The 55,445-nt window shown below is 68.7% G+C and carries 60 protein-coding genes, 2 tRNA genes and 1 riboswitch (2 of these 63 cut by a window edge); of the genes, 40 read left to right on the top strand and 22 right to left on the bottom strand.

The genetic code is table 11. The features are described 5' to 3' along the window. From uxaC to ACWD38_RS05420, 3 genes are all read left to right on the top strand, one after another. Positions 1-1,228 carry the 3' portion of a glucuronate isomerase gene (gene uxaC, locus ACWD38_RS05430; protein WP_184477421.1) on the top strand. The gene continues 185 nt to the left of window position 1, outside the view, so the window shows 1,228 of its 1,413 coding nt (coding positions 186-1,413); the start codon falls outside the window, past its left edge; it ends in the stop codon at positions 1,226-1,228. A 2-nt stretch (positions 1,229-1,230) separates the two neighbouring features. Continuing rightward, on the top strand, positions 1,231-2,490 hold the full coding sequence (locus ACWD38_RS05425; protein ID WP_450123425.1) for a mannitol dehydrogenase family protein: 1,260 nt from the start codon (positions 1,231-1,233) through the stop codon (positions 2,488-2,490). Between the two features lie 172 nt (positions 2,491-2,662). Continuing rightward, a complete protein-coding gene (locus ACWD38_RS05420; protein WP_184477423.1) occupies positions 2,663-4,159 on the top strand; it encodes a sodium:solute symporter family protein in 1,497 nt (498 codons plus the stop codon). Between the two features lie 47 nt (positions 4,160-4,206). Here the strand turns inward: ACWD38_RS05420 and ACWD38_RS05415 are convergent, their stop codons facing one another. From ACWD38_RS05415 to ACWD38_RS05390, 6 genes are all read right to left on the bottom strand, one after another. Continuing rightward, complete coding sequence (locus ACWD38_RS05415) at positions 4,207-4,644, bottom strand: hypothetical protein (protein WP_450123424.1); 438 nt, start codon at positions 4,642-4,644, stop codon at positions 4,207-4,209. Between the two features lie 86 nt (positions 4,645-4,730). Then, positions 4,731-5,609 carry a hypothetical protein gene (locus ACWD38_RS05410; RefSeq protein WP_450123423.1) on the bottom strand — a complete coding sequence of 293 codons (879 nt, stop codon included), beginning with the start codon at positions 5,607-5,609 and terminating at the stop codon, positions 4,731-4,733. Beyond that, a complete protein-coding gene (locus tag ACWD38_RS05405; protein ID WP_184477429.1) occupies positions 5,606-6,415 on the bottom strand; it encodes an ABC transporter ATP-binding protein in 810 nt (269 codons plus the stop codon). Before ACWD38_RS05405 ends, ACWD38_RS05410 begins: the two co-directional genes overlap by 4 nt. After that, complete coding sequence (locus ACWD38_RS05400) at positions 6,412-7,212, bottom strand: anti-sigma factor (RefSeq protein ID WP_184477431.1); 801 nt, start codon at positions 7,210-7,212, stop codon at positions 6,412-6,414. The genes ACWD38_RS05405 and ACWD38_RS05400 overlap by 4 nt, the downstream gene beginning before the upstream one ends. Then, the gene (locus tag ACWD38_RS05395; protein ID WP_184484769.1) at positions 7,209-7,769 is read right to left on the bottom strand and encodes a sigma-70 family RNA polymerase sigma factor; all 561 of its coding nucleotides are present in this window, start codon (positions 7,767-7,769) and stop codon (positions 7,209-7,211) included. Before ACWD38_RS05395 ends, ACWD38_RS05400 begins: the two co-directional genes overlap by 4 nt. A gap of 344 nt (positions 7,770-8,113) precedes the next feature. Then, a complete protein-coding gene (locus tag ACWD38_RS05390; protein WP_450123422.1) occupies positions 8,114-9,844 on the bottom strand; it encodes an alpha/beta fold hydrolase in 1,731 nt (576 codons plus the stop codon). Positions 9,845-10,027: 183 nt separating this feature from the next. On the opposite strand from ACWD38_RS05390, the gene ACWD38_RS05385 reads away from it, so the two are divergent. The 3 genes from ACWD38_RS05385 to ACWD38_RS05375 are packed head-to-tail and all read left to right on the top strand — an operon-like array spanning position 10,028 to position 12,336. Beyond that, positions 10,028-10,444: a hypothetical protein gene (locus tag ACWD38_RS05385; RefSeq protein ID WP_450123421.1), complete on the top strand. Its 417-nt coding sequence runs from the start codon at positions 10,028-10,030 to the stop codon at positions 10,442-10,444. A 33-nt stretch (positions 10,445-10,477) separates the two neighbouring features. Then, positions 10,478-11,689 (top strand): histidine kinase, encoded by a 1,212-nt coding sequence (locus ACWD38_RS05380; protein WP_184477437.1) that lies wholly within the window; start codon positions 10,478-10,480, stop codon positions 11,687-11,689. Beyond that, entirely contained in the window at positions 11,686-12,336 is a 651-nt protein-coding gene (locus ACWD38_RS05375) for a response regulator (protein ID WP_184477439.1), read from the top strand. The genes ACWD38_RS05380 and ACWD38_RS05375 overlap by 4 nt, the downstream gene beginning before the upstream one ends. Here ACWD38_RS05375 and ACWD38_RS05370 read toward each other — a convergent pair. Then, positions 12,329-12,832: an RDD family protein gene (locus tag ACWD38_RS05370; protein ID WP_450123420.1), complete on the bottom strand. Its 504-nt coding sequence runs from the start codon at positions 12,830-12,832 to the stop codon at positions 12,329-12,331. The two genes, ACWD38_RS05375 and ACWD38_RS05370, sit on opposite strands and share 8 nt — an antisense overlap. Before the next feature lie 249 nt (positions 12,833-13,081). Here ACWD38_RS05370 and ACWD38_RS05365 point away from each other — a divergent pair, with 249 nt between their 5' ends. The 8 genes from ACWD38_RS05365 (at position 13,082) to ACWD38_RS05330 (ending at position 23,709) form a co-directional block, all read left to right on the top strand. Beyond that, positions 13,082-13,273: a hypothetical protein gene (locus tag ACWD38_RS05365; RefSeq protein WP_450123419.1), complete on the top strand. Its 192-nt coding sequence runs from the start codon at positions 13,082-13,084 to the stop codon at positions 13,271-13,273. Positions 13,274-13,644: 371 nt separating this feature from the next. After that, the gene (locus ACWD38_RS05360; RefSeq protein WP_246456675.1) at positions 13,645-14,103 is read left to right on the top strand and encodes a hypothetical protein; all 459 of its coding nucleotides are present in this window, start codon (positions 13,645-13,647) and stop codon (positions 14,101-14,103) included. A 240-nt stretch (positions 14,104-14,343) separates the two neighbouring features. Continuing rightward, the gene (locus ACWD38_RS05355; RefSeq protein WP_184477445.1) at positions 14,344-15,963 is read left to right on the top strand and encodes a WXG100 family type VII secretion target; all 1,620 of its coding nucleotides are present in this window, start codon (positions 14,344-14,346) and stop codon (positions 15,961-15,963) included. Positions 15,964-15,973: 10 nt separating this feature from the next. Continuing rightward, on the top strand, positions 15,974-16,759 hold the full coding sequence (locus ACWD38_RS05350; protein WP_184477447.1) for an ESX secretion-associated protein EspG: 786 nt from the start codon (positions 15,974-15,976) through the stop codon (positions 16,757-16,759). 65 nt (positions 16,760-16,824) lie between these two features. Next, the gene (locus tag ACWD38_RS05345; protein ID WP_450123418.1) at positions 16,825-17,484 is read left to right on the top strand and encodes a type VII secretion target; all 660 of its coding nucleotides are present in this window, start codon (positions 16,825-16,827) and stop codon (positions 17,482-17,484) included. Positions 17,485-17,555: 71 nt separating this feature from the next. After that, the gene (locus tag ACWD38_RS05340; protein WP_184477451.1) at positions 17,556-18,155 is read left to right on the top strand and encodes a YbaB/EbfC family nucleoid-associated protein; all 600 of its coding nucleotides are present in this window, start codon (positions 17,556-17,558) and stop codon (positions 18,153-18,155) included. Between the two features lie 120 nt (positions 18,156-18,275). Further along, a complete protein-coding gene (locus ACWD38_RS05335) occupies positions 18,276-23,006 on the top strand; it encodes an RHS repeat-associated core domain-containing protein (RefSeq protein WP_450123417.1) in 4,731 nt (1,576 codons plus the stop codon). Positions 23,007-23,139: 133 nt separating this feature from the next. After that, positions 23,140-23,709, top strand: coding sequence for a TetR/AcrR family transcriptional regulator (locus ACWD38_RS05330; RefSeq protein ID WP_450123416.1), 570 nt, complete (start codon positions 23,140-23,142; stop codon positions 23,707-23,709). Positions 23,710-24,123: 414 nt separating this feature from the next. On the opposite strand, the gene ACWD38_RS05325 is transcribed toward ACWD38_RS05330, so the two are convergent. The 3 genes from ACWD38_RS05325 to ACWD38_RS05315 are packed head-to-tail and all read right to left on the bottom strand — an operon-like array spanning position 24,124 to position 27,793. Continuing rightward, entirely contained in the window at positions 24,124-26,241 is a 2,118-nt protein-coding gene (locus ACWD38_RS05325) for a xanthine dehydrogenase family protein molybdopterin-binding subunit (RefSeq protein ID WP_450123415.1), read from the bottom strand. Further along, positions 26,238-27,230 carry an FAD binding domain-containing protein gene (locus tag ACWD38_RS05320; protein WP_184477457.1) on the bottom strand — a complete coding sequence of 331 codons (993 nt, stop codon included), beginning with the start codon at positions 27,228-27,230 and terminating at the stop codon, positions 26,238-26,240. Before ACWD38_RS05320 ends, ACWD38_RS05325 begins: the two co-directional genes overlap by 4 nt. Beyond that, positions 27,227-27,793, bottom strand: a complete 567-nt coding sequence (locus ACWD38_RS05315) for a 2Fe-2S iron-sulfur cluster-binding protein (protein WP_184477459.1) — start codon at positions 27,791-27,793, stop codon at positions 27,227-27,229. Before ACWD38_RS05315 ends, ACWD38_RS05320 begins: the two co-directional genes overlap by 4 nt. Before the next feature lie 463 nt (positions 27,794-28,256). Between ACWD38_RS05315 and ACWD38_RS05310 the strand changes: the two genes are divergently transcribed. The 8 genes from ACWD38_RS05310 (at position 28,257) to ACWD38_RS05275 (ending at position 35,783) form a co-directional block, all read left to right on the top strand. Next, positions 28,257-29,681 (top strand): MFS transporter, encoded by a 1,425-nt coding sequence (locus ACWD38_RS05310; protein WP_184477461.1) that lies wholly within the window; start codon positions 28,257-28,259, stop codon positions 29,679-29,681. A 52-nt stretch (positions 29,682-29,733) separates the two neighbouring features. Beyond that, a complete protein-coding gene (locus ACWD38_RS05305; protein WP_450123414.1) occupies positions 29,734-30,243 on the top strand; it encodes an anthrone oxygenase family protein in 510 nt (169 codons plus the stop codon). Positions 30,244-31,113: 870 nt separating this feature from the next. Continuing rightward, complete coding sequence (locus ACWD38_RS05300; RefSeq protein ID WP_450123413.1) at positions 31,114-31,638, top strand: restriction endonuclease; 525 nt, start codon at positions 31,114-31,116, stop codon at positions 31,636-31,638. A 297-nt stretch (positions 31,639-31,935) separates the two neighbouring features. Next, positions 31,936-32,892: an SDH family Clp fold serine proteinase gene (locus ACWD38_RS05295; RefSeq protein WP_450123412.1), complete on the top strand. Its 957-nt coding sequence runs from the start codon at positions 31,936-31,938 to the stop codon at positions 32,890-32,892. 576 nt (positions 32,893-33,468) lie between these two features. Next, the gene (locus tag ACWD38_RS05290; protein WP_450123411.1) at positions 33,469-33,843 is read left to right on the top strand and encodes an SAV_915 family protein; all 375 of its coding nucleotides are present in this window, start codon (positions 33,469-33,471) and stop codon (positions 33,841-33,843) included. A 2-nt stretch (positions 33,844-33,845) separates the two neighbouring features. After that, entirely contained in the window at positions 33,846-34,157 is a 312-nt protein-coding gene (locus tag ACWD38_RS05285) for a hypothetical protein (RefSeq protein WP_450123410.1), read from the top strand. A 1-nt stretch (position 34,158) separates the two neighbouring features. Then, positions 34,159-35,310, top strand: coding sequence for a WXG100 family type VII secretion target (locus ACWD38_RS05280; protein ID WP_450123409.1), 1,152 nt, complete (start codon positions 34,159-34,161; stop codon positions 35,308-35,310). After that, the gene (locus ACWD38_RS05275) at positions 35,310-35,783 is read left to right on the top strand and encodes a hypothetical protein (RefSeq protein ID WP_450123408.1); all 474 of its coding nucleotides are present in this window, start codon (positions 35,310-35,312) and stop codon (positions 35,781-35,783) included. Before ACWD38_RS05280 ends, ACWD38_RS05275 begins: the two co-directional genes overlap by 1 nt. Positions 35,784-36,037: 254 nt before the next feature. Here ACWD38_RS05275 and ACWD38_RS05270 read toward each other — a convergent pair whose 3' ends face one another. Together ACWD38_RS05270 and ACWD38_RS05265 are read right to left on the bottom strand one after the other, a co-directional pair. Then, entirely contained in the window at positions 36,038-36,232 is a 195-nt protein-coding gene (locus ACWD38_RS05270; RefSeq protein ID WP_450123407.1) for a sigma factor-like helix-turn-helix DNA-binding protein, read from the bottom strand. A gap of 148 nt (positions 36,233-36,380) precedes the next feature. After that, on the bottom strand, positions 36,381-36,572 hold the full coding sequence (locus tag ACWD38_RS05265; protein ID WP_450123406.1) for a hypothetical protein: 192 nt from the start codon (positions 36,570-36,572) through the stop codon (positions 36,381-36,383). A 98-nt stretch (positions 36,573-36,670) separates the two neighbouring features. Here ACWD38_RS05265 and ACWD38_RS05260 point away from each other — a divergent pair, with 98 nt between their 5' ends. Genes ACWD38_RS05260 through ACWD38_RS05250 form a run of 3 tightly spaced genes read left to right on the top strand, consistent with a single transcriptional unit; the run spans position 36,671 to position 38,145 of the window. Next, positions 36,671-36,862 carry a MerR family DNA-binding transcriptional regulator gene (locus ACWD38_RS05260; RefSeq protein WP_450123405.1) on the top strand — a complete coding sequence of 64 codons (192 nt, stop codon included), beginning with the start codon at positions 36,671-36,673 and terminating at the stop codon, positions 36,860-36,862. Positions 36,863-36,918: 56 nt separating this feature from the next. Continuing rightward, positions 36,919-37,665 carry a helix-turn-helix domain-containing protein gene (locus ACWD38_RS05255; RefSeq protein WP_450123404.1) on the top strand — a complete coding sequence of 249 codons (747 nt, stop codon included), beginning with the start codon at positions 36,919-36,921 and terminating at the stop codon, positions 37,663-37,665. Positions 37,666-37,674: 9 nt separating this feature from the next. Then, on the top strand, positions 37,675-38,145 hold the full coding sequence (locus tag ACWD38_RS05250; RefSeq protein WP_450123403.1) for an NUDIX hydrolase: 471 nt from the start codon (positions 37,675-37,677) through the stop codon (positions 38,143-38,145). On the opposite strand, the gene ACWD38_RS05245 is transcribed toward ACWD38_RS05250, so the two are convergent. Continuing rightward, complete coding sequence (locus tag ACWD38_RS05245; protein WP_450123402.1) at positions 38,138-38,686, bottom strand: HD domain-containing protein; 549 nt, start codon at positions 38,684-38,686, stop codon at positions 38,138-38,140. The genes ACWD38_RS05250 and ACWD38_RS05245 overlap by 8 nt on opposite strands. A 180-nt stretch (positions 38,687-38,866) precedes the next feature. Beyond that, on the bottom strand, positions 38,867-39,217 hold the full coding sequence (locus ACWD38_RS05240) for a GntR family transcriptional regulator (RefSeq protein ID WP_450123401.1): 351 nt from the start codon (positions 39,215-39,217) through the stop codon (positions 38,867-38,869). A 124-nt stretch (positions 39,218-39,341) separates the two neighbouring features. On the opposite strand from ACWD38_RS05240, the gene ACWD38_RS05235 reads away from it, so the two are divergent. From ACWD38_RS05235 to ACWD38_RS05195, 9 genes are all read left to right on the top strand, one after another. Next, positions 39,342-39,692 carry a hypothetical protein gene (locus ACWD38_RS05235; RefSeq protein WP_450123400.1) on the top strand — a complete coding sequence of 117 codons (351 nt, stop codon included), beginning with the start codon at positions 39,342-39,344 and terminating at the stop codon, positions 39,690-39,692. Positions 39,693-40,021: 329 nt separating this feature from the next. After that, positions 40,022-40,276, top strand: coding sequence for a hypothetical protein (locus ACWD38_RS05230; RefSeq protein ID WP_450123399.1), 255 nt, complete (start codon positions 40,022-40,024; stop codon positions 40,274-40,276). Continuing rightward, positions 40,276-40,455, top strand: coding sequence for a hypothetical protein (locus ACWD38_RS05225; RefSeq protein ID WP_184482103.1), 180 nt, complete (start codon positions 40,276-40,278; stop codon positions 40,453-40,455). Before ACWD38_RS05230 ends, ACWD38_RS05225 begins: the two co-directional genes overlap by 1 nt. A gap of 158 nt (positions 40,456-40,613) precedes the next feature. Next, complete coding sequence (locus tag ACWD38_RS05220) at positions 40,614-41,984, top strand: FtsK/SpoIIIE domain-containing protein (RefSeq protein WP_450123398.1); 1,371 nt, start codon at positions 40,614-40,616, stop codon at positions 41,982-41,984. Positions 41,985-42,020: 36 nt separating this feature from the next. Continuing rightward, complete coding sequence (locus ACWD38_RS05215; RefSeq protein ID WP_450123397.1) at positions 42,021-42,206, top strand: hypothetical protein; 186 nt, start codon at positions 42,021-42,023, stop codon at positions 42,204-42,206. 64 nt (positions 42,207-42,270) lie between these two features. Beyond that, positions 42,271-43,059: a hypothetical protein gene (locus tag ACWD38_RS05210; RefSeq protein WP_450123396.1), complete on the top strand. Its 789-nt coding sequence runs from the start codon at positions 42,271-42,273 to the stop codon at positions 43,057-43,059. 125 nt (positions 43,060-43,184) lie between these two features. Beyond that, positions 43,185-44,465 (top strand): replication initiator, encoded by a 1,281-nt coding sequence (locus ACWD38_RS05205; protein ID WP_450123395.1) that lies wholly within the window; start codon positions 43,185-43,187, stop codon positions 44,463-44,465. A 2-nt stretch (positions 44,466-44,467) separates the two neighbouring features. After that, positions 44,468-44,647 (top strand): helix-turn-helix transcriptional regulator, encoded by a 180-nt coding sequence (locus ACWD38_RS05200; RefSeq protein ID WP_450123394.1) that lies wholly within the window; start codon positions 44,468-44,470, stop codon positions 44,645-44,647. Continuing rightward, on the top strand, positions 44,647-45,846 hold the full coding sequence (locus tag ACWD38_RS05195; RefSeq protein WP_450123393.1) for a tyrosine-type recombinase/integrase: 1,200 nt from the start codon (positions 44,647-44,649) through the stop codon (positions 45,844-45,846). The genes ACWD38_RS05200 and ACWD38_RS05195 overlap by 1 nt, the downstream gene beginning before the upstream one ends. A 54-nt stretch (positions 45,847-45,900) precedes the next feature. Here the strand turns inward: ACWD38_RS05195 and ACWD38_RS05190 are convergent. Continuing rightward, a tRNA-Lys gene (locus ACWD38_RS05190) sits at positions 45,901-45,973 on the bottom strand. A gap of 363 nt (positions 45,974-46,336) precedes the next feature. Here ACWD38_RS05190 and ACWD38_RS05185 point away from each other — a divergent pair. Then, positions 46,337-47,470: a L,D-transpeptidase gene (locus tag ACWD38_RS05185; protein ID WP_450123392.1), complete on the top strand. Its 1,134-nt coding sequence runs from the start codon at positions 46,337-46,339 to the stop codon at positions 47,468-47,470. A gap of 94 nt (positions 47,471-47,564) precedes the next feature. Here the strand turns inward: ACWD38_RS05185 and ACWD38_RS05180 are convergent. From ACWD38_RS05180 to ACWD38_RS05165, 4 genes are all read right to left on the bottom strand, one after another. After that, a tRNA-His gene (locus ACWD38_RS05180) sits at positions 47,565-47,640 on the bottom strand. Positions 47,641-47,758: 118 nt separating this feature from the next. Further along, positions 47,759-48,400: an oligoribonuclease gene (gene orn, locus ACWD38_RS05175; RefSeq protein WP_184477467.1), complete on the bottom strand. Its 642-nt coding sequence runs from the start codon at positions 48,398-48,400 to the stop codon at positions 47,759-47,761. A gap of 59 nt (positions 48,401-48,459) precedes the next feature. After that, the gene (locus ACWD38_RS05170; RefSeq protein WP_450123440.1) at positions 48,460-50,142 is read right to left on the bottom strand and encodes an AMP-binding protein; all 1,683 of its coding nucleotides are present in this window, start codon (positions 50,140-50,142) and stop codon (positions 48,460-48,462) included. A gap of 71 nt (positions 50,143-50,213) precedes the next feature. After that, positions 50,214-50,429, bottom strand: coding sequence for a hypothetical protein (locus tag ACWD38_RS05165; RefSeq protein ID WP_184477469.1), 216 nt, complete (start codon positions 50,427-50,429; stop codon positions 50,214-50,216). A 196-nt stretch (positions 50,430-50,625) separates the two neighbouring features. Here ACWD38_RS05165 and ACWD38_RS05160 point away from each other — a divergent pair, with 196 nt between their 5' ends. Then, a complete protein-coding gene (locus tag ACWD38_RS05160; protein WP_184477471.1) occupies positions 50,626-51,015 on the top strand; it encodes a hypothetical protein in 390 nt (129 codons plus the stop codon). An 84-nt stretch (positions 51,016-51,099) separates the two neighbouring features. Here the strand turns inward: ACWD38_RS05160 and ACWD38_RS05155 are convergent, their stop codons facing one another. Together ACWD38_RS05155 and ACWD38_RS05150 are read right to left on the bottom strand one after the other, a co-directional pair. After that, on the bottom strand, positions 51,100-51,837 hold the full coding sequence (locus ACWD38_RS05155; RefSeq protein ID WP_450123391.1) for a hypothetical protein: 738 nt from the start codon (positions 51,835-51,837) through the stop codon (positions 51,100-51,102). Positions 51,838-51,912: 75 nt separating this feature from the next. Then, positions 51,913-52,182: a hypothetical protein gene (locus ACWD38_RS05150; RefSeq protein WP_184477475.1), complete on the bottom strand. Its 270-nt coding sequence runs from the start codon at positions 52,180-52,182 to the stop codon at positions 51,913-51,915. 298 nt (positions 52,183-52,480) lie between these two features. On the opposite strand from ACWD38_RS05150, the gene ACWD38_RS05145 reads away from it, so the two are divergent. From ACWD38_RS05145 to ACWD38_RS05130, 4 genes are all read left to right on the top strand, one after another. Then, the gene (locus tag ACWD38_RS05145) at positions 52,481-52,711 is read left to right on the top strand and encodes a biotin attachment protein (protein WP_184477477.1); all 231 of its coding nucleotides are present in this window, start codon (positions 52,481-52,483) and stop codon (positions 52,709-52,711) included. Positions 52,712-52,774: 63 nt separating this feature from the next. Next, positions 52,775-52,873: riboswitch (TPP riboswitch) on the top strand. Next, positions 52,867-53,700 carry a bifunctional hydroxymethylpyrimidine kinase/phosphomethylpyrimidine kinase gene (thiD, locus tag ACWD38_RS05140; protein WP_184477479.1) on the top strand — a complete coding sequence of 278 codons (834 nt, stop codon included), beginning with the start codon at positions 52,867-52,869 and terminating at the stop codon, positions 53,698-53,700. It overlaps the preceding riboswitch by 7 nt. 25 nt (positions 53,701-53,725) lie before the next feature. Next, positions 53,726-54,439 (top strand): thiaminase II, encoded by a 714-nt coding sequence (tenA, locus tag ACWD38_RS05135; protein ID WP_184477481.1) that lies wholly within the window; start codon positions 53,726-53,728, stop codon positions 54,437-54,439. Positions 54,440-54,759: 320 nt separating this feature from the next. Continuing rightward, positions 54,760-54,945: a hypothetical protein gene (locus ACWD38_RS05130; protein ID WP_184477483.1), complete on the top strand. Its 186-nt coding sequence runs from the start codon at positions 54,760-54,762 to the stop codon at positions 54,943-54,945. A 22-nt stretch (positions 54,946-54,967) separates the two neighbouring features. Here ACWD38_RS05130 and ACWD38_RS05125 read toward each other — a convergent pair whose 3' ends face one another. Continuing rightward, a protein-coding gene (locus ACWD38_RS05125) for a polysaccharide pyruvyl transferase family protein (protein WP_184477485.1) crosses the window boundary here: on the bottom strand, positions 54,968-55,445 show its 3' end. It continues 656 nt past the right edge of the window; the window shows 478 of its 1,134 coding nt (coding positions 657-1,134); its start codon lies beyond the right edge, outside the window — the gene reads right to left on this strand; it ends in the stop codon at positions 54,968-54,970.

Genomic DNA, 55,445 nt, shown 5'->3' with positions numbered 1-55,445 from the left:
GCTGGTGACGCCCGATCACTACGTGACGCGGCTGCTGCACGCGCACGGCGTCGCGTTGCACGAGTGCGGTCTGCGCGGCGGGCCGGAGGAACCGGCGCCGCCGCGGGAGGTGTGGCGGGCGTTCTGCTCGCACTGGCACCTGTTCCTGGGCACGGCGTCCCGGCAGTGGCTGGAGTCGGAGCTGCACGACGTGCTGGGCGTGGCGGTGCAGCCGTCCGCGGACACCGCCGACGCGCTGTTCGACGAGCTCACCGAACGGTTGGCCCGGCCCGAGCTGCGGCCTCGCGCGCTGTTCCGGTCGTTCGGGATCGAGGTGCTCGCCACCACCGACGATCCGGCCGACGACCTGCGCCACCACCGCGCGCTCGCGGAGGATCCGAGCTGGCAGGGCCGGGTGGTGCCGACGTTCCGCCCGGACCGCTACCTCGACGCGACCCGACCGGACTGGCCGGCGGCGTTGGATCGGCTCGCGGCGGTCAGCGGCATCGACACCGGCGACTACCGCGGTCTGGTCGCGGCGTTGGAGGCGCGGCGGGAGTTCTTCCGCGCGCACGGCGCCACCGCGACCGATCACGGCGCCCCGGATCCGCGCATGGAGTTCCTGCCGGAGCAGGAGGCGTCCCGGCTGTTCGCCGAGGTGCGCGCAGGGCGCGGTGACGCGGCGCTGCTGTCGAGGCAGCTGCTCGGGGAGATGGCGCGGATGTCCAGCGAGGACGGCCTGGTGCTGGCGCTGCACACGGGGAGCCTGCGCGACCACCACCCGGAGACCTTCGCCCGCTACGGCCCGGACACGGGCCACGACATCCCGACGCGCGCCGAGTTCACGGAGTCGCTGCGCCCGATGCTGCGGCGGTTCGGCACCGATCCGCGGTTCCGGACGGTGCTGTGCACGCTGGACGAGTCGGTGTTCTCCCGGGAGCTCGCCCCCATCGCCGGGTTCTACCCGTCGGTGTACTTGGGTGCGCCGTGGTGGTTCCTGGACGCGCCGCGCGCGATGCGGCGGTTCCGGGACGCCGTCACCGAGACGGCCGGTTTCCACCGCACCGCCGGATTCATCGACGACACCAGGGGTTTCTGCTCCATCCCCGCTCGGCACGACACCGCGCGCCGGGTGGACGCCGGGCACTTGGCCTCGCTCGTCGCGGAACACGTGCTCAGCGAGGACGACGCCGCGCGGGTCTTGCGCGATCTCAACGACCGCCAGCCCCGCACCGCCTTCCGGTTGTGATCGTGCGCCTGCACCGGGACGCCGAACCCGCCCCCGTCCGCGCCGTGCACTGCGGTCTCGGCGCGTTCCACCGCGCGCACCAGGCCGTGTGCACCGCCGCCGACCCGGAGTGGGGCATCGCCGCCTACACGTTCCGCAGCACCGAGCTCCCCGCGGAGCTCAACGCGCAGGGCGGGCTGTACTCGCTGCTGGTGCGCGGTGAGGACGTGCGCACCATCGGCTCGATCAGCCGGGCGCACGCGGGTGCCGAGCGGGAGCGGTGGCTCTCCGACCTCGCCGCGCCGGAGGTCGCGGTGGTCACGCTCACCGTGACCGAGGCGGCCTACCGGGTACCGCGGGAGGGGGAGGATTCCGCGATCTCCCGGCTGGTTGACGGGTTGCGCGCGCGGTTCCGCGTCGCCGCCGCGCCGATCACGTTGGTGCCCTGCGACAACGTGCCGGACAACGGAGCGGCGTTGCGCTCGGTGCTGCGGGCGGCGGTGGCGGGGCAGGACGCGGCGTTCGCGGCGTGGGTCGAGGCCGGGGTGTCGATCGCGAGCACCGTGGTGGACCGGATCACGCCCGCCACGACGCCCGCCGACGTGCGGGCCGTGCACGAGCTGACCGGTGTCCGGGACGCGGTGCCGGTGGTGACCGAGCCGTACGCGGAGTGGCTGCTGGCGGGCGATTTCCCCGGTGGCAGGCCTAGCTGGGAGCGGGCGGGCGCGCGGTTCGTCGACTCCGTCGACGACTACCAGCGGCGCAAGTTGTGGCTGCTCAACGGCGCGCACAGCCTGCTCGCCTACGCCGGGCTCGGGCGTGGCCGGAGCTCGGTGCGGGAGGCGATGGACGACGCGGTGCTCGCCGGGCTGGTCGAGTCGTGGTGGGACACCGCCGCCCGGCACCTGCCGCTGCCCGAGGAGGATCTCGACGAGTACCGGGCCGCGCTGCGGCGGCGCTTCGCAGCCCCCGCCATCGAGCACCGGCTGCGGCAGATCGCCGTGGACGGTTCGCAGAAGATCCCGGCGCGCATCCTTCCGGTCCTGCACCGCGAACGCGGCGCCGGTCGGCTACCGGAAGCCGCGGTGGCGGTGCTCGCCGCGTGGATCGCGCACCTCCGCGGCGGTGACGTCCACGATCCGAGGTCCGCGGACCTGGTACCGGCGGCGCGTTCCGGTGCCCGCGCGGTGCTCACGGCCCTCGACGCGGACCTGGCCTCGGACGACGAGCTGATCGCGGCGATCAACGCCGAGGTCCCGAGCGCCGTCGGCGACGAGCCCTAGCGGCGTGCGCGCTGTCGTGGCGCGACCCCGTGGCAAGTAGTGGCAACTGATTGCCGCCGGTGCCGCGCCTCCCTAGCTTGAACGCACTCCGCACCGCCCGAGAGCCGCGACGGCGGCGAACCCGCACAACGACGTGAGAGCCGGATTCCTCCGGCCAGGGAAGGGAAACCACATGCACCCGTTGGACTGGGTGATCATCGCAGGCTATCTGCTGATCATGCTGGGGATCGGTGTCTGGGCGCATCGCCAGGTCGCCGACACCGCGGACTTCTTCACCGCGGGCGGCCGGATGCCGTGGTGGCTGGCCGGGATCTCGCACCACATGTCCGGTTACAGCGCCGTCGTCTTCGTCGCCTACGCCGGAGTCGCCTACGACCAGGGCATCGTGTCGTACGTGGTGTTCATGTTCCCGCTGGCGGTCGCCACCGGAATCGGCGCGTTCCTGTTCGCCCCCAAGTGGAACCGGCTGCGCACGCACTACCGCATCGCCTCCCCGCTGGAGTACCTCGCGCAGCGGTTCGACGTCCCCACCCAGCAGGTGCTGGCGTGGAGCGGTTCGCTGCTGAAGGTGTTCGACGTGGCGGCCAAGTGGTCGGCGGTCGCGTTGCTGCTCAACAAGTTCGTCGGCATCCCGCTCGGCTGGGGCATCGTGATCACCGCGGCGGTGACGTTGGTGTACTGCACCGCGGGCGGGTTGTGGGCCGACGCGCTCACCGAGCTGGGGCAGTTCGTGATCCAGGGCGTCGCCGCGTTCGCGATGATCGGCGCGGTCGGCATCGCCTTGGCGGACCGCGGGTTCAGCTACGCCGATTTCTGGTCCGCGCTGCCGGAAGGCCACACCTCGCCGACCACGAGCAGCTATCCCGCGTACTTCCTGCTGGTGTACGTGCTGGTCAAGACGTTCGAGTACAACGGCGGCATGTGGAACCTGGCGCAGCGCTACATCGCGACCCCCACCTCGGCGGCGGCGCGGCGCACGGCGTTGCTGTCCAGCGCGCTCTACCTGGTGTGGCCGATCGTGCTGATGCTGCCGATGTTCGCGGCACCGCTGCTGGTGCGGGTGGAGAACTCCGAGGACGTCTACGCGGAGATGGCGTTGCAGTTCTTACCGGCCGGGCTGCTCGGGCTGGTGCTGGTCGGGGTCTTCTCGCACACCATGGCGATGGCCGCGTCCGACGCGACCGCGATCTCGGCGGTGATGACCCGCGACGTGCTGCCGCACGTGTGGCGCCGAGCCCGGGGCTTCACCGACGAGCAGTTCCTCCGGGCGGGCCGGGTGCTCACGGTGGTGTTCGTGTTCCTCAGCGTGGTGCTGGCGCTCAACGCGGAGAACCTCGGCGGTGTGCTCGGCATCATCGTCGCCTGGGTGGGCGCGCTGATCGGGCCGATCTCGATCCCGATGATGCTGGGCATGCTGCGGCCGTTCCGGCACGTCGGGCCCACGTCCGCGCTGACGTCCTGGGCGGGTGGACTGCTCACCTTCGCGCTCACCAAGTACGTGCTGGGGCTGTCCGAGGCGATCACCGTGGTCTCGCCGGTGCTGGTCTCGTTGCTGCTGTTCGTGGCGGTCGGCTCCTGGTACCGGGACGCTCCGCCCGCGGCCGAGGAGATCACCGGCGCGCTCACCCGCGACCCCGATCCGACCGGTGCGGAACCCGCCGCGACGTGAGCCGGACGCGCCGCGACCGCGACGTGCTCGCGGTCGCGGCGCGCGGATCAGACGTGGGTCACCAGCAGAGTCACGCCGAGCTCGTCGCCGCAGTCGACGAAGACGGGCCCGACGCCGTTGCCGATCTCCTCGCGGAGCGTGGCCTTGGCCTCGAATCCGTTCGGGTCGGAATCGACGATCTCGATGTTCTCCAGAACGGGCTTGCCGCCCACTCCGCTGATGAATCCGCGCAGTTCCTTCCCGCCGCCGCAATGGCCGGTCAGGGTCACTTCCTGGCCGCGTTCGGTGGTCGGGTTCGGGCTCACGTTCACGACGGCGCGAGCGCCCTTGGGGGGAAGGTCCGTCGTCTGAGCCGCACTGGTCACGTTGCTCTCCTGCTGGTCCTGCGAGCTGTTCGCCGCGTACGCCACACCTGCTCCTGCCGCCATCAGCGCGATTCCGGTGATCGCACTGGAAATGCTCGTCAACTTCTTCGAGTTCGCCACGCCCTCCCCTTCGATCGTTCTTCCGGATTCATTGGGAAAGTCGAATCGAGTGGGGTTTCAGGTTCTCCGGATCGACGTGCCGTGGATCACTCGAGCGGGGGTGCGGGCGAATCGCGGAAGGTCTCCACGCAGGCCGCCCCCGTGCACGCCGGGTCGACCGGATAGGCCTCGCTCGCGCGGTCCGGGAAGATCGCGAGGGCCAGCACGATGCCGAGCAGCACCGGCAGCGCCGCCGTCCAGCGGGCGCGGCGCAGCACCAGCAGCAGGAATCCGCCCGCCCCGAGGCCGCCGAACAACACCAATTGTCCAATGTGGACGTCGAGTGCGACGGTGGTGTACGGGGAATTCGGTCCGCGCAGCACGGGCGACAGCAGCTCCACCGCGATCGGCAACCCGCCCTCCGGGGTGAACATCTGCGGCCCCTTCTGGAGCACCACCGTCACCGCGAACGCCGCGAGCGTAGCCATCGCGGGCGTGACCGGGACCGGCAGCGCATTCCCCAGTCCCATCCCGGCCACCGCGCCCGCCACCAGCGCGAGCGCGCCGATCAGCAGCGGTGCCACCCAATCGGCCGAGTACCAGCTCGCGCGGCTCGCGACGCGCGCCGCGCCGAACGCCAACGGCACCAGCATCGCCACCACCAGGCAGCCCGCCACGGGAGCGACCAGCAGTGCCATCCGGTGCCAGGCCGGGCGCGGAGTGCCCGCCAGCACCTCGTCCAGCCGGGCGCGGCGCCGCGCACAACCCAGCCACGCGCCCACCCCGACCACCACCACCGGCCAGGTGGCGACCAGCTGGTGGCGCTGCCACAGCACCAGCGCCGTCCACTGCTCGTCCCACTGCGCGCCGCCGTGCGCCCACGGGCCCGTCATGTTCAGCAGCACCACGGTCGGCAGCAGGAAACCCGCCGCGCACCAGAGCGCGCCGGACCGGCGCAGCTCGATCAGCAGCAGCCGCCCGATCACGCCGCCGACCCCCGCCGCGCGAGCAACGCCGAATAGCCGCGCTCGCTCGCGGTGTCCCCGTCGTCGGAATCGGTGCCCGCCGCCGCCAACTCGTCCGGAGCGCCCCGGAAGACGAGCCGGCCCTCGTCGAGCAACAGCACCGAATCGCAGGCGGCGGCGACGTCCTCCACCAGGTGCGTCGAGACGACGACGCACGTGTCGGAACCGAGCTCGCGCAGCAGATCCCGGAACCGCATCCGCAGCGTCGGGTCGAGCCCCGCCGTCGGCTCGTCCAGCAGCACCACGCGCGGATCGTTGACGATGGCCTGCGCGATCCCGGCCCGGCGCACCATTCCGCCGGACAACGTGCGCATCCGGTCATCCGCCCGATCGGCCAGCCCCACCCGCTCGATCGCCCGCTGCACCGCTCCCGGAACCTCCGCGGTCGGCATCTCCTTGAGCCACGCCAGGTACGTCACGAACTCGCGGACCGTGAACCGGCGGTAGTAGCCGAACTCCTGCGGCAGGTACCCGACGCGGCGCCGCACTTCCCGCAACGCGGGCGAACCCGCGGGCACTCCGAGCAGCTCCAGCTCACCGCGTCGCGGGCGCAGCACGGTGGCCATCGCCGAGAGCAGGGTGCTCTTGCCCGCCCCGTTCGGGCCGAGCAGCCCGTGCACACCGGTGCCCAGCTCCAGATCCAGCTCGTGCACCGCGATCCGGCGGCCCGCCCGCAACGTGAGACCCGCCGCGCGGACCTCGTGCGCGTACGTGGTCGGCGCCGTCTCGGCGGCGGTCACTCGTCGTGCCACGATCTCCCCTTTCATCCTCCGGCGAGGCGGGTGAACGCCTCCGCTCGCGCCACCAGCACCACTGCGGAGACCACCGCGATGCCCGCCCACACCGGCGTGGTCGTCCACGCCAGCACCGCCGCGGGCAGCTCGGCGACGAACAGCGCGCCGCCGACCAGCAGCAACCAGGTTCCCGCCACCCCGAGCGTCGCCCGGTGCACCCCGACGGCACTGCCGAGCGCCAGCGACGACGCCGTGCACGCCGCACTCGGCAGCAGCCACAGCAGCGGAGAAGTGCCGACCAGCAGGCTCGCGCCCGTCAGCAGCGGCACCACCGCCACCAGTGCCGCGAACGTCCGGCGCAGCACCAGCGCCAGCCCGGCACGCGGCGTCGCCACCACCAGTTCGTGCATCGGATCGAGCCCCGTGGACCAGGCCGCGGCCACGCCCAGCACCGGAACCACCGGCGCGAGCAGCAGCAGCGGCGAATCCCCGTCGGGCCCGCCGGAGACGAGCGCGACCAGCACGGCGAACGCCGCCACCAGCAGCGCACCGGCGATCCACGGCACCATCGCGGGCGCCGCCCACGTGTCGAGCGCGTGCCGGAACCGGCGGTGCGGCGCGGGCGCGACGCGGCCGAGCCGCGGGGCGATCCCCTCCCACGCGCCGAGGACCAGCGCGGACACCTGCTCGTCCGGCACCTCCGCGAGGCGGGCGCGGCACTCGGCGCACGATTCGAGGTGGCCCTCCAGCGCCCACTCCTGCTCCGGACCGATGGTGGTGTCGCCGCGGACGTAGCCGGCGATCAACTCCTCGGAGGCGTGCTCGGTCATGTCAGGGCCTCCCGCATCGCGATCCGCGCGCGTCGCGCTCGGGTCTTCACCGTTCCTTCGGGGAGTCCCAGCAGAGCCGAGGTCTCCCGCACCGACAGGCCGTCGAGCACCATCGCCTGCAGCACCTGCCGCAGCTCGGGCGCCAGCCGGTTCAGCGCGCCCCCGAGCTCGCCGCTGACGGCGCCCTCCAGCGCGACCTCCTCGGCGGCGGGCGAGCTCGGCGGTTCCGCCGCGGCCGGAGGTGGGGCGGCGTGCCGGGCGCGGCGGCGGAACGCGTCCACCAGGCGGCGCGAGGCGATCGTCCACAACCACCCGGCCGACCCACCGTCCACATCGGATCCGGTGAAGGTGCCGGCCGCTCGCCACACGGCGACGAAGGTCTCCTGCAGCACGTCCGCGACGATCTGGTCGTCGGCGCACCGCCGCCGCAGCCGCACCGTCAACCACGGCGCGGTCCGGCGGTACAGCTCCTCGAAGGCTCGCTGATCGCCCTTGGCGACCAGCCGCACGAGCGCGCCGTCCTCGGCCCGCTCGATCGTCGCTCGACCCCATCCCACCTCCCGCAAGACGCCCCACCCCCGCCGCAGGTTCTCCCCGGCGCTGTGCCTTGGGTCACATCTAGTGAACGGCCCATCCGCCCAACCAGATGGGACCAACGGTCCGTTCACCCATCCCGAACCCGGCACGTCGGCTGGTATCGCCGGATCGGAGTGAACGGACCGTTCGTCCAAGGAGATTGGGCGAACGGTCCGTTCACTCCACTGGAACCGCGCTGCTTCGGCGTGTGCCTCGAACTGGGGTGCCGGCTGGGTGGGGAGGGGATGTGGGTGAACGGACCGTTCGTCCAGTGGGATTGGGCGAACGGTCCGTTCACTTGAGGCGCGATGCGCCCCGGTGCGGGTCAGGCGGCGGGGGTGTGGGTGGCTCGGCTGATCTGGTCTTGGAGGGATCGGCGGAGTTCGGGGTGGTCGGGGCCGGTGCCGATGTCGGCGGGCATCGGAGCGGGTGCCGAGGTCACCGGGCCGTCGACGGGGAACACCTCGTCCTCGCCGAGCAGCGGCACGGAGGGGCACACGGCGTCGGCCGGGCGGGAGCCGTGCAGCAGGAACACGTTCACCATGCCGTCCACGCAGGGGTTGTTCGCCATCGCGTACTGGCCGTGCGTCGGGGAGTCGTCCACCGAGACCATGCTGACCCCGCCGGCCGCGTCCACGGCGGCGCCGCCCTGCTCGTAGGCGGTCTGCGGGTCGAACTCGCCTTGGACGACGAGCACGTTCGCCGCGACTTCGGGCGGCAGCTGCGGCAACTCCTGGCGCGGGGCGTCGGACCAGTACCCGCAGGTCTCGCTCAGCCCGTAGGCCCAGCCGTTCAGCGGCAGGTCCGGTCCTTGGTGGTCGCTGAGCTCTTCGTACCACTGCGCGGAGCGGGTCGGCTGGTCACCGCAGGCGACGGCGTACCGCGTTCCGGACACCGGCGCGTAGTCCTCGGCGAGGCCGTCGGCGACCCGCTGCGGGGTCAGTTCGGTGAGCGGGACGCCGAAGTTCGCCCGCGCCTGCTCGTCGAGCATCGTCTGCAACGCCGCGGAGCGGGCCGGTTCCGGTGGCTGTCCGTTCATCTCGTTGATGCCGGCGATGAGCACCGAGCTCGACAACGCCCAGCCGATCTCGCTGCCCACACCGACGAACATCGCGTCGAAGCTGTCCGGGGCGATGCCCTGCGCGGCGTAGAACGCGCGCACGTCTTCCCAGGTGCGCCGCGCGGAGTCGACGTCGGTGCCGACGAGTTCGGGGAACTGCCGGGTCGTCCACGGCAGGTACACGTCGTCGAACCAGCGCTGGCCGATGCGCGGGAAGTCCTCGAACGCGGCCTGCAACCTGCCTTGCCAGTTCACGTTCGAGTCGAGGATCATCCGGCCCGAATTGTGCGGGAATAGGGAGGCGTATTTCGCGCCGAGCCAGGTCCCGTAGGAATAGCCGAGGTAGTTGAGCTTCTCCTCGTGCAGGAGTGCGCGGATGAGATCCATGTCGTGGGCGGTCTGCCAGGTCGTGATGTACGGGGCGACCGCGTCGCTCTGGCAGGCTTCGGCGATGGCGCGGGGAGTTTTCTGATGTTCGGCGATGCTCTCCGCGGAGCGGTCCCGCGCGTCCAGGTCGGTGCCTCGGGGTAATCGGTCGAGGGGCACGTCGCACAGGAATCCCGGCTGTTGCGGTGCGTCCGCGCCTTCGTGGCCGGTGCCGCGCGGGTCCATCCCGATGAGGTCGTACCCCTGGTGCAGGTCCGGTTCGATCCCGGCGATCGAGCCGGCCATCGAGCTGCCCTGCGCGCCGGGTCCGCCGGGGTTGACCAGCAGCGATCCTTGTCGTTCGCCGTCGGCTCGCACTCGGCTGATGGAGACCGCCAGGTCGGGTCCGGCTTCCGGGTTCGCCCAGTCGCGGGGCACGGTCACGACGGCGCACTCGGCGGACAGGGCGCCTTCGGCCGGTTCGAACGGGCAGGGGCCCCAGGCGAGCTGCTGGCCGGAGTACTTCGGCGGGGCGGTGTTCTCGGCGGCAGAGGCGACGCCGGGCAGGCCGGTCACCGCCAGTCCCAGGCAGGCGGCGGTGAGCGCCGCCCGCTTCGCTGAATCACGCATCGAACCTCCAGTGAGAAGTGGTCGGATCGATTGTTCGCGGGCGAGACCTCATTTGTGCATTGGTCTCGTGGATGAATTGTTCCGCGGCGCTTCTAGTTCGCGGGAATGAGGCGGATGGCCGAAAGTACGAAATGCGCCGGAAGAGCTTGCCGCGGATTCTTCGCGACGATTAGCTTTCCGGCCATGACGACTTCGAACGTGCACATCCCTTCCGCCCCGTCGACCATCAACTCCGCAGTGCTCGCCTACCTCGCCTCGGCGGTGATCCCGATGGTGTGGGGAGCGATCGAGCTGTTCTCCGGTTCGCAACCCCCGGTTCCCGGCGTGCCGCCGGAGCTGAACTCGATGCTCGTGAACCTCTCGCTGGGAATTTCCGTGGTGTCGGTGCTGGTCTACGTGTGGTTGAGCCTGAAGTTGCGGGCCGGGCGCAACTGGGCGCGGATCGTCCTGGCGGTGTTCGTGGTGCTGCAGCTGCTCGCGCTGTTCGGCCCGGTGGGGGCGGCGTCCTACGTCGGGACGGGCCTGGCCGTGGTGGGCCTGGTGCTGAGCTTCCTGCCCGACTCGAACCGGTACGTCGTGGACGTCCAGGCGCCGCGGTGATCTGCGCTCCCCGCTGGGATAAGGTCGGTGATCATGAGCAGTCCGTGGTTCTTCGGGCCGCCCGCCCGCCGCGGGTTGTTCGCCGTGGAGGCCGTCGCGCTGGTGGTGGCCTGCGTCGCGGACGCGGTGTCGATGGCGTGGATCGACGCGAGCATCTCAACGACCGCGGCACTGCTGATTCCTCCGAGCGGCACCATCGTCGCGTTGCTGGCCGTGCTGCGGCGGCGGTTTCCGGCCCACGTCGGCGTGCTCGCCGCCGCCGCCATCGTGCTGAGCCTGCTCAGCACGGTGATCAGCGAAGGGCTCGGCTACGCCGGGTTCGCCACGGGGCAGGTGCCGGCCGGCGCGGAGGTCGTGGGCTTGTCGTTGCTGGTCGGCGCGTGCTGCCGCCGGTTGCGTCCGCGGCCCGCGGTGCTGGTCGCGGTGGGCAGCTTGATCGCGCTGGTGCCCGCCTCGCTGCTGCGCTACGACGGCACCGCGCTCACGCTGATCGCCGTGGCGGCCGCGTTGACCTGGGGCATCGCGCTGTCGATCGGCTTGGTGCTGCGCGACGCCGACAACCGCAGGCGCGGTGAGCTCGCCGAGGTCCGCACCGGTGAGCGGCTGCGGCTGGCTAGGGAGCTGCACGACCTCGTGGCCTTCCACGTGAGCGGCATCGTGGTCCGCACGAACGCCGCCCGCGCCCTGGCGAGCAATCCGCGGGTCTCGCCGGAGGATCCCGTCGAGGTCTACACCGAGATCGAGCAGGCGGGGGCCGAAGCGCTGGCCGCGATGCGCAGGCTCGTCGGTATGCTCCGCACCGACGATGACGATTCCCTCCCGCACGGCACCGGTTTCGGCGAAGCGGTGCGGCAGGCCGCGGGCGTGCACGCCACCGTGGACGTCGCGGCCGACCTCGACGAGGTGCCGGTGAACCCGGAACTCGCGACCACGGCGCACCGGATCGTGCTGGAGGCGCTGACCAACGCGCGCAAGCACTCCCCGGACGCCGCTGAGGCCCGGGTAACCGGCCGCCGCGAAGGTGCGGATTTCGTGCTCGTCGTGGAAAACGACAACGTGCCGTCGGTATCGCCGGACCGCACGGGTTCCGGTTACGGGCTGGTCGGCATGGCCGAACGCGTGCAGGCCGTCGGCGGGACCGTGCAGGCCGGTCCCGCACCGGGGCGGAGGTGGCGGGTGACCGCGCGGTTCCCGATCGCACCTCCGCAGGACGCCGGCGGCAACGGCCAAGGAGGCCCCCGGTGACCATTCGCGTTCTCATCGCCGACGACCAGACCCTGGTGCGGACCGGGTTCCGGCTCATCCTCAGCGCCGAGCCGGAACTGGAGGTCGTCGGCGAGGCCGCGGACGGTGAGGCCGCCGTCAACTTGGCCCGGGAGCTGCGGCCTGACGTGACGCTGATGGACATCCAGATGCCGAAGGTCGACGGGCTGCAGGCGACGCGGCTGCTGGCCGGGCCGGACGTGCCGGATCCGCTGCGCGTCGTCGTGGTCACCACCTACGACGTGGACGAGAACGTCTACGCCGCGCTGCTGGCCGGGGCGCGCGGCTTCCTGCTCAAGGACGCGGGGGCGACGTTGCTGGTCAACGCCGTGCACGCGGCGGCCGACGGGGAGTCGATGATCTCGCCGTCGGTGACGACCCGGCTGCTGTCGCACTTCACCCGGCCCGAGCGCCGCCGCATGAACCGCCGGGACGCGCCGCTGAGCGAGCGGGAGCTGGACACGGTGCTGGCGGTGGCGCGCGGGGCGACGAACGCGGAGATCGCCGCCGAGCTCCACGTGTCGCTGTCCACCGTGAAGTCGCACTTGGCGAGCGCGCAGCAGAAGCTGTCGGTGCGCAACCGCACGGAGATCGCGATCTGGGCCTGGCAGCAGGGCCTCGTCAGCTGACGTCGGTCCGCACCACGCGGGTGCGGGCCACGATGTCGCCGGCCCGCTGGTGCTGCGGTGTCACGATGATCAGCACGATGCCGACGAGACCGAAGAACATCGAGTCCGCGGCCGTGAGCACCCATCGCGCGTTGTACTGCCCCAGGCCCGGCTCGTCCCCGCCGAGGTCGATCAGGCGCAGCTTCAGCCAGCGCATCGCGGGGGTCTGGTCGCCGTGGCGGTGCGGGAACCACACGTGCCACCACCAGGCGAGCGCCACCATCAGCACGAAGTAGACGGAGAAACCGCCGACCAGGCTGGTGGTGGCCGAGGCGCCGAACTGCCGCACCAGCCACGCGAACGGCAGCACGAGCGGCACGAGCACGATCGAGATCGTGGTGCGCAGCAGCGAATCCAGCACGATCTGGCCGAAGCGCCTGCGCAGGAACGCGGGGCCGCTGTTCACCGGGTCCGCGGCGGAGTGCTGGTCGCCCTGTTCCACACCGGTCGGCACCATGCGTTCTCCCCAAAGCGGCAACGATTCGCCGATGGTACTCGGGGCCTGCGGTCGCCGGTCACGGCCCGCTGCGCGTTCGGTTCCGTTGCCGGGCAAGGGAACCACGTCCGCGTCGTCTCGTACTTTCGGCCGGTGGTGCCGGTTCCGGTTCGTCCTCGGGCCCGATGTGCGGGCGGCTCCGCTCCGAGAAGCTCAGTGCTGACAGCGAACGAGAGCGCACCGCACGGTGCGGAGTGAACGGAGCAGAACATGTCCAAGACGACCCGCCACAACCTGGTCAACTTCCTGGTACTCGTCATGGCCGCCATCGCCGTGGTGCCGAGCCTGATCGGCACCGCGGAGTGGGTGACGATGAACTACGTGGTCGCGGGAGCGCTCGCGCTCGCCGTGGTGTGGTTCGTGGTCGACCTCGCGCGGTCGACCACCGGATCGTTGCGCTGACCCGCCGCAGTGGCGGGCACCGCGACGTCTCCGGGATCGTGGCGGTGCCGCGACGAACGGCTACGGTGACGCGCGACGGCCGCCGTCCACCGGTGCCCTTTCGGGCGACTCGTGACCGATGTCTCCCGGCCTGGGAAATCGCAGGTTTCCCCAACAAATGGACGTTCGGCGCAGCCGAAGGTTGAGTTCGCGGCGAAATTTCTGCCTGATAGGGCAGGAGTGATCGCGAGGCGGTAACGATCACCGTGATCGCCCTGTTGCCGGGCGCGGCGGCTCCGGTAGATCTGGTACCGCCGGTGGGTCCCCGTTCCGGGGGGTTCGGGTTCGTCGGTGCGTGTCGTGTTGTGGATGGTGAACTCCGAGGGGGAGTCATGAGCGGCGGAGAGGAAGCCGAGCTGCGTCCGATGCAGGTCGGAACCGAGCAGGCGCAGCCGATGATGGCCGCCAAGCAGCGATTGCAGGCTTCGGCGGCTGCGGTCGGCACGCTCCGGACGGACGTGGCGGCCGGTCGGTTGAAGCTGGATCCGGAGGCGGGGCGCGAAGTCCAGGACCTGCTGACCGAGCAGCTGGACCAGGTCGACGCCTGGCTGCGCCGCTCGGACGACCTCGGCCGCCGCGCGCCGCTGGGGCAGAACCCCGTGGGCGAGGCGATGGCGGGCAAGTTCGCCGACCGGGCCACCAGCGAGGGCGACTCGTTCACCGGCGTGCTCACGCAGTACCGCCAGGTGCTCGACGAAGCGCAGGACGCGGTGGCCGAGGCGATGCGCCGCTACCAGACCGCGGACGAGCACGCGGTCGACATGTTCCAGAACCTCAAGTCGCAGCTGTGAGCCGCGCGTCGTGGCGGCCGGGGGCACTCGCCCCGGCCGCTTTCGTGCTGCGTCGGCGCCGATCGTGCGCTCCGCCGGTACCGGACCGTTGAGTCCCGAGTCGGGTGTTCACCCGGGTGCGAGACGCCGCGTGAACATCAACGAGCGGAAACGGGTGCGCGATCGGCCGCGGAGGCCGTCGCAGGGAAGTGGCCGAGGTGCGGACGCCGGATGCGGACGCGGTGCGAGGGGAACGAGAGCATGACGCAGGAAGAGCAGTCCACCGCGGAGCCGATGCGGGCGAGGTCGGCCACGCTCGTCGCCGGCTCGGACTTGGTGCTGCGGGACACCCAGAACTGGAGTTCGCGCAGCCATCGCGAGCTCTACGAGGCGGTCCACCAGGGCAACGAACCCGGCCGCGTCGGTGAGCTCGCGCAGGACTGGGCGCGGATGGGCGCGGAGATCGGGGAGTCCTCCGAGCGCATGGCCGAGCGGCTGCGCGGCACCGAGGAGGGGTGGCAGGGCGAGGCGGCGAAGTCCGCTCGCGGCGCCATCCACGAGCTCGCCCGCTGGACGTCCGACGCGGGTCAGACCGCCGGTGACCTGGGCCAGCGGATCGGCGAGCAGGGCCGGGTCATGGAAGACGCCAAGACGAACATGCCGGAGCCGAAGGACGTCGAGTTCCGCGACGAGATCGTCTCCCTCTACGGCGTCCTGGGCGGTGGCAGCGGGAAGAGCGTGCTGGCGGGCCTGCTGGCCGCGACCGAGGACATGAAGGAGCAGGCGGTCAAGGCGGATTCCGCCCACGACGAGGCCGTCGCCGTCATGGAGCGGATGGAGATCTCGTCCCGCGTGGTGGACGGCAGCACCCCGCGCTTCGAGCCGCCGCCGGACCCGATCCGCGACGAGCAGAAGCAAGGCGTCAAGGCAACCCTGTCTCAGCCGCGGGAACCGCTCTCCGCGAACCCGCAGGTGACCGACTCCGCCGGGGCGCCGAGTCCGGGCGAGGTGCCCGGAGCTCAGCAGCCGGGTGGGCCGCCACCGGGTGGCGCGGAGGAGACGAAGCGGATGCCGGTGCTGAACACGCCCGCGTCGAACGTTCCGGCGTCGAACGCCCCGGCCAGTGCTCCGCACCTGGAGAGCACCCCGCAGCTGCACGGCGACAAGGGCGGCCCGCAGGGCGGCCCCGGCGCTCGCGTGCCGTCGCTGGACGGATTCGGCGGCGGTGACGGGAAGAACCAGGGCAGGCGTCCGCTGGACCGCAAGACCGGTCCGGACGGCACCAGCCCGCAGGGCAGCCGTCCCAGCGGAACCAAGCCGAGCAACGTGGACCCGCCCACCATCAAGCACCGCCCGCTGCCGCCGCTGCCCGGCACCGACACCGGCGGCGGTGGCCCGGTCGCGCCGGGCGGTCGCGTGCCGACCGGTCCGGGCAGGCCCGGTGGCGGCAACGGCCCGGGGCCGAACGGTCGTTCCGGGTGGAGCGGGGCGATCCCGCCGATCCCGGGCACGTCCGGTCCTGGTGGGGCGGGTGGCGGCCTGGGAGCCGGAGGCTCCGGCGGGTCGTCGGGACCTGGCGGGTCGTCGGGCTCGGGCGGTTCGAACGTGGGGGCCGGTGGCCGGTCCTCGGTGAGCATGGGGCCCGGTGGCGGTCCCGCGGGCGGCCCGGTCGGCGGTGGCTCGGCGAGCGGTTCCGGTTCGGCCGGTGCCGGTGCGGGCGGCATGGGCGCGCCGGGTGCCGCGGCCGGGCGCGGTCGTGGTGGCGAGGACGAGGAACGCCGGGCGAAGTACGTGGAGAGCACGCCGATCGTCGAGGTTCCTGGCGCGGACCTGCCGCCGCCGGTGATCGGTGGCGGCAAGCCGAAGAAGAAGGACTCCTGAGGACCAGACGATGAGCAGCGAACCGGATTTCGCGTTGTCCGCCTACGAATTCGACCTGGTCATGGGGTCGCTCGGGCTCGGCCGGGCGCCGTACCCGCTCCGGGTGCCGAGCATCGGGGCGACGATGGAGGAGCGCGCCGAGCTCGCCGGGGAGGTGCTGCGCAAGCTCGCCGCCCGCGATCTCGCTTCGGGCGATCGGCTCGACGCCGAGCTGGAGGGATTGCTGCGGCTGCTGTCCGACCACGAGTTCTCGGTGGACGTCGTCGGTGCGGCGGACGGGCCGGTGCGAGCGCTGGCCGCGGTGAACGCTCGTGGTGGCGTGCTCGCGATGCTCACCGACGATCAGGTCTGGTTGTGGGGGTTCCGGCCGCGGGCGCTGGCGAGCGTCGCGGTGGGCGTGCTCGCTCCGGCGGATGCGGGGCGGGGCCGCGGGTTCACGGTGCGCAAGGAGACGTTGGCCAAGGTCGCCGACAGCGAGGACGACTTCGGCGACGATCCGTTCGGCGGAGATCTCGACGACCGCACGGCGCTGCTGCGCGCCGGGATGCCCGCGGAGGACGTCGACGCGCTGCTGGAGCTGGCGACCAACCGCCGGGCGGGCGGGCAGATCGGTGTCTCCGGCGGCGGACGGCGGGCGGCGACGCTGGTGACCTGGTTCGACACCCACCAGGGTCGGTACCTGGTGGTCAACGAGGGCGAGTGGCTCAGCATCATGCCCGCCGACCACGGTCGCATCGAACAACGCGTCGCCGACGTGATGTCCACAGTGGACTTCGAGGACCTGCTGGACCGCTGAACCGGCCGAGCCGGTCATCCGTGCGGCGGATCCCGCGCGGACATTCATCGTGAGGAGTTTCGGCCATGGCCTACGAAGTCGTCTCCGAGGACTTGAGGGCGCACGCGAGTCACTTGGACGCGCTGACCGACCGCTTGGGCACCGCGCTCTCGGCGGCGCAGGAGGTCAGCATGTCCGACGAGGCCTACGGGCTGCTGTGCTCGTTCCTGCCGCCGATCGTGAATCCGACGGAGGAGGAGGGCGTCAACGCGCTCAAGGCCGCGCGCGAGGGCGTCGAGGTGACGGCGGAGAACATCCGCACCACCGCGAAGGAGTACGACGCCAACGACGACGACAACGCCGAGTCCTTCCGGAAGTTCGAGAACCAGCACTTGCCCGAGGGCAAGTCGGAGCAGCAGTTCACGCGCATGAACGGGGCGAACGGCGGTTCGGCGCCGCAGCAGTTCGGGTCCGAGCAGCAGTTCACGCCGAGGAACGCGCCGTATGGCGGTGCGGAATCGGGGCAGGTGTCGCAGCAGCACGAGGTGTTGCAGAGCACGGATGCGACTTATCAGCAGTTCACGCCCCGGAACGCGCCGTATGGCGGTGCGGAGCCGGGGCAGGTGTCGCAGCAGCACGAGGTGTTGCAGGGCGTTGACGCGACTTTCCAGCAGGCCACGCCGACTTACCAGCACGCCACGCCCCAGAACGCGCCGCACGGTCGGCAAGCACCCGACGAAGCCTGAGCGGCACCCGACGAAGCCTGAGCGGCACCCGAACGTTGTCAGCAGTACTGAGCTTGTGATGGAGGCGGAGCATGTCCGGACCCGGTGGATTCGCGGCGCTCGGCAGCGACCCGGACGAGGCGGAACGGCGCATCGAGCAGTGGGCGCAGGGCTTCGCGGAGAAGGCCCAGCGCTACCAGGCGGTGCGCGAGCAGACCGAGCAGATCCGGCTCACGGCCACCGGCCCGGACGGACGGGTGAAGGTGACGGTGCGCGCCGACGGCAGCGTCACCGACGTGCAGTTCACCGAGAAGATCCGCTCGATGCCGCTGCAGGAGCTGTCCGCGCAGATCATGGACACCATGCGCAAGGCGCAGTCGGACATCGCGGCCAAAGTCGGCGAGGTGATGACCGAGCAGCTCGGTGACGAGGACCAGCAGACCCGGTCGATGATGCTGGACAACCTCCGGGAGCGGTTCCCCGAGGAACCGGACGAGCCCGAGCCCGACCAGCCCGATTCCGGGAAGTGGGCGCCGCCGGAGGACGACGAGCAGTCGAAGCCGCCGCCCGCGGCCCCGCCCGCACCGCCGAACGCGACTCCGCCCCCGGCTTCGAAGAAGCCGCCGCGGCGCAGGCCGGTCGATGACGACGACGGGGACTTCGGCCCCGACTTCGACCCGCTGCGGGACTGACGCGCCCGGACGATCACGAAGCGGATCACGGGACCGGCCCGTGTTCTCGGCGCCCTCGTGGTGCCCCCGTTGTCAGCACATGCCGGGCAACCCGGCTCACACTCTTGAGGTGATGGCCCCGTGGCGAATCCACTGGTGGCGGAGCGCGAGGATTCGACGAAGTCCTTCAGCGGCGTCCCGATCCTGGAATCGGTCGATGAGACGAAGAAGGCCATCGAGCAGGGGGACTGGGCCGCCGGTGTGCTCGGCGCGACCGGCACCGCGCTGGACGCGCTCGGCATGGCGATGGACCCGTTCGGTTCGATCCTCGCCGCCGGCGTGGGGTGGTTGATGGAGCACGTCGGCCCGGTCTCGGACGCGCTGGACGCGTTGACGGGCGATCCGGACGAGATCAAGGCGCATTCGGAGACGTGGAAGAACATCTCCGGTGAGCTGGCCGCGATCAGCACGGACCTGACCGACATGGTCAAGGCCGACACGGCGGGCTGGACGGGGCAGGCCGGGGACGCCTACCGCAAGCGCAGCGAGGACACCGCCACGCTGCTGGAGGCCGCGAAGAGCGCGGCCGACGGTGCTTCGAGCGGCATCGGTACCGCGGGTGAGGTCGTGGCGGCGGTCCGCACGCTGGTCCGCGACATCATCGCGGAGCTCGTCGGCCACCTGGTGAGCTGGGCGCTGCAGGTCATCGCGACGCTGGGCATCGGCCTGACCTGGGTGGTGCCGCAGGTGATCGCGGAGGTCGCCAAGGTCGCGTCGAAGATCGCCGACATCACCATGAAGCTGGTCAAGGCGATGAAGGCCCTCGTCCCGATGCTCAAGAAGCTCGGCAAGGGCTTCGGCGAGGCCTCCGACGCGCTGAAGAAGATCAAATCGGACGGTTCCTCCGGCCCGCCCCCGAAGTCCCCGCCGCCCGGCGGCGGCAGCCGCGGCGGCCCGGACGGCCCGGCCTCGAACAACTCCGCGAACGCGGAGAAGACCCCGGACCCCACGCCCCCGCCGAACAACGACAAGGGGCCGGACCAGACGAACTCGACGGGCTCGGACAAGTCGTCTGACGGCGGTTCCCCGGCAGGCGGTAACGGCAACAAGGACGACAAGTCTCCCGACGGGACCAATCCGGCGGGCAGCCGGAACATCCGGGACAACAACCGAGGCGCGGACCGGGAACGCACCCCGGACAAGAACAAGAACACCTGCGGCGACCCGATCGACGTGGCCAGCGGTGATGTGGTGCTCCCGCAGGTCGACGTGGAGCTGGCGGGTGTGCTGCCGCTGGTGCTGCGCCGGGTGCACCTGTCGTCGTACCGGGTGGGGCGGTTCTTCGGCCCGAACTGGGCATCCACCGTGGACCAGCGATTGGAGGTGGACGAGGCGGGTCTGTCGTTCGCGGGCGACGACGGCACGCTGTTGTTCTACCCGCACCCGACGCCGGTGTCCCTGCCGCAGGCCGGGGCGCGGAACCCGCTCGCGCTGACCGATGACGGCTACACGATCACCGTGGTGGAGCAAGACCTGACGCTGCACTTCGGCAGCGGTGGTTCGGTGCTGCCGCTGCGGGCGATCACCGACCGCAACGGGCACCGCATCGACTTCGACCGGGACGAAGCCGGAGTGCCGACCGAGATCCGGCACAGCGGCGGCTACCGCATCCGGGTCGAGTCCGCGAACGGGTTGATCACGGCCCTGCACCTGTGCGGCGCCGATGGCGGCGCCGACCTGGCTCTGGTCCGCTACGGCTACCAGCACGGCCTGCTGTCCGAGGTCATCAACGGCTCCGGGAAACCCCTGCGGTTCACCTACGACCACGCGGGCCGGATCACCAGCTGGACCGACCGGAACGAGGCTTGGTACCGCTACGGCTACGACCACGAGGGCCGGGTGGTGCGTGCGGACGGCTCCGGCGGATTCCTCAGCGGCACCATGTCCTACGAGGACGGGGTGACGCGGTGGACGAACTCGCTGGGACACCAGACCGCCTACCACCTCAACGAACGCGGCCAGACGGTGCTCGAAGTCGATCCGCTGGGCAACGAGGTCCGCTCGGAATGGGACGAGTTCGACCGGCTGCGCAAGCGCACCGATCCGCTCGGTCGCAGCGTTCGCTACGACCGGGACGAGTGGGGCAACGTCCTCGCGATCACGCGGCCGGACGGCACCCAGCTCAGGTGCGATTACGACGAGTCTGGCCTGCCGGTCGCATTCGTCGAAGCGGACGGCGCGACGACCCGCCACACCTACGACGAGAGCGGAAATCTCCGCTCCACGACCGACGCCTGCGGAGCCACCACCCACTACAGCTACGACGAGCACGGCAACCTCACCGCGATCACCGACGCCTTGGGCAACACCAGCACCGTGGAAGTCGACGCGAGTGGGCTTCCCACGGCATTCGTGGACGCGCTCGGTGCGGCCACCCGGTACGAGCGCGATCGATTCGGGCGGGTCACCGCGATCACCGACCCGGTGGGCGGGGTGCAGCGGTTCGGCTGGACGGTCGGCGGTGAGCTCGCCTGGCACGAGCGAGCAGACGGCACGGTCGAGCGCCGCGTCTACGACGGTGAGGGAAACCAGCGCGAACACCGCGACGAGTTCGCCGAGGTTTCCACCACCGAAATCACCCACTTCGACCTCGTCGCCGCGGAAACCCGCCCGGACGGCACTCGGATGGAGTTCGGCTACGACACCGAGATGCGCCTGGTTTCCGTGACGAATCCGCAACGGCTGGTGTGGCGCTACGAGTACGACGCGGCCGGGCGCCTGGTGCGTGAAGTCGACTTCAACGGCCGCACCCTGCAGTACGCCTACGATGCGGCGGGCCAACTCGTCGAGCGCACCAACGGTGCTGGGGAGGTCACCCGGTTCAGCCTCGATCTGTTGGGCAACGTCGTCGAACGCCGCACCGGTTTCGACGTCGCGAGGTTCACCCTCAGCGAGACCGGGGAAGTGCTGGAAGCGGTCAACGGAGCGAGTCGAGTCGTCTTCCAGCGTGACCCGGTGGGGCGGGTGCTCGCCGAGACGATCAATGGACGCACCGTGACCTCCGAGTATGACCCGCTGGGGCGCCGGGTCCGGCGACGCACCCCGTCCGGCGCCGAGAGCACCTGGGAGTACGACGCCAACGATCAGCCGATCGCGCTGCACTCCGCGGGGAGGACGCTGCGCTTCGAGTACGACCAGGCGGGCCGGGAGGTGCGTCGCAGCGTCGGGGCGTGCCTGGTGCTCGGCCAGTCGTGGACGGCCGCCCACCTGCTTCAGGCCCAGACGATCACCGGAGCCGGCGGAGGTTCCGCGCAGCAGCGCACTTACGCCTACCGGGCGGACGGCGCGCTCACCGGAGTCCAGGACCAGCTCACGGGCCCACGCACCTTCACCCTCGACCACGCGGGCCAGGTGCTCGCGGTCCAGGGATCGGGTTGGTCGGAGCGCTACGCCTACGATGCCGCGGGCAACATCACGCACGGCAGCTGGCCGTCTTCAGGTAACGAGGACGAATTCGGTGAACGCGTCCACGGCGGAACCTTGGTTCGTGCCGCGGGCGGAGTCCGGTACGAGCACGACGCGCAGGGCAGGCTCGTCCTCCGTCAGCGAAAGCACCTCTCCCACCGGCCCGAGACCTGGCGGTATTCCTGGGACGCCGACGACCGTCTGGTCGGCGTGCTCACGCCGGACGGAACCCGTTGGGCATACCGCTACGACGCGATCGGACGCCGTATCGCAAAGCAGCGGCTCGGAACGGACGGCACGACCGTGCTCGAAGGGGTCGACTTCACTTGGGACGGTCACGTCCTGGCGGAGCAGGCCGGGTACCGGCAGGGTCAGCCCGGGCCGCACGTCCTCGTCTGGGACCACGAACCGGGGTCCTTCCGGCCGCTAACGCAGGCAGAACGGGTACAGCGCGGCCCGCAGGACTGGGTCAACTCCAAGTTCCACGCGATCGTGACGGACCTGGTCGGTACACCCACCGAACTCCTCGATGACCAGGGCGGCGTCTCCTGGGTGCATCGCACGACCCTGTGGGGTGGTTCTCCCCATGCCGAATCGGCGCGAGCGGGTACCCCGCTGCGTTTCCCCGGTCAGTACTTCGACGCCGAAACCGGCATGCACTACAACTTCTACCGCTACTACGACCCGTTCCTCGGGCGTTACGCCAGCCCCGACCCGCTGGGCCTGGACGGTGGCCCCAACCAGCACGCCTACGTGCGGAACCCGCACGCATGGGCGGACCCGCTGGGGCTCGTCCCGTGCAAAACCCACCCGAACGCCGACCCGCCGAAGACAGCGATCGAGAAGGTCGCCGGCAAGTACGGCGAGCAGGAGCACCTCAACAAGCACATCTTCAAGGGAGAAAAGGGAACCAACGGCAAGCCGACCGGCCTTCACGCCTACGAGAATTCGCCGGGACGGGGCAAGTTCAACGCCGACAATGTGATCAACAACAAGACCGGGAAGTCGCCGTACCTCCCTAATGACATCACTGTCCTGGCACATCGCGGGAAATTCACGCAGCTGCACGAGATCGTCTATACGAAGGCCGGGGCGGACGGGCCCAAGGCGAGCACGATGTTCCCCGCGAACTGGAGCAAGCAGGACGTGCAGGCATATCTGGGGAACAACAACCCCAGCCGCGAAAATGTGCTCGGCAAGGATTACAAGGATCTTTACGGCAATGCCACCAAGGACGACGTCAACAACCGGATATCCAGCGGGCAGGACATCAAGCTCACTTCGATGGGCGGCAAGGACGGGACCGTCTTCCCGGACAAGGGCGGCAAATTTGATTCTCATCCCGAGGCCGTTGGAAAGTCCTGGACTACGACCGATCCTGGTAGCGGTCTCAGCAAGAAGAAGTAGTTAGGTCGGTGGCACCCGGGCTAGATCTTCGAATTCGCGGAGGACGGATGGCCTAGGATGTGGAGTCGCACCGCACGCTCCGGCGGGCCGTGACGTGCCCGATTCCGGGAGGTGCGACCGGAGGAGGCGCCGCATGGCCAGGGACATCGACCGTCCGCTGCGGTCCGACGCGCAGCGGAATCGGGAGAAGATCCTGTCCACCGCGGCGCGGATGTTCGCCGAGCGGGGCTTGGACGCGCACCTCGATCACATCGCGAAGGAAGCGGGCGTGGGGTCCGGCACGCTCTACCGGAACTTCCCGACGCGGGAGGCGCTGATCGAGGCCGCTTACCGGCACGAGCTGAGCCGTCTCTGCGACGCCTCGCCGCACCTGCTGGCGACGCTCCCGGCAGGGGAGGCGTTGCGTGCCTGGATGGGCCGCGCCCTGGACTACGCGACGGCGAAGCTGGGGATGGCGGACGCGCTGCGCGCCGTCATCGACTCCGGTGGGGCGCCGTACGACAAGAGCAAGGAAATGCTGCTCGACTCGATCACCCCGCTGCTGGACGCGGGCGCCCGCGCCGGAGTGATCAGGGACGACGTTCCGGCGGCGGACCTGCTGCTGGGCCTGTTCGGCATCGCGATGGCCGCCGGGGGAGCCGAACACCGAGAACAGGCCGAACGGCTGCTCGACCTCCTCTACGACGGCCTCCGCGTCCACTGACCCGAGTCAACGGCCCGTTCGTCCAATCGCATTGGACGAACGGTCCGTTCACTCCACCGGCATCGCCCCCACCGAGCTCATGGCCGCGCCGTCTCGCGTGGCTCACGCCGGAAGCTGATTCGAGTGAACGGCCTGTTCGTCCAACGGGATTGGACGAACAGGCCGTTCACTCCACTGGAATTGCTTCCGGGCGTGCGTGGTGGCGCTAGGGGGGAGTCGGTTGCGGCTCGGTGGTGGGGATATGGGTGAACGGACCGTTGGTCCAACGGGTTTAGACGAACGGTCCGTTCACTCGAACCACGTTGGGCGATCGGTCCGTTCACTCCGGATCGTGCGCGATGGAGCCGAACGCAAAGCGGCCCGCTCACCCCGGTCGGGGCGAGCGGACCGCTGATGTGATCACCCTGCTGCGTACTACCCGGCCGCGTTGAGCACCCGGTCCAGGCTGATCGGCAGGTTCCGGTGCCGCACGCCGGTGGCGTGCCGCACGGCGTTGGCGATGGCGGCGGCGGTGCCGACGATGCCGACCTCGCCGACGCCCTTCACCCCGGACGGGTTGTCCTCGTCGGGGTCGTCGACCCAGTCCACTTCGATCTCGGGGACGTCGGCGTGCGCGGCGATGTGGTACCCGGCGAGGTTCGCGTTGGCCTGCCTGCCCGTCGCGTCCCGCACGCCCTCTTCGTGCAGCGCCATCGACAAGCCCATGATCATGCCGCCGGCGAACTGGCTGCGCGCGGTCAGCGGGTTGATGATCCGCCCCACCGCGAACATGCCCAGCAGCCGCCGCACCCGCACCTCACCGCTGGTCACGTCGACCGCGACCTCGGCGAACTGAGAGCTGAAGGAGTGCCGTTCGAGCTGCTTGCGGGCACCGATCAGCTCGGTGGTGTCGGCCCGCGCGGTCACCGGTGCCTGCTCGCCCGCGGCGAGCTTCTTCTGCAACGCCCGTGCCGCTTCGATGATCGCGAAGGACCAGGACTCGGTGCCGCGCGAACCTCCTGCGAGGAACGCGGGCCCGAAGTCGCTGTCGGCGATCCGGATCCGCACCGCTTCCAGCGGCACCTCCAGCGCTTCCGCGGCGACCTGGGACAGCGCGGTGCGCGCCCCGGTGCCGATGTCGGCGGCGGTGATGCGCACCTCGTAGGTGCCGTCGGCCTCGGCGGTGATCGCGGCCGTGGAGGGCATCGGCCCGGCCCCGAACGAGCCCGCCGCGACGCCGGTGCCCAGCAGCCAGCGCCCGTCGCGGCGCACCCCGGGCCGCGGATCCCGCTGCCACCAGCCGAAGCGGCTCGCGCCCTGCTCCAGGCAGTCCACCAGCCTGCGGCTACTGAACGGGGTCCCGGACACGGGCCCGACGCTCGGTTCGTTGCGCAGCCGCAGCTCCACCGGGTCGATGTCGAGCCGCTCCGCGAGCTCGTCCATCGCCGATTCCAGCGCGAACGATCCGGGCGCCGCGCCGGGCGCCCGCATCCAGCCTGGCGAGGGCACGTTCAGCGGCACCACCCGAGTGCGGGTGCGGATGGCCTCCGACGCGTACATCACGCCGGTGAGCTCGGTGCCGAGCTCCACGAACTCCTTGATGGTGGAGGTGAACGACCGCGACTCGTGGTCGATGGCGCGCATCCGGCCGTCGGCGTCGGCGGCGAGCCGCACCCGCTGCTCGGTCGCGGACCGCAGCGACGTGACGGCGAAGACCTGCGGGCGCGTCAGCACCACCCGCACCGGGCGCTGCGTCAGGGTCGCGGCCATCACCGCGAGCACCAGCTGCGGGCCGGCGGCCTTGGAGCCGAAGCCGCCGCCGACGTGCTCGGAGCGGACCCGCACAGACTCCGGGGCCAGGTCGAACAGCTTCACCAGGATCTGCGCGACCAGGTAGGAGCCCTGGTTGGCGTCGACGACCTCCAGCCGCCCGTCCTCCCAGCGCGCCATGGACGCGTGCGGCTCCATCGCGGTGTGGTGTTCTTCGGGAGTGCTGTAGGTCTGCTCGACGACGGCCGCCGCTCCGTCGGTCTCGGCGTCCACGTCGCCCTTGTCGACGGTGCCCGCGCCTCCCGGCGCGTACTCGGCGGGGTGGTCGGCGCGGAACTCGGAGTCGTGCGGTTCCGCCTCGTAGGTGACTTCGAGGGCGTCGGCTGCGGCGCGGGCCTGTTCCGGCGTCTTCGCCACCACCAGCGCCACCGGGTGCCCCACGTAGCGCACCCGATCGTCCTGCAGCAGCTGCAATCCCGGGTCGGGGCCGAAGATCCCGGCTTCCGGGTTGAGTCGTGGCGCGTTGCCGTGGTGCAGCACGGTGAGCACGCCGGGCATGCCCAGCACCGCTTCGTCACCGATCGAAGTGATGCGGCCGTGCGCGACGGTGGATAGCACGAGCGAACCGTGCGCGAGGTTCTCGATGGGGTGGTCGGCGGCGTAGCGGGCTTCGCCGGTGACCTTGGCGCGGCCTTCGAGCCGGGTGCGGGCGGAGCCGGCGGTCCCGGTGTCGGCGGGGGAGGTGGTGCTCGTCGCGCTCACCCGCGGGTCGATCGTGGTCATCGGGTGGCCTCCTCGGTGATTTCGGTCAGCACGGACACCACGAGGTTCCGGATGAGCGGCACCTTGTAACCGTTGTGCGGCAACGGTGTCGCGGCGGCGAGTTCGGCGTCGGCGGCGGCGCCGAACTCCTCGGCGGTGGCGGCGCGGCCGAGCAGCGCCCGCTCGGCGGCGTGCGCCCGCCACGGCCGGTTCGCGACGGCGCCGAACGCGATCCGCACGTCGTCGACCACCCCGTTGCGGACTTCGAGCGCGGCGGCGATGGAGCCGTTGGCGAACGCGTAGGAGGCGCGTTCCCGCACCTTGCGGTACCGGGAGCGGGCGGCGAGCGCGGCACCGGGCAAGGTGATCCCGGTGATCAGCGCCCCTGCGGGCAGCGCGATCTCCTGGTCCGGGCGCTCCCCGACGGGCCGGTGGAAGTCCGAATAGGACAGTTCGCCGGGGCCGTCCGCGGTCTCGTAGGACACCGCGGCGTCGAAGGCGGCCAGCGCCACCGCCATGTCCGACGGGCTGGTCGCCGCGCAGTGCTCGGACCAGTCGAAGATCGCGTGGTTGTGGTGCTCGCCCTCGATCGCGGGACAGCCGCTACCGGGTACTCGCTTGTTGCAGGGCTGGGTGACGTCGGCGAAGTAGCCGCACCGCGTGCGCTGCAACAGGTTCCCGCCGACGGTGGCGACGTTGCGCAGCTGCCCGGAGGCGCCCGCGAGCACCGCCTGGGCGAGCGCGGGGAAGCGACGCCGCACCTCGGGGTGGTTGGCCACGTCGCTGTTGGTGGCGGTCGCGCCGATGCGCAGCCCGCCGTCGTCGGTGACCTCGATGGCGTCCAGCGGCAGCCTGCGCACGTCGACGAGCTGCGGCGGGTTCTCCACCCCGGTCTTCATCAGGTCCACGAGGTTCGTGCCCCCGCCGAGGAACCGCGCGTCCGGGTTCTCGGCGAGCAGCGTCGTGGCGGTGCGCACGTCGGTCGCGCGCTGGTAGTCGAACTCCCTCATGCCGAGACCTCCGTTCCGGACACGGTGTTCTCGGCCTCGCGCATGGTGGCGGCCTGCGCGACGGCGCGCACGATCGAGTTGTGCGCGCCGCAGCGGCACAGGTTGCCGCTCATCCGCTCGCGGATCTCCGCAGCGTCCAGCGGTGGTGCGCCGGCTTCGGGCCGGACGTCCTCGGTGGCGGCGCTGGGCCAGCCCGCCGCGTGTTCCTCGATGACGGCGACGGCCGAGCAGATCTGGCCGGGAGTGCAGTAGCCGCACTGGTAGCCGTCGAAGTCCAGGAACGCCTGCTGCACCGGGTGCAGCCGGTCGCCGTCGGCGATGCCTTCGACGGTGGTGACCTCGGATCCGTCGACGCCGACGGCGAACTGCAGGCAGGACACCGCCCGCTTGCCGTCGAGCAGCACGGTGCAGGCGCCGCACTGCCCTTGGTCGCAGCCCTTCTTGGTGCCCACCAGGTCGAGGTCGTCGCGGAGCGCGTCGAGCAGGGTGGTGCGGTTGTCGACCGTGAGCGAACGGTCCTCGCCGTTCACCCGCAGCGAGATGGTGGAGCTGTGGTGGGACATGGAGTCTCCGTCGGTATCAGACAAGGACGGGAATGACGTCGCGCGATGGTTCCGGGGCGTGCCGCGTTGGCCACCTTCTTGCTCACGACACCGCGCGGCAGCGGTCGAGCACGACCGACGCGGCATCGGCCGGGTCGTGGGAAGGTCCAGCGGAAACCCATCTAAGCGGGGACGTCTCCACTTCACTGTAAGCGACCTTCTCGGACCCGGCAAACCGCTCAACGACTCGACGCGGCGGAAAAATCCCGCATTCGGTCACCTGTTCGGGTCGGATCGAGGTGGCCGGGGCGCGACCACATCAAGATGTGCGGCGCATTCGGGGATGTGAGGCTGGATTCCCCGAGGCCGGAGCGGGGCCGGTCGCGGGATCGCGCGTGGTGGCGGCGAATCCGAGGTGGACCGTCCCGCATGCCCATGATCGTTCGCGGGTATTCCGGGGCGGACCCCGACAGAGGAGGAGCCGATGGCGGCGAGCGCGCGCAAGCGGCGGCATCGCGGACAGCGCCTGGAGGATCAGGTCGACATCGTCGAGGAGGGCAAGGTCCGCCGTGCCGTGACCGCCGCGGGCATCGGCAACATGATGGAGTGGTTCGACTTCGGCGTCTTCAGCTACCTGGTCGTGATCACCGGGAAGGTCTTCTTCCCCGCCGGAAACCCGACGGTCCAGCTGCTGTCGACGTTCGCCACCTTCGCCGTCGCCTTCATCGTGCGCCCGCTCGGCGGATTCGTGTTCGGCCCGCTCGGCGACCGCCTCGGCCGCAAGCGGGTCCTGGCCATCACGATGATCATGATGGCGCTCGGCACCGTGGCCATCGGATTCATCCCCTCGTACGCGACGATCGGCATCTGGGCACCGATCCTGCTGCTGGTAGCCAGGGTCGTGCAGGGCTTCTCCACCGGCGGCGAGTACGGCGGCGCCACCACGTTCGTCTCCGAGTACGCGCCCGACAAGCGACGCGGTTTCCTGGCGAGCTGGCTGGAATTCGGCACCCTCACCGGCTACGCGCTGGGAGCAGCGGTGGTCACGATCCTGCTCACCGCGCTCGGCGAGCAGGAAATGGTGAATTGGGGCTGGCGAATCCCGTTTTTGCTGGCCGGGCCGCTCGGCGTGATCGGCCTGTACCTGCGCTTCCGCTTGGAGGAAACGCCCGCGCAGCAGCAAGCGGAGTCCTCAGGCGAGGACGCGGCCGGCAGCGGCCTCGGCATCTACCGCACGATCTTCCGCGACCACTGGCGTCCGGTGCTGACCTGCGTGTCGCTGGTGGCCGTGTTCAACGTCGCCAACTACATGCTCACCGCGTACATCCCCACCTACATCACCGCGGACCTGCACTACGCCCACACCTCGGCGCTGGTGTTCGTGCTGGTCACGATGCTGGTCATCATGGGATTCGTGGTGCGGCTGGGCCGGATCTCCGACAAGATCGGCCGCCTGCCGATCGTCGCGACCGGAGCCGGCGCGCTCGTCGTGCTGTCCTGGCCCGCGTTCTGGATGATCAGTCGTGGAGCCGTCTGGGCCGTGATCGGCGGCCTGATCGTCCTCGGCCTGATGCTGATCTGCTTCAGCTCGACGATGCCCTCCACCCTCCCCGCGCTGTTCCCCACGCACGTTCGCTACGGCGGAGTCTCGATCAGCTACAACATCTCGGTCGCGGTGTTCGGCGGCACGACCCCGCTGCTGTCGGAATACCTGGTGAGCGCAACGGGAAACACCACCGCCCCGGCGTTCGTGCTCATCGGAGCCGGGCTGCTGGGCCTGATCGCGTCCTGGTTCGCGAGGGAGACCGCGGGCCGCCCCCTGCCCGGAGCGAAACCGACCGCCGGGTCCCGGGAGGAAGCCCGCGAAACCCTGGAAGAACAGCGCGGCGAAGTGGAAGGGACGACGTGACCCACCGCGACCCCGGCCACCGCGTGGCGGAACTCCGGCTCGGAGGCCGACGATGATCGATTCGCCGCGGCTCGCATCGGTGGTCCTGCTGCTGGCCACGCTGACCACCGGGCTGCAAGCAGGCACCTACTACATCTTCGCCTGCGGAGTGATGCCCGGACTGGAGCTCGGAGACGACCGGACGTTCGTCGCGGCCATGCAGCAGTTCAACGTCGCGTTCATCAACCCTTGGTTCCTCGCGACCTTCCTCGGCGCCCCCGCGCTCGCCCTGATCGCGGTCGTGACCCACCGCCGCACGCATCCGGCGTTGTGGGCGTCGGTGAGCGCCGGATTCCTCCTGGCCATGGCCACCGTCGTGATCACATCGGTGGTCCACTTCCCGCTCAACGCGGCGCTCGACGCCGCAGGCCCACCCGACCGCGCACCGAACCTGCACGCCGTCCGCGAAGCGAACGCCACCACCTGGACCGGCTGGAACACCGCCCGAGCCCTCACCTCGACCGCCGCCCTGGCAGCCCTCTCGTACGCCCTGCTCACCACACGAACCCGAAACCAGAACTGACCGAAACCGAAGCCGATCCATTCGCGCTGGCCGCGGAATCAAATATCCCTCTACCCACCAAAAGAAAAACCCCAGGTCGATGACCTGGGGCTTCGGTGCGCCAACAGGGACTTGAACCCCGAACCCGCTGTTCTGGCGTCCACGCTGTCCGACGTCTGCCGTCGCTTGACGACAACCTCTGTCACCTGCATGAATGTCGTGATCAGAGGTGAGGTCAGTTGCCCTCATCTGACGTCGCCGAAGGTCGATTATTGGCACTTTATTGGCAACTTTTTGGGCTGTGCTGACCCAACAGAACGCTGCCCCCGGAGGGTGTTCCGGCCACAGCGTCTACGTGCGGCGGTCGGCCACCTACGCGGCAGCCAGGCCGTGGAACATCGGTCATTTGTCATCGGCTTCGGTCGTCTGCGGGCCGCATGTGCCCCGGATGTGTCCCTGGACTGCGTGCCTCAACGGGACCTCGTCGGCGACCGCACATCCCACTGATTAGAGCGGGCGACGGCAGGTGCTTGACGCCACCTGACTTGGCCTGAAACATGCGATGGCCCGTCGACGAACACCTCATGATCTCCCCTTAAACCGAATAATCCAACACCCCTAGAAATTCGTTAGACATGGCAATCAAACTCACGATCGGGAACTATCGGACATGCAATGATTAGGCCAATCGAGCTAACTTCGTACTTATCTGCGGTGATAGGTGAACGCGTGCCGCGTGCGAGGCGGAAGCTTCGAGAAGGATGGATTTGTTTGCTGTAGCAACTATATGCAGGAGGTGGGCGGCATCGATCAATGCGAGAAGGAATATTCCAAGCCTGAGTAGACGCCACGAGGTGTCGAGCTCCTTGCATGTGTGAGTATTCTGCCTCCATGCTGCTGGGGCCTGCACCGTCCGACGAACCGTTGTGGCTTCGATACGAGGAATCTGTACGACATATCGTGGAAAGCCTTGAGCCGAATTCCATCGTTGAGCACAACGTGGAAGTTCTTGGGCGCCTGAGTGCAACTCAACGGCAGATCGACGTTTGGGTGCAGGGAAGGATGATAGGCGAGCCGATCTTGGTTGCGATCGAATGTAAACGCTACAGCAGGCCGGTAAATGTTGTGACGGTCGATGGATTCATTGGAAAACTTTTAGACATTGGGGCGGACCGAGGGTTCCTGTACTCGCATTCAGGTTTCACGGCAAGCGCTGCCGCCCGGGCGAGAAATGCGCGTAACCCATCTGTTATGCCTGTTGCTTTCAAGCATGAGCTTCAGGTTTCTTTCGTGACGGCCCCTTTGCGGTCAAGGCCTAGCCCGGCGGCTCCTGTAGTTCTTTCCGAGCTCGATTTGTCCGTCATTGAGATGTTTTTGAAGGGGGAAGCTTGGCGTGGGGTGATCGACAAGACGTGACCAGACCGGCTTGAGTGTGTCCAGGGTCACCCAAAGGTTGACCCTAAGAGATCAGTGAAGGCTGGGCCAAACCCGAAATATTACTCCATTAGAGTGACGCGACTCACGTGTCCCTCCAAAGACGGTCGTGATTGTCGGCCGCTGCTACTACGATCCAGTTTGTAGCTACAGCGCAGTAGCGTCTAGGTAGCGGAGGGCAGGGGAGGCAGTGATGTCGAGCGACTATGGAGTTCTACCGAGGCCCGAAAAGTTTAAGGACTCAGATTGGGATCAAAGGGCCAAAGTCGCCATAGAGGCGTGGAAACTCGGGGAGAGGACGATGCAGCCGCGTTCGGGCAGGCCAATTCGAGCGACTCGTCCAGTTCCTCGGCCGCGGCAGGTGAATCGAAACCGGTAGCCGCCAATAGTGCTAGTTCTTATACGCCCTTATTTCGTGCGCAGAATGAAGATCGATACCTGCGCAGGAAGCTAATTCGCGAGTATCAAGTTCAGTATCAGTGTCGTCTTGTTATTATGATCGACCAGATCGCGCCTGATAGTGTGACTTACTTTGCGGAGCTTCTCCACGATGCTGATCCTAAGCAGGATCTGCATCTGATCTTGTGTTCGCCGGGCGGCGACGGTGAGACTGCCGTGCGTCTGGTGCGAATGGCTCAGCGCGCCTGTAAAGAGCTTACCGTCGTCGTTCCGGAGAATGCTAAAAGCGCTGCTACCATCCTCGCGCTTGGGGCGCATCATGTGTTGATGGGCCCTACCTCGGACCTTGGCCCTATTGATCCGCAGATCAATGTGGCGAAACGCGGATTTGTTAGTGCGAAAGATCTAATCGCCGCAGTCGATCGCGCACTTGATGATGTCGCTAAACGTCCGGATACCTACCCTTTGCATACGGCGCTGCTTGGCGGGATTGATGCCCCGGCTGTTGAGGGGGCGCGCTCAGCGCTTGACCGAACTGCGCAACTTGCACGGTTGGCTTTGGGGAGCAATCCGGATCGGTCTCAGGAGCAAATCGACGAAATGGCGGACCAGGTTCGTCAGCCATTTGTTGATGAGCCGAGTTATCATGGCGCGGTAATTGGATCTGGAGAAGCAACTAAGGCCGGTTTGCCGATTAAAGAGCTCTCGCTTCAGGATCCGCATTGGGAGCATATTTGGAACTTGTGGACTCGCTATTTCGTACTGGGGGACATTCCGGCGCTTCAGGTCTATGAGGGTGAATATGCTTCACAAGTTAAAAACTTTGCAATTAAATAACGAATCTGCTGGGTCTTCGTCGCGAGTTTTTGGGGTAAAGATGAGGCGGGCCAGTCTCCCGGCTACGTTTCCGCAGCTCAGGCGGGTTTCAGCTAGTGGTTAAGCTGACCCAGGTCTAAGTCTTGATGATCCTCTCGTGAATCTTGGCGATCGTCAGCGTGCTAGTTGGCGTGGAACCTGCGGCTCCTGCGTGGTTCCTGGCCGCCTGCCTTCCGCTTTGCGCCCGGCCGCCGGCCGCTGGGACCGGCGCCAGCCGCACGCCCGGCGGTCGGCTTGGCAGGGCTCGCATACAGCTGGCAGGCGGCCCCGCAGGGGCCGCCCTTGATGAAGAAAAGAAACTCTGAACACGAGCGTCGTGGCTGGATGTGTACGGCTTCGGGGGCGTTTGCTGGCGGTAACGAGCGCGACAGGCTCACCAGGCAGTCGGCTAGCGATGGCCGGGGTTCATGTGATCGAACACTGCTCTAGACGAGTGACATTGGGGCGATTGTTTAGGGGTATAAGCCTCAGGTGTTGGTGCTGTCGTTAGGGTCGCCGCGGCATGCGTCGTTGGCGTCCGATGAGGAGTGTGGCCACATGTCGAGCGCGTTCGGCGCCGACGGACATTCGTACGCGTCCCCGCCGGTTTGGGGCGCTGAGAACGTCAACGAACCAGAGGAGTCGGAGGACCCCGGCGGGCAGCCCGTGCGTTCGAACGTTCCTGTGTTCGTCCCTACCGGGTCCGAGCCTGACGAGGATGGGCACGCCGAGATTCAGCTACGGCGAACCGACGAGGACGAGCTGGCGTTACCGGTGTTCACCAGTGTGGAAATGCTGGTGACTTGCTGCGGGGAAGATCAACCGTGGGTGGCCTTCTCTGCCGAGTCGCTGCCGGATTTGCTGGCTGCCACCGGCGCGGACGGTATTGCTCAGGATGTCGAACTTCGGCAGCTCAGCGCAGGGGGTTCGTAAGAGTGGGAGAGCAGGTCAACGTCACGCCGGAGGAACTGGACCGGCTGGCTACCACGCTGACTTCTTCGCTGAGTGGGCTCAGTGACAACGCGGGTGCGGCTCCCGGCGAGGTGGATGCTGGGGTGTCGACCGGTCCGGTCACCGAGGCGATCGCCACCTTCTACAAGTCGATTGCGCGAATGGCTGCCGACACTGAGCACCAGGCGGGCGAAGTGAGCAACGCTGGTGGCGTGTACATCCGCTCCGACGACCAAGCGGCCTCTCAGCTGCCGCCATTGCCGTTGTCTCCGAATAGCACCACTGGAGGCCGCTGATATGACCGCGCCGCTGGTGACGCTGGTGGAAGGTACGCCTGAGTCGTGTCGGACGACCGCGACCGAACTAGGCAAACTCGGCGACGGGGTCCATGACGTCGGGACAGGTCTTCGTCAGGTTCGGGGCGAGTCGGAAAGCTGCTGGACCGGTGAGGCCGGCGAGAACTTCCGCCGAGCGATGCAGGAGAAGGGCACGGCCGCCGATGACCTCGACGAGGCGACCAGCCGGGCAAAGGCCGCGCTGGAGACGTTCGCTGACGAGTTGCAATCGGTGATCGCGAGGATGAATCAAGCGCGCGAGGTCGCCAGCGAGCACGGCCTGACGTTGACGCCGACGACGATCGAGCCGCCCGGACCTCCGCCGCCCGAGCCTGACCTCAAAACCGATGGCCCTAGCTTGAACGAGCGGCCGTTGCACGACTTCGAGGCAGCTGCGAAAGCCAAAGCGGACCACGAACGCAAAGTTCGAGGATTCGAGGAGGCCAAGGCCACCGTCGACGACGCGCGCAGCAAAGAGCAGGACGCGCACAAGGCGCTTGAAGCGTCGATGAAGTACGAGACCGGGTTCTTGCAGTTCATGATCAACGGAGCGGTCTGGAACATCGAAGGCATGGCCCGCGGATCACTCACCACACCGCAGGGCATGGCCGATACGTTCAGCAAACGCGCCGACATGCTGTACGAACGCGCTGCCAAGGCCAACAGCGCCATCGACGCTGCCGGGGTGACCCCAGCCGGACAAGCCGCCAAAGCTTCCCAACGTGACAAGCTGCTACAGCGGTCCACTCGTCACCAGGGCGAGGCGGTCAAGTCCCAGAAGACGGCCGACCGTTTGTACGGCCGAACAGGCTTGGACGCGAAAGGCGCACGACTCCTAGGTAAAACCGCCAAGGGTGTGCCGGTGGTGGGGACGGCTCTCGCGGCCGGAGTACAGGTCGAAGCGGTTGTCAACGACGGCAAACCGGTGGGCAAGGCCGGTTTCAACCTCGCTGGCGGTGCGGCTGGTGGCATCTTGGCGGGGGCCGTGGCCGGTGCTTGTGTCGGCGGGCCGGTTGGTGCCGTTGTTGGCGTCGGCGTGGCGGCGATAGGTTCTGGCCTCGGCAGTTGGGGCGCTGAGAAGCTTTACGATGGAATCACCGAGGATGGTGGCTGATGACCAAGCGCCGAGTGGTAGCCATTCTCTGGATCATCCTGACGCTCGTCGGCCTCGGGTGGCTCCTCGCGGGCAACCTCAAGACTGAGTTCGGTCCTCTGGTGGCCTTCTTTGTGGCCGCCTCTGTCGGCTATGGACCCGCACGCCTGATTGCGATGCGGCGACTGGCACGCGAGACCCCTCCCATCGAGCCGCGTCTGATGCCACTGCGCATCTCGATGGCGGTCCTCGGCTTGATCACGTTTGGTCCGCTCGTGGCTGCGGCGGCAGGATGGATCGACATCATCCCGGCTGCCGGTGGGTTCCTCGTGGGCATGCTGTTGCTGCCCTCCGCAGCCGCGTTGTTCTCCGATGGGTATCAGGGACTCTGGCTGGACTCGTTGGTGTTCCGCGGGCTTAAACCGCCAGAAGACGAGTGGCTGATGCAACGGGACATCAACCGGCAAAACGCTCAGCGACGGGATAACCAGTGACCTCGGCAGCCGGACTTGCAGATGCCCCTTCTGGAGTGCTGAGCTGCGGCTAGTGCTCGTGGAGCTTGTCGAGGACGTGTTGCAGCAGTGGAACGGTGGGCTCGGCCCAGGTTCGGTTGCACGATGCTTCGGGTATGGGGCGCTGGTTGGGGATCTCTGGTGGTTCAAGGGAGATCTCGCCGTGCCATGCGGTGATGTAGCCGGTGGGTGGAGTGCTGAGTCTGTGCTTGCCCACGATGCCCCCGCTTCGTAGGTCAGTTCTCGTTGGTGCGGTTGCGGATCTGGGCGATGCGTCCTCTGGTGATGCCGAGGGAGTCGGCGACGTCGGCGTAGGTCATTCCGTTCAACCCGTGGGCGCGTTCGATCGCGCTGCGACGGAGCGCGGCCAGCGCGGCAACTCGTTGGCCGCACTCGTTGATCAGCTCAGTGGCTCGGGCGGCTTGACGCACCGGGTCGTGCTCGTGGCGTAGTTCTTCGATGTCCGCCCAGCTCGCGGATTTGATGCTTCGTGGTGCCGCTTGCTCCGGGACTAACGGCGCTTCAGAAGGGCCGTGTGTGGCGTCCTCGGCGGAGGGTGGAGGGGTAGCGGGCATGGCTTCAGCCGTGGACGTTGATGATGAGCGGTTGCTCGTCGCCGTGGAGCGCTTGAGCGAGCCGGACCAACGCGGTTGCGAGTTGCTCGCGCTGTTCGGACGTGGCTCGTCCTGCTCCGATGTCGAAGGCGGCATCGTCGAGTGCCCATTGCGCCTGGCGCAGCAGTACGGCTAGCGATCGGGATTCGTCGGACATCGCCCCACCTCATCGAGTCAATCGAGACAAGCGAGCCGAACGTACCAAACGAGTCTGGAGTTAGGCGGCTAAACGCGCCAACTGCGACAGTCCATGTCGTGACGAGACCTCGTCTGGTGCCTACGGGCGAACTGGCGCGGGAGCTGGGTATCAGCCCGCGCACTGTGGCGCGCTACGTGAGTTCCGGACTGCTGACGCCGACTGAAACGACCCTCGGCGGGCACTACCGGTGGGACGTCGAAGAGGTCCGGCAGCAGATCCGCAAGCTTCGCGAGGATGACGGCGAATGATCGCTGTGCACGGCGCGATGAACCCGGCCTCCGGCGTGACGGCTGGGGGCGAGTGAGTGGCCGCCAACGAACGGCTGCGGGACGCGCTTCACCGCCAGGGCCTGACGAGTGAAGCGCTCGCGCAAGAGCTCAAGGTGGATCCGAAGACCGCGGAGCGATGGGTCACCACGGGGCGACCGCCGCATGCGCGGACGCGTCAAGCGATCGCTGCGAAGCTCGGGGAGAGCGAGCGGTACTTATGGCCTGATGCCGTCGGCAAGGAGCGCCGTGAGCAGGTCAGCGAGTCCGAACTCCTCCACGTGTATCCGCACCGCAGCGCAGTGCCGGCCGATCTGTGGGATCGGCTGCTGGGCCAGGCGGCCGAGCGCGTCGACATGCTGGTCTACGTCGGCATGTTCATGACGGAGAAGCCGAACCTGCTCGGCACGCTGCGAAGCAAGGCAGAGAACGGTGCGCAGATCCGGCTGGCCTTCGGCGATCGCGACTGCTCCGCGGTGATCCAGCGCAGCCTGGACGAAGGCATCGGCGAGCACACGATTTCGGCCAAGATCGATCAGGCGTTGGCGTTCTTCAAGCCATTGGTCGAAGTGCCGGGCATTGAGATCCGGACGCACGCCACGGTTCTGTACAACTCGCTGTACCGGTTCGACGAAGAGATGATCGTGAACCCCCACGTGTACGGCAAGCTCGCCTCGCACGCTCCGGCGCTTCATCTGCGCCGCTTGGGCTCGGGCGATCTGTTCAACACCTACGCCGACAGCTTCGACGCTGTGTGGTCCGCCGCGACGCCCTGCACGTGGTAGGCAGGGTTCATGCCCAAGAAGGACTACTACGACGACCCCGCCGCACCTGCGGCGAATAGCCTCGTCGTCGCTGTGGCGACCGTCGTTCGCGACGACTCCGGGCGCGTGCTCATGATCGAGCGCACGGACAACGGTCTTTGGGCAGCGCCTGGCGGTGCTCAAGACGTAGGGGAGACCACCCGCCAGGCGGCTGAGCGCGAAGCGTTCGAGGAGACCGGGATCAAGATCGCCATCACGGGGATCGTCGGGATCTACTCCGACCCGCTTCACGTCATCGCCTACGACGACGGCGAAGTGCGGCAGGAGTTCTCCATCGTCTTCCACGCCCGGCCGACCGGCGGGGAGCTGCGAACCAGCCTGGAATCCCGGCGCGTGCACTGGGTCGAGCCGGAGCGCATCGCCGGGCTCGATATCCATCCCTCCATGCGGCTGCGCGTTCAGCACGCGCTGGAGGGGCGAGCCGAGCCCTATCTCAGCTAACCGTGGCCTTGGAACGTTGCCGAGTCCGATCTACTGCCCCGAGCAGCTCCGGTGAAGCCTGGGTGATGAAGGTCGTGACCAAGTGGCCGGGGCCGTAGCGCTGCTTGATCTCCGCGATCCGATCCCGCGCGTCGACTTCTTCGCCGTCGGGCGTGGTGTTCAGGTCGCAGTACCAGAGCGCATCGCGGAGCGGTCCGCGTTCATCGGTGAACTCGGCCAACTCGGCGGACAGCCCGCGAAGGTCTGCTTCGAGTTCGGCATACGAGTGGTGCGCGACCAGGTGAACGAGCCGTTCTGGCGCGTCGATGTGCTGTAGGAACACTGCGCCGTCGAGCGGGTGGAATCCCGTTGTGGCGATGTCCGGTGCATAGCCGACGTCGTGAAGGATCGCTGCTGACTCCAGCAAGTCGGCTTCCTCGCCCGAGACGGCTCGGAGCGAACGCGCGCGTTCCGCCACACCTTGGACGTGAGACCACCGGCGCGGAAGACTCTCGGACAGCTTGCGTTCGGCCACGTCGAAGGCCCACTTGAACAGCGTCACGCCGACACGGTATCCGGCGTGAGCCATGCCCAGATCCACTCAACGCGTGAAGCCCAGAGGGACGCGAAGGGACGTTTTGCGATTCCCAGACGTCTCCAGCCGTCCCGTTACGCGGTGAAGGCGTCCGCCGAATCACGGCAATCTTGAGGCATGACAGGGCAGATGGAGGAAACGCAGAGCCTAGGGCCGGTTTTCCAGGGCTTCGACCCGAGCTTGCAGCTCGGCGACGGTGTCCTGAAGCTCGGCAAGCTGGCGGGTCACGGCTGCTGTGGTCGTGTCGGCCGGCGCTTCCTCTCCGGCGAGCGGCTCTTTCACGAAGTAGCCGAGCCCGGACACGGCTTCTGCGTAGCCGTCCTGGACCAACTGGTTCAGCGCCTTCTGCGCCGTCATCGCCGAGACCTCGTGTTGCTTCGCGAGGGCGCGGACGGACGGCAGCCGGGTTCCTGGGGCGAGGTCGCCACTATCGATCTGCGTCGCGATCCCGGCGGCCATCTCCTGGTACGGGTGCGCGGCGACTCGCTGCTGTTCCACAGATCGACTGTACCGAGACGCCACATGACGCGCTAGGTCACTCGAATGGAGCAGGGTAGGACGTACTAGCACTGTGCTAGGTTGGACTAGTACGGCAAAGAACGACAACGTTAAGGATCAAGTTATGCGGAACATCCCGGTGAACTTGCAGGGCTACAAGCTGATGGTGACGGAGTCTCCGGCGTTGAAGATGCGGGAGAACGACAACGGCGTGGAAGAGCCGGTCACGGACCGGTCCGGAGTCCAGCACTTCGTGGTGTCGCTGTTCGCGAAGAAGCGCCCGCAGGAAGGCCAGTTCGCGGAGAAGGGCGAAGAGATCAAGGTGACCCTGACGGCAGATCCCGGTGACGGGTTCGAAGAGGGCACCTACGTGCAGTTGATCGACGCGACGGTGTCGCCGTGGCAGACCGAGCGCAACGGCCGCTACGCCTCCGGTCTCGCCTACCGCGCGGCGGGCGTGACTCCGCTGGTCTGATCTCCGCCGGTTCCGGCGTGAAGACATTTTCGTAGAACTCTTTCTCAAGCCGTTTTCGTGGGCTGCTTGTTCTTTGATGAATTCCATAGTGGGCCGATCTATGCCTTTTTCCGGCACGAATGTGCGTGCCGGTGGGGCTTTGTTGGTCCCCGAGCCTGCTGGTGTTGCTGGTGGCTCGGGGGTCTTCATGGCCTTGTCCATGTCGAGAGGACAACACGATGCGGGTTCGTTCTGATCGGGATTTCTTGTTTCACGGTTCCGGCTGCGTGGGCGGCCGGTGGCATCTCGCCGACAACGGCGAGTGAGAAGAAGAGAAGGGGTGGTTGTTCGTGGCAATGGAGCAGGCGTTGAAGCGGGTGGGTCCGGCGTCGGCGGCGGTGTCGCGGTTGGAGGTGTTGGCGCGGTTCGTGGATGAGCTGGACCAGGACTTGGGGCGGGTGGCGTTCCTGGAAGACGACATCGTGGACGCTCGCCGGTTCGCCGATATTGAGGACCAGGCGCAGCGGGCGCAGGTGGCGTTGACCAGGTTGCGGGACGCGCTGGCTGAGCACGGTGGTGGAGTCGTGGCGAAGGGATACAAGTGATGACACGGGGCGAGAGCGTGTACGGGACGGTGCGGCGGATCGATTCTTCGATGGCCGCGATGAACCGAGTGTTGCGCAAGTTCGGGACGCCGAAGGAGGTGGCTTCCGAATTGCGTGCGGTGAAAACGGCTGTGGGTGAGGTGATCGCTCAGTTGGAGATGGCCGAGCGACGCAGCTAGCAAACACGAACATGTCGGCACCGGGGTGCCGGATTCCACATCGGAGTCCGGCGCCCCATTTTCTTCTCCGGGGAGCAATCATGACGGACACACGGGTAGCAGTAGGTACGACTCCGGCGCGGGCGGCGGGGAAGTGGGTGGCGCGGCATCCGCGTTCGATGACGAGCACGGTCGTGCTGGGCGCGTCGGTGGTGTGGCTGGGTTACCTGGTGGTGCTCAGTGCTGCCGGTGTCGCTGTGGTGGCCGGTGCCTCGTGGTGCCTGTTGGATCGTCCGACGTTCGATCGGTTCGCGGGGCGGTTGTTGCGGGCGTGGTGGAGACGGTGGGCGGTCTATCAGCGTCAGTGGTTCGACCTGGCTTATCGGGCTGGGCTGGTGGTGACTGATCATCGGGGCAGGTCGTGGGCGCCGAAGGTGTTGCGGGTGTCGTCGTCGTGGTGCTGGGACCACGTGCGGATCCGGATGGTCAAGACTCAGGAACCCGGCGACTTCGAAGCTGTCCTGGAACGCCTTGCCAACGCCTACCGGGCACGCCGGGCCACGGTGCGGACGCTGAAGCCGGGTGTGATCAGCCTGGATTTCCAGCGCCGCGAGCCCTTCGACGAGATGCCCGTCCCGCTGCCTGCGTTGCCGGACTCGACTGAAGCCGTCGACCTGGGCCACCTGGTGATCGGGCGGACGGAGTACGGCCGGGACTTCGCCCTCGACCTCCTCAAGGGCCTGCACATCCTGTTGGCCGGGGCCACCGGTTCAGGCAAGGGTTCCTGGTTGTGGGGCTTGATCCGGCAGTTGGCGCCGTTGATTCGGGCGGGGTCGGTGCGGTTGTGGGTGATCGACCCCAAGGGCGGCATGGAGTTCGGCGCGGGCCGGGAGATGTTCCACCGGTTCGCCGACAGCGACGAAACCGGCCTGGAACTCATGCGCGAGTACGTCGAGACCTTGGACGCGCGGAAGGAAGACCTTGGCCGCCAAGGCGTGCGGACCGCGTCGGCGTCGGCTGAGACGCCGATGGATGTGCTGATCGTGGATGAGCTGGCTGCGATGACGCAGTACTGCTCCCGTGGCATTGCCCGTGAGTTCGAACCGCTGCTGGGCAAGGCTCTGACGCAGTACCGGGCTGTGCTGGGCCGGGTTGTGGGGGCGGTGCAGGAGCCGCATAAGGACAACGTGCCGATGCGGGGCCTGTTCCCCACCAAGATCGCCCTGCGCCTGGATGAAGCCTCGTATGTGGACATGACCTTGGGCGAAGGCGTCCGGGATCGCGGGGCATTGGCGGATCAGATTCCGGAGATCATGCCCGGTGTCGGCTACGTCAAACACGACGGCCGCCGCGAACCCCTCCGCGTACGCGCCGCATTCACCAGCGACGACGATATCGCCGCCCTGGTCGCCTACTGCACGGTCACCCCGATACGCCGCACCGAGCGACGCCCGGCGCCCCGGCGCACCGCGATCGCGGAGATCACCGAAGCCGACATCGAACACATCGACTCCTTCGACGGCGACGACGAAGACCACGACGCCGCCTAAACCCCCTTTTTTTCCCGCCATGATTGGAGATTCGCCATGTTCCAAGTTCATCTGACGCTGGCCTCGTTAGGCGTCCTCGTCTTGTCCGGTCTGCTCGCGCTCGGAGTGGTGGCGCTGGTGTGGGTGCTGGCCGGTCCTGCTGCCGGGCTTCTGGTGCTGCTCGTGCTCGCGCTGATCGTGCAGGGCGTGAAGTCCCTGATCACCACCACAACCGAAGAATAGAAAGGGGCGCGTGATGTGGCCGTTCCGCAAAAATGCTGATCGCGGGTCGGGGCGGACTCGGCGGGTGGAGCGGCTGGGCGCACGCATCGCCGAGTCCAAACGACTCCGCCCCCTGTCCCTCGACCCCGATTTGATCGCTGTCGCGATGGAACGCACCCGGCGCCGCACCGTGGCCGGGCTCTGGTTCTTCCTCGCCCTCGGACTCTCATTCACCACCACCGGGGTCCAGGTGTTCCTTGCCGGTGACGCGACTGCTGGGGATCCAGTGTGGTGGGCGGCGTGGACGGTGGAACCGATGTTCGCCGGGCTGCTAATCCTGCTACTGAACTTCGAAGCCGTCATCTTGGCGCACGGTGTCGAACCGGGACATCACTGGTGGACACGCATCAAACGCGTCTTGCTAGGCACGACGCTGTTCATGAACGTGATCCCGCAACTCGACCCGGCCCGGTTCCAACTCGGATCGCTCGCGGTGCACCTGATCATCCCGGTCGTCGTCTACGGCCTCGCCGAAGTGATCCCGGTGATTCAAGCCCGGTCACGGCAGGTCGTGATGCAGGGCTACGCCGACGCCGCAGAAAATGACTCACCTGCTGAAACCGACGACGTAGTCCCGCAGCCGGCCCCGGCTCCGGTCACGCCGGAAGCACCCACGCCGACGCCTCCGGCGGTTCCGGCTGAGCCGGTGAAGCGGGGTCCGCGTCTGCCCGTGCACGTCGTCGACGCGCTCAAGCGTGCCCGCGACCAGGCGGCCGAAGAGGGCCGGGGTTTCGCTCCGGCGGACGTGCAACAGGTGGTGAAGGTGCCCGACGCGATGGCGGCTGCGATCCACGCCGACCTGATCACCGTGTAACCGGCGGCGACGGCCGGAAACCGTTGGCACAACTGAATAAGCACAACCCCACGAAGGCGGAGCACCACCACCGGACACGACCGGTGGTGCTCCGCCTTCGTCATGTTCGAAAGGGAACACACCAGATGGTGCGTACTGACCGGGCGGTCGTGGACCGCTACCAACGACGACTCCAGTCCACTGACTACTCCCGCTGGCGTGAGCAGGTCGAAGCCACCGGCGGATGCACCCACCCCGTCCGCATGACCGGCGCCTGGACCGTCACCGACACCGCAACTGATCAGGTCCTCGCCCACAAAGGCGGACACGTCATGGTGCCGTGCGGAAACCGCCGTGAATCGGTCTGTGCCGCCTGCTCCGACCGCTACGCCGCCGACGCCTTCCACCTCCTCCGCGCCGGACTCTCCGGCGGAACCAAAGGCGTCCCCGAACACGTCACCGAGCGGCCTCGGGTCTTCCTCACCCTCACCGCGCCCTCCTTCGGTCCGGTCCGCGATGACGGGCAGCCCCGGTTTCCGACTCGGTACGACTACACCGGGCATGTCCTGTTCAACGCACATGCCGGACAGCTCTGGCACCGGTTCGTGATCGCGCTGCGTCGCCATCTCGCGAAGGCGGCCGGGATCCGGGTTCGGGAGTTCGCCGACTATGCCCGGTTGTCGTACGCGAAGGTTGCCGAGTACCAGCGGCGCGGCGCGATCCACTTCCACGCCGTGATCCGCCTCGACGGCCCCGGAGGTGCCTCGGACCAGGCACCCGCCTGGGGCACCCCGGACTTGCTCGCGGACGCCATCTACGCCGCGCACGCTCAAGTGCGGATCGAGACTCCGGAGATCGACGGTCAGGTGCGTGAACTGGCGTGGGGCCGTCAGATCGACGTCCGCACGATCAAGGCCGCGAACGCCCCGGACTTCGAAGACGGTGACGGCGAGATCACCGACGACCGGCTGTCCTCCTACGTGGCCAAGTACGCCACCAAGGGCACCGGGAAATCCGAGGCGGCTGACCGGCCGATCCGCTCCGACGCCCACATCGAGCAGTTGCGGATCAACGAGCACTACAAGCAGCTCATGCGCACCGCTTGGGCACTTGGCGACCGCCCGGAGCTGGAGCACCTCAACCTGCGGCGCTGGTGCCACATGCTCGCCTTCCGCGGCCACTTCCTGAGCAAGTCCAAGGCGTTCTCCACGACGTTCAAACAGATCCGTGGCGACCGGCAGCGCTTCCGCCTCGAAGCCGCACTGGACGAACTCGGCGTCACCGAGGACTCGGTGACCGTGGTCAACCACTGGGACATGACCAGCGTCGGACACCGCACCCCAGAGGAACGCGACATCGCCGAAGGCATCGCCCAACGACGCCGAGACACCCGCAAACACCACCACACCACCGAACGAAAGGACTGACCATGCAAAAACTCTGGGGTCCCCAAGACGTCGCTGACTACTTCGGCGTGCCGGTCGGCACCGTCTACCAATGGCGCACCCGAGGCACCGGACCCACCGGCAAACGCGTCGGCAAACACGTCCGCTACCGGCCCGACGACGTCGAAGCCTGGTTCGACGCACAACCCGAGGGGGTGATCTGATGTCCGGTCGGCTTCCGCTGCCGCTGGGCAGCATGGGAGAGATCAAGGTCAAACCGGTCGGCAAGTCCTATTCGGCCCGGGTCTGGTACCGGCGCGAGGACGGCAGCTATGTGGACGTTCGCCGCCGTGGCAAGACCAAGGAAAAGGCGAAGCAAGCGGTCCGGGACGCGATCAACAACCTCGCTCCACCGGCGGCTCCCGGTGCCGACCTGACCGCGTCCTCCCCGTTCGGCGAAGCGGCCGAGCAGTGGCTGACTCAGTTCCGCGCCGACGCGGAAGACGGCATCTACTCGCTGACCACGCTGGACACCTACGAGAACGTCTACGAAAACCACGTCAAGCCCGAGTTCCAGAACTTCCGGCTGTTCGAAATGAAGACACCAGCGGTCAGCAACCTGTGTCAGCGCAAGCTCAAGGCGAACAGCCTGACCCTGGCGAAGCTCGTCAAGGCCGTGATCAGCAACATCATGGCCTTCGCCATCCAGGCCGGCGCCGTGGAGCAGAACCCGACCAAGGGGATTGCTGCCTTGAGCGAGCGCCGCGCCAAGGTCAAACGCAAGAAGCCGCGCGCGCTGACCAAGGAAGAACTGCGGGATCTGCTGGACAAGCTCGACGCCGATGAGGAAGCGAAGCGGCGCGACCTGCCCGACCTGGTGCGGTTCTTCATCGCCACCGGCGAACGCATCGGAGAGGCCCTGGGAGCCCACTGGGAGGACTTCGACCCGGCGGCCAAGAAGCTGCGGATGAGCGGCAACCTGATCAGAGCACGCGGTCAGGGCACGCGCCGCAACGACGGCAAGAGCGACGGCTCGGCTCGCGACATCGCGTTGCCGGACTGGGCCGTGCGGATGCTCTCGGAACGAGCCGAACAGCTCGGCGACATCGACCCGGCGAAGCCCATCTTCATCAACACCAAGGGCAGCTATCTCAACTCGTCGAACGTGGGCAACCGGGCCTGGATCCCGTTCCGCAAGCGCGCGGGCTACGAGTGGGTCACCTTCCACACCATGCGCAAGACGGTCGCGACGCTGCTCGATGAGGCGGGGCTGACCGCCCGCCAGGTGGCGGACCTGCTCGGGCACTCTCGGGTGTCGATGACCCAAGATGTCTACTTCGGCAGGGGCCAGCAGTCCCGCGCGAGCGCCGACGCGTTGGCGTTCGTGGATTCCGATGGAGAATCCGACGAAGTTGGCAATTAATTGGCAACCGGGCCTGGCAAAGAAAAACCCCAGGTCGATGACCTGGGGTTTCGGTGCGCCAACAGGGACTTGAACCCCGAACCCGCTGATTAAGAGTCAGCTGCTCTGCCTGTTGAGCTATTGGCGCTTGTGGTGTCCTCCAGGCTTTCGGTCTTGGACCGTCTCCCTGGCGACGAAAGAAACTTTAGCACGGGGTTTCGGGGGCCGAATCGGGGGGTGGCGCAGCGGCGGCGGGGGTGGGTTTCAGCCGGTCGGGGCGGGTGTCGTCGAGGTCGAGGGGCAACCTGGGGGTGGGGTCGCGCGTCTCATGGCCGTAGGTCCGCGGATTGACTCTTCGTGCACGGCTGGTCGTCGGACACACGGTCGGGGGTTTGATGCACACTGGTCGCAGGCGGATGTGGGGATCGGATCGAACGGACAGTCACGCATGAAGCTGTTTCTTAACTCTGTCGGGAGAGTTACCGGGCGCTGGTCTCGCGGGATTCCTGCTGTGATCTTCGTGCTGGTGGGGCTGTTGGTCGCGAGCTGCAGCGGGTCCGGGGGCAAGAGTGCGCCGGCCGCGCCGCCGCCTCCGCCGTCCGTGCGGTTCGATCCGGGCGACGGGGCGCAGCAGGTCTCGCCGATCGCGCCGATCACGGGGACCGCGGAGAACGGGAAGATCACCGGCGCGGTGCTCACCAACGAGGACGGCAAGCAGGTCGCGAACACCGTCACGCCGGACGGGGCCGGCTGGAGCGTGAGCGAGCCCCTCGGTTACGGCACCACCTACACCGCCGAGCTCACCGTGCAGGGCGCGGCGGGGGCGCCGGTGACGCAGCGGACCACCTTCACCACGATCGAACCCGAGAACCAGACCTACGTGTCGATGAATCCGCTCGACGGGCAGACCGTCGGTGTCGGCCAGCCGTTGGCGTTCTACTTCTCCGAGGACGCGCCCGCGCCGGACAAGGCGAAGGCGGAGGAAGCGATCCGCATCCAGACCGAACCGGCCGTGGAGGGCGCCTTCTACTGGTTCGACGACCGCGAGGTGCACTGGCGTCCGCAGGAGTACTGGAAGCCGGGCACCAAGATCACCGTGACCGCCGACGTCTACGGCAAGGACCTCGGCAACGGTTCGTGGGGCGAGGAGAACCGCTCCGCGACGATCACCATCGGCGACGCGGTGGTGCTGCACGCCGACGGCGCCAGCCACCAGATGTCGGTCAAGGTCAACGGGGCCACCCAGCGCACCATGCCTATCTCGCTGGGCAAGCCCGAGTGGCCGTCCAACAACGGCGTGCACGTGGTCACCGAGCACCACCGCAAGAAGGTCATGGACTCCTCCAGCTACGGCCTGGACGTGGACAACGGCGGTTACCGCACCGAGGTCGAATGGGCGGTGCGCATCTCCAACGGCGGCGAGTTCCTGCACGCCGCGCCGTGGTCGGTGGGCCAGCAGGGCAGCAGCAACGTCAGCCACGGCTGCATCAACATGAGCGACGCCAACGCCCGGTACGTCTACGACCTGCTCAAGAAGGGCGACGTCGTGGAGATCACCAACTCCGGCGGGCCGAACCTGCGGTCCTGGGACGGATTCGGTGACTGGCAGGTGCCGTGGAGCGAATGGGTCGGCGGCAACCGCTGAGCCGATTCGACGTGGAGGCGCCCCTTCGGGGGCGCTTTCGCCTTTCCCTGAGCAACGCGAAAGGCCCGCTCCGAAATGGAGCGGGCCTTTCGCATGGGGTGAGTGACGGGATTCGAACCCGCGACTCCTGGGACCACAACCCAGTGCTCTACCGACTGAGCTACACCCACCGCAGCTTCCGATCGGCCGATCAACCGGCTTTCCGGAGCAACACGAATATCCTAGCGTGCGCCGTCAGGCCGGTCGTCACCGGGCTCCCGGCCACCTGGGGCGAACCGGTGAATCCCGTCATTCGACCTGGTGAGCGGCCTTGCCGGTGTCGCCGAGGCCGTCGCCGTCGAGCAGTTCGGCCGCCACGGCCTGCGCCTGCTCGCTGGTCGGTCCCGGCTGCGGGACGAACGCGGTGCGGCGGTAGTACGCCAGCTCGCGGATCGATTCCCGCACATCGGCCAGCGCGCGGTGCGCGAGGCCCTTCTCCGGCTGCGCGTAGTAGATCCGCGGGAACCAGCGCCTGCACAGCTCCTTGATGGACGACACGTCCACCATGCGGTAGTGCAGGTGCGCGTCCAGCGCGGGCATGTCGCGGGAGATGAAACCGCGGTCGGTCGCGATGGAATTGCCCGCCAGCGGCGCCGAGACGTTCTCCGGCACGTGCTCGCGGATGTAGTCCAGGACGCGTTGTTCGGCTTCGGCGGTGGTGACCGCGGAGCGCCGTACCTCCTCGGTCAGCCCGGAGCGCTCGTGCATGTCGCGCACCACTTCGGGCATCCCCGACAGGGCCTCGTCCGGGGCGTGGATCACGATGTCCACGCCGTCGCCGAGGATGTTGAGGTCGGCATCGGTGACCAGGGCGGCGATCTCGATCAGGGCGTCGGAGCCCAGGTCGAGCCCGGTCATTTCACAGTCGATCCACACTAGACGGTCGTTCACCTCACCGAGCCTAACGCGGTGGCCCGCGGCGCCGGGACCGCATCGGCGCCGCGGGGACATCACCGTTCGGTCTCGGTGGGCTCCGGTTCCTCGCGCAGGCGGGCGGGCACCACCTTGCCGGTGGCGTTGCGCGGCAGCTCGGCCAGGAACGTGACGTCCCGCGGCAGCGCGAACTTCGGCAACGCGGGGCGGACGCGTTCGCGCACGGCCTCCGCGTCGAGGTCGGCGTCCTCGGTGAGCACGACGAACGCGGCCAGGCGCTGCCCGAACTCGGCGTCGTCGACGCCGATCACCGCGACTTCGGAGACCTCGGGCAGCGTGGCGATGGCGTCCTCGGTCTCCTTCGGGTACACGTTCTCGCCGCCCGAGACGATCATGTCGTCCTCCCGGCCGACGACCTGCAAGCGGCCCGCTTCGTCGATCCGCCCCAGGTCACCGGTGCTGAGCATGCCGCCGCGCACTTCCTTGCCGCCGCCACCGGTGTAGCCCTCGAACAGCATGTCGTTGCTGACGAAGATCCGCCCGGTCTCGCCGTCGCGCACCGGCGCGCCGTGCTCGTCGAGGATCTTCAGACTGGTGCCGCGGGGCGGGCGGCCCGCCGTGCCGGGGGACTCGGCTAGGTCCCGCGGATTCGCGATGCTGACCCAGGACGCCTCGGTCGAGCCGTAGAAGTTGTAGAGCACCTCGCCGAAGACCCCCTGGAAGCGGGTGGCCAGGTCCGCGGGCAGCGCCGAACCGCTGGCGGCGACGATGCGCAGCGACGACGTGTCGTAGGGCCGCAGCGCCTCCCGCGGCAGGTCTAGGATGCGCTGCAGCATCACCGGGACCATGAACATCGCGGTAGCGCGGTGGCGTTGGACCGCGGCTAGCGCCTGCTGCGGTTCGAACTTGCGGCGCAGCACCAGCGTCGCGCCGATCGCGGAGCCCAGCTGGAACGCCGCCAGTCCCCAGGTGTGGAAGATCGGCGCCGCCAGCAGGATCCGCTCGCCGGCGCGCAGCGGCATCCGCGACATGATCGTCGCCGCCGGTCCGACGCCGGGCGGGGCGGGCCTGCGGGCTCCCTTCGGCGTGCCGGTGGTGCCGGAGGTGAGCACGATGATCCGCGCGTGCCGGGGCCTGCGCGGCAGCGCGCCGCCCGTGGAGCTGCCGATGAGGTGTTCCAGCGTGGCCTTGCGGGTGGTGCCCTCGGTCCAGGCGAGGACCACGTCGAGGCCGTCCGCGATGTCGAGGTCTTCGGTGAACTCGACGTCGGTCACCAGCAGGTCGGCCTGCTGCTCGGCCAGCACGGTGCGCACCTGCTGCGGGCGCAGGCCGGTGTTGAGCAGCACCACGTCCACGCCGAGCTTGCCGCAGGCCACGATCGTCTCGACGAGCCCGTGGTGGTTGCGGCACAGCACGGCGACCCGGCTGGTGTCGCGGATGCCGCGGGCGCGCAGGCCCTTCGCCAGGCGGGTGGTGCGCTGCTCCAGTTCGAGGAAGCTCAGCGCGCCGCGTTCGTCGATCACGGCGGGCCGGTCCGGGTGCCGGATGGCGGCGACGGCGTAGCCGAGCGCGGGAGTCACCCCCCAGCGCCGCCACGCGAACACGATGCGCACCAGTTTGTCCGGGCGCATCGGCCGCACCACGCCTTGCCGGACCAGCAGCCACAGCGTGTGCAAGCCGGAGCTGAGGCGGTCCCCCTTGGCTCGGGCGACGACGTCCGCCGCCACCTCTCGTGTCCGTTCCGCCGGCCGTCGCCACATCGCCACGCGTCTCCTCCGATTTAACTACTCGTCAGTAGATAATGCCTTGAGGGGAGGCGCGGGGGAAGGGCTCACTGGTCCGAAATGCTCTGTTCCGGCGCTGCGGCGGCCACCACGGCCTCCCGTATCGCTGCTCGCAGCCGACCCGCCTCCAATGGTGCCAGCACGGCGGTCTCCCCAGGCGGTGCGACCACGACAACGTTGCCCTGCTGCACGTACACCGCCATGCTCCGCCGCCTGCCCGCGACATCGCGGCAGCTGACCTGCCACTGTTCGCTGCTGACCACGCCGACCTCCTCCCTCTGCGCCGAACGCGCCTGTGCGGTGCGCTCTCGTGGCTGAGACGCCTCAGGATCACTGACGTGACGGGTGTTCGCTTGATTAATCGTAGATTTCCCACGCCGGTGCTCACCCGGAGTGGCGGCCCGGCGCGGGAGCGAGCGCGCTCTAGGGGGTCCGGGCACGTCCTGGGACACTGCGATCATGGCTGGTTACGACAGGCTGCTGTGGCGCACGCTGCACCGGGTGCTGCTGGTGCTCGCGATCGGAGTGCTGGGATTGCTGCTCGGGCTCGGCTCCGCCCCGACCCGGTCGGACTCGCTGCTGGGCGTGCTCGTCGTGGCGCTCGTGGTGCTGCCGGTGGCGATCACGGTGCGCCGGATGACACCCGTGGCCCGGGCCAACCTGCGGGCGGTGCCGCGCTACCGGCCGCTGATGGCCGTCACGAGCGCGCTGCTCGCCCTCGTCGCGCTGCTGGTGCTCTGGTGGGCGGTCGGCAACGCGCTGTTCCCCGGCACGCTCTCACCGCTCACGCTGGCCCTGGTGGGAGTGGTGCTCGCGGCGCTGACGGCGCTGCTCAACCGGGTGCTGTGACCGGGCCCGGACACGACGAAGCCGCTGCCCGGTGGCGTCGGCCGGTGAGCAGCGGCTCGGTGCGTGCGTATCGCGCGGGTTCGGTCAGACCGGTCGGACGACCAGGCCCCGCGGCTCGGCGGTGAAGGTCAGCGCGCCCTCGAACTCCGCGATGGGCAGTTCGTCGCGGACCAGGCGGTGCGGCGCGTCGGCCGTCTCCACCCGGACCTCGGCCGCGGTGAAGGTCTGCTCGGCGAAGTCCGGTCCGGCGAGCTGGATCTCCAGCCGCTGCTCGCGCAAGGTGATCGCGGCGGCGCCACCTGGCACCGACAGCGGTTCGCCGTCGGCGGTGACGATGAGGCTGCCCTCGCCGTCGGACTCCGGGCGCACCGCGACGTGCGAGAGGGCGACGTCGCGCGCCCCTTCGGCACCGGTGACGCCGATGACGTCCCTGGCGACCTCGTCCTGCTCGGAGTTCTCCTCCGCGCGCGGAGCCAGCAGCGGCGTGCGCAGCTTCGCGGCCAGCCGGTGGGGAGCCCAGGAACCGGGTCCGATGAGGTTCACCACGGAGGTGATCTCGGTGTCGGCGAGCAGGCGTTCGCTGCCCACCGCGGGCGTGATCTCGATGGCCGCGACGTTCCGCTCCTCCAGCAGGTCGCGCAGCGCCTTGGCGCGCAGCCTGCTGTTGCGGTCGAATCCGCGGGTGATCGCGACGGCTCCGGACGTCCCGCCCTGCGCCGCTGCATCGGCGAGACCGGCCAGCGGAGCCCAGACCTTCGCCGGATCCGGCCGGGTCGAGCGGCGGGAGCGGGCGGACTGAGGGGCGTCGGCAGTGGTGTCCATTGCGTCAACTTTAATCCGCCACGCAGGGTCGCCTCACTAGGTGATCAGCGGTCGGCTGTGTGACTTCGCTCGCGCTCACGCGTCCCAGGTGGTGACCACGAGATCCCGGTCGCGCTCCAGCTGTTCGTCGACGTGCTGCTCGCACTCCGGGCAACGCTCGGTGATGCGGCGGCTCGACGGTTCCTTGGTGGCCGGCCAGGTCTCGTGCGGGAGTTTGATCGTCGTCGCGCACAGCGCGGTCACCGGATCACCGGCGGGTCTGGCACCGGGGCGCACCGTGATCGCGTGCCGGACCCGCTGCCCTGCTCCGACGATCCACCAGACGTGCTCTTGATCGGGGAACACTTCGCTCCCACCCCCATACCTGTCAGGACGTCCCGAGCCGCGCTTCGATCCGCTTGGCCGGATCTCGAACTCTAGACGGATCGATCAGCTCGCACGTTGCATTCGCGTGGCTACCGGAATGACTGGCTGCGCTGCTCCGATCGTGTTAATGCGGCTGTTCGGCGGAGCACCCTCGGTCCGGCGCGGATGCCGCGCTGGGCCACTCGACGTACGAAGCCGAGCACGCGCTTCGCTTGTGGTGAGAAGGATCACCGCTCATGCTGACCGCAACGATGATCGATTGCGGAGGCGTGTGCTCGTGACGGACCTGCACTTCCCCTGGCCGCGGCAGGATCCGCACGAGCCGGGGGTCCTCGCCCGCTGGCTGGCGGCCGACGGCGCCCCGGTGCGCAGCGGCACCGCCGTCGCGGAGGTGGTGACCGACGGCGTCCGGCGCACCGTGCGCGCCTCCGCCTCGGGCACGTTGTGGCGGCAGGGCGCGGCGGGCGAGCACTTCGCCGCGGGAGCGGTCATCGGGCTCATCGAATGAGAGCGGCGCAGGGCACGGCGAGATCGGCGACTCCGGCGGGTTGACCGTGCTTGCTAGGTTGGGGGCAGTGACGCGGGGTGCCCGGCGAGCGGCCGGGCTGAGAGCAGACCCGTCGAACCTGACCTAGTTCGTGCTAGCGGAGGGACGTCACCCACGTGACCGTTCGTGCTGCCCGGCCGGAATTCGCCCGGCCCGTTCCCAACGTGCTGACGATCGCCGGAACCGACCCCAGCGGCGGTGCCGGGATTCAAGCCGACCTGAAAGCCTTCTCCGCCAACGGCGCCTACGGCATGTCGGTGGTGACGGCGCTGGTCGCGCAGACCACCACCGGCGTCGCCGAGGTGCGGGAAGTACCGCCGGAGTTCGTCACCTCCCAGCTCACCACGCTGCTCGACGACGTGCGGGTGGACGCGGTGAAGATCGGGATGCTGGCGGGAACCGGGGTGATCCGCGCGGTCGTGGCCGTGCTCGACCGCTACGCGCCGCCGCACGTGGTGCTGGATCCGGTGATGGTCGCCAAGAGCGGGCACCGGCTGCTCGCCGACGAGGCGGTCGCGGTGCTGCGCGACGAGCTGCTGCCGCGAGTGGACCTGATCACGCCGAACCTGCCGGAGGCAGCGGATCTGCTGGGGGAGCGGGAGATCACCGACTCCGGCGGGATGGCCGGGCAGGCCGAGCGGCTGACCGGCTTGGGCGCCAAGCAGGTGCTGCTCAAGGGCGGGCACCTGCGCGAGGCGGCGAGCCTCGACCTCTTCCGCGGCGACGGCGAAGCCGAGTTCCTGCGCCGCGAGCGGATCGAGACCACGAACGACCACGGCACCGGGTGCACGTTGTCGGCGGCCATCGCGGCACTGCGCCCGCAGCGGCCGGACTGGTCCTCGGCGGTCCGCGACGGCAAGGAGTACCTGACCGAGGCGTTGCGCGCCGCGGACCGGCTGGACGTGGGCCGGGGGCACGGCCCCGTGCACCACTTCCACCGCTGGTGGTGAACCCGATCTTCTGGAGGGACCGTTCATGAGCAGGCTTCCCGCCCCACCGCCCGGCGGTTTCTGCGCGGGCGCGTGGGAGCACACCGCCGCGTTGCAGCAGGCCATCGTCGAGCACCCGTTCAACGCGGCGCTCACCGACGGCGCGCTGGACCGGGAGCGGTTCGCGTTCTACATCGTGCAGGACGCGCGGTACCTGGTCGGTTTCGCGCAGGCGCTGACCGCGGCGTCCACGCGGGCGGAGGACCCCGCCGACGCGGCGTTCCTGGCCGGTGCGGCGCAAGGCGCGCTGGTGGAGGAACGCCGGTTGCACGCCGGGTACGTGGAGGAGTTCGGGCTCACCGAGGCCGACCTCGCCGGGGTGGTGACCTCGCCGTCGTGCACGGCCTACACCTCGTTCTTGCGCGGCAGCGCGCTGGTGGAGCCGTATCCGGTGCTGCTGGCGGCGATCCTGCCGTGCTTCTGGGTGTACCAGCACGTGGGCAGCGAGATCCTGGCCGCCGTCGGGGACGTGTCGGGCCACCCGTACCGGCGGTGGATCGAGACGTACGCCGACGACGAGTTCGCGGCGGCGGTGCTCAACGCCCGCGAGCTCGTGGACCGGGTCGCGGCGGCGGCCGATGCGCCGATGCGGCAGCGGATGCTGGCCGCGTTCGCGCGCGCCAGCGAGTACGAGTGGATGTTCTGGGACGGCGCGTGGAATCGCGAGCAGTGGCCGACGGCGCGCTGGCTCCCGGCCTGAGAACTCGTTGCGGCGGCACGGTTCTTCCCTGCGCACGAGGCTTCGCCCTGTCGCGAGGGCGGCTCGACGGCCGAGATTTTTGATCACCCTGAGTAGCGTCGATCGGGTGCGCGTGGAACCGGAGAGTCGGGTGGTCAGAGGCGCTGCGGCGGCGCGATCAATTCGTGATCAGGAGCACTTTCGAGTGGTGTTAACGAACACCCTCCGCCACGACGATGAGGTTTACGACACGTTCGTTCGGCGTGTTCAGACGTGGGACTTCTTCTCACCGCGGCGGCGGGATTCGGTGACCTTTGAGTACGGGTACTTCTATTGTGATCATGCTGGCGGGGATGCTGGTGCCGGTGCTGGCCGCAGCGCCCTTCTACATCGCCGACCGCCGACGCGACGCGGCGGCGGCCCAGGCGGAAGCGGAAGCCGAGAAACCCGACGCCGAGATCCACGTCCTGCATCCGGCGACGCAGGGCGGGATTTCGGCGAGCGGACCGGAGCAGGCGGCGGCGTGAAGCACGCCGCCGCCCGGCGGCGTCAGTCCCCGTAGATCGACCAGGCCAGCTTCGACTTGGCCTCTTGCAGCGCGGCGAGCGTGGACTGCTCGTACCCGCCTTCCTGCGGCGGCGGCGGAACCTGCAGCCCTTCGCTGAGGCCCCAGCCGGAGCCGCGCTGGATCAACGAGCGGTGCTTGTTCGTGTAGTACCCGGAGTTGATCGACACGGCGACGCCGTGCGCACCGGCGGCCGCGGCCATCAGGTGCATGTGGAACCGGGTGGACAACCAGCGCTGACCGGCGGCGGCGGGCAGGCCGTGATCCATGATCTCGGAGAAGGCGTAGAACCGGGAACCGGGCAGGTCGTGCTCGACCAGCGCGAAGACCTCCCGATCCACCCGCGGGATTCCCTCGATGATCCCGACCTGCTCCGGGTGCACGTCCCAGGCGCGCAGCGTGTCGAGCAGGAAACCGGCCAGCGCGGGCACCGTGACGTCCAGCAGGTCCGACTGCAGGCAG

It is taken from the genome of Saccharopolyspora sp. NPDC002578 (assembly GCF_053592695.1).
The sequence above is the reverse complement of the archived record's forward strand: the minus strand, read 5'-3'. Positions and strand labels throughout refer to the sequence as shown.

Bases quoted from the DNA above. Each gene is read 5' to 3' on its own strand.
- ACWD38_RS05355 (WP_184477445.1), top strand. From the start codon at position 14,344: ATGACGCAGGAAGAGCAGTCCACCGCGGAGCCGATGCGGGCGAGGTCG.
- ACWD38_RS05235 (WP_450123400.1), top strand. From the start codon at position 39,342: ATGCGGAACATCCCGGTGAACTTGCAGGGCTACAAGCTGATGGTGACG.
- ACWD38_RS05300 (WP_450123413.1), top strand. From the start codon at position 31,114: ATGCTGCTGGGGCCTGCACCGTCCGACGAACCGTTGTGGCTTCGATAC.
- ACWD38_RS05225 (WP_184482103.1), top strand. From the start codon at position 40,276: ATGACACGGGGCGAGAGCGTGTACGGGACGGTGCGGCGGATCGATTCT.
- ACWD38_RS05310 (WP_184477461.1), top strand. From the start codon at position 28,257: ATGGCGGCGAGCGCGCGCAAGCGGCGGCATCGCGGACAGCGCCTGGAG.
- ACWD38_RS05325 (WP_450123415.1), bottom strand. From the start codon at position 26,241: ATGACCACGATCGACCCGCGGGTGAGCGCGACGAGCACCACCTCCCCC.
- ACWD38_RS05385 (WP_450123421.1), top strand. From the start codon at position 10,028: ATGACGACTTCGAACGTGCACATCCCTTCCGCCCCGTCGACCATCAAC.
- ACWD38_RS05130 (WP_184477483.1), top strand. From the start codon at position 54,760: ATGCTGGCGGGGATGCTGGTGCCGGTGCTGGCCGCAGCGCCCTTCTAC.
- ACWD38_RS05250 (WP_450123403.1), top strand. From the start codon at position 37,675: ATGCCCAAGAAGGACTACTACGACGACCCCGCCGCACCTGCGGCGAAT.
- ACWD38_RS05305 (WP_450123414.1), top strand. From the start codon at position 29,734: ATGATCGATTCGCCGCGGCTCGCATCGGTGGTCCTGCTGCTGGCCACG.
- ACWD38_RS05330 (WP_450123416.1), top strand. From the start codon at position 23,140: ATGGCCAGGGACATCGACCGTCCGCTGCGGTCCGACGCGCAGCGGAAT.
- ACWD38_RS05405 (WP_184477429.1), bottom strand. From the start codon at position 6,415: ATGAAAGGGGAGATCGTGGCACGACGAGTGACCGCCGCCGAGACGGCG.
- ACWD38_RS05420 (WP_184477423.1), top strand. From the start codon at position 2,663: ATGCACCCGTTGGACTGGGTGATCATCGCAGGCTATCTGCTGATCATG.
- ACWD38_RS05280 (WP_450123409.1), top strand. From the start codon at position 34,159: ATGACCGCGCCGCTGGTGACGCTGGTGGAAGGTACGCCTGAGTCGTGT.
- ACWD38_RS05350 (WP_184477447.1), top strand. From the start codon at position 15,974: ATGAGCAGCGAACCGGATTTCGCGTTGTCCGCCTACGAATTCGACCTG.
- ACWD38_RS05400 (WP_184477431.1), bottom strand. From the start codon at position 7,212: ATGACCGAGCACGCCTCCGAGGAGTTGATCGCCGGCTACGTCCGCGGC.
- ACWD38_RS05265 (WP_450123406.1), bottom strand. From the start codon at position 36,572: ATGTCCGACGAATCCCGATCGCTAGCCGTACTGCTGCGCCAGGCGCAA.
- ACWD38_RS05155 (WP_450123391.1), bottom strand. From the start codon at position 51,837: ATGGACACCACTGCCGACGCCCCTCAGTCCGCCCGCTCCCGCCGCTCG.
- tenA (WP_184477481.1), top strand. From the start codon at position 53,726: ATGAGCAGGCTTCCCGCCCCACCGCCCGGCGGTTTCTGCGCGGGCGCG.
- ACWD38_RS05315 (WP_184477459.1), bottom strand. From the start codon at position 27,793: ATGTCCCACCACAGCTCCACCATCTCGCTGCGGGTGAACGGCGAGGAC.
- ACWD38_RS05195 (WP_450123393.1), top strand. From the start codon at position 44,647: ATGTCCGGTCGGCTTCCGCTGCCGCTGGGCAGCATGGGAGAGATCAAG.
- ACWD38_RS05345 (WP_450123418.1), top strand. From the start codon at position 16,825: ATGGCCTACGAAGTCGTCTCCGAGGACTTGAGGGCGCACGCGAGTCAC.
- ACWD38_RS05220 (WP_450123398.1), top strand. From the start codon at position 40,614: ATGACGAGCACGGTCGTGCTGGGCGCGTCGGTGGTGTGGCTGGGTTAC.
- ACWD38_RS05275 (WP_450123408.1), top strand. From the start codon at position 35,310: ATGACCAAGCGCCGAGTGGTAGCCATTCTCTGGATCATCCTGACGCTC.
- ACWD38_RS05340 (WP_184477451.1), top strand. From the start codon at position 17,556: ATGTCCGGACCCGGTGGATTCGCGGCGCTCGGCAGCGACCCGGACGAG.
- ACWD38_RS05215 (WP_450123397.1), top strand. From the start codon at position 42,021: ATGTTCCAAGTTCATCTGACGCTGGCCTCGTTAGGCGTCCTCGTCTTG.
- ACWD38_RS05205 (WP_450123395.1), top strand. From the start codon at position 43,185: ATGGTGCGTACTGACCGGGCGGTCGTGGACCGCTACCAACGACGACTC.
- ACWD38_RS05290 (WP_450123411.1), top strand. From the start codon at position 33,469: ATGTCGAGCGCGTTCGGCGCCGACGGACATTCGTACGCGTCCCCGCCG.
- ACWD38_RS05370 (WP_450123420.1), bottom strand. From the start codon at position 12,832: ATGGTGCCGACCGGTGTGGAACAGGGCGACCAGCACTCCGCCGCGGAC.
- ACWD38_RS05160 (WP_184477471.1), top strand. From the start codon at position 50,626: ATGGCTGGTTACGACAGGCTGCTGTGGCGCACGCTGCACCGGGTGCTG.
- ACWD38_RS05200 (WP_450123394.1), top strand. From the start codon at position 44,468: ATGCAAAAACTCTGGGGTCCCCAAGACGTCGCTGACTACTTCGGCGTG.
- ACWD38_RS05365 (WP_450123419.1), top strand. From the start codon at position 13,082: ATGTCCAAGACGACCCGCCACAACCTGGTCAACTTCCTGGTACTCGTC.
- ACWD38_RS05390 (WP_450123422.1), bottom strand. From the start codon at position 9,844: ATGCGTGATTCAGCGAAGCGGGCGGCGCTCACCGCCGCCTGCCTGGGA.
- ACWD38_RS05320 (WP_184477457.1), bottom strand. From the start codon at position 27,230: ATGAGGGAGTTCGACTACCAGCGCGCGACCGACGTGCGCACCGCCACG.
- ACWD38_RS05170 (WP_450123440.1), bottom strand. From the start codon at position 50,142: ATGTGGCGACGGCCGGCGGAACGGACACGAGAGGTGGCGGCGGACGTC.
- ACWD38_RS05380 (WP_184477437.1), top strand. From the start codon at position 10,478: ATGAGCAGTCCGTGGTTCTTCGGGCCGCCCGCCCGCCGCGGGTTGTTC.
- ACWD38_RS05360 (WP_246456675.1), top strand. From the start codon at position 13,645: ATGAGCGGCGGAGAGGAAGCCGAGCTGCGTCCGATGCAGGTCGGAACC.